This window comes from uncultured Methanobrevibacter sp., from assembly GCF_902769175.1.
In the GTDB taxonomy this organism is placed as follows: Archaea; Methanobacteriota; Methanobacteria; order Methanobacteriales; family Methanobacteriaceae; genus Methanobrevibacter.
Window position 1 is genome coordinate 1 of record NZ_CACXNW010000041.1, and the last position, 41,157, is coordinate 41,157.

Below are 41,157 nucleotides of genomic sequence, written 5' to 3' on the forward strand. Positions count from 1 at the left end.
ATCACTGACAACTTATTTGACCTTGTCAATGATACCACTGTTCCAGAATCAATCAATATTTTAGAACTTGACTCTGAAAGAGGAGTATTATCTCCTACAAGCGAAATAGCAATCAGCGACAATACCATTGCTGCTGGTGTAAATCCATTTGACTTTAAAGTAACTTCAATTGGAGATGGCGATGACATAAATGTAGGTCCTCAAAACCTCACTCCTGAAAGAAAGGCAACAGTAATTGTTTTCGAAAACATGAACACAACTGCTGTTTCCCCAGCTGACGGAGGAAAAACCGGAGAATACTTCGTATGGAGATTAACAGATGCTGACGGCAAACCATTAGCAAACACTCCTATGGAAATCGGTTTCAATGGTGTAGTCTACACCTACGAAAAAGACGGAATCATTACCGATGAGGACGGTTACGCTAAATTGCAAATCAACCTCGGATACAAAGGTGTATACACCTTCGCTATCTGTTTCTTAGGCAATGATAACTACAATGCTTCATTCGTAGTAGCAAAAATCACTGTAGACACACAAAAAGGTACCTTAACTGTTTCTAACAAATCTTACGCAGCTACCGCAAAAACAAAAACATTAACTGCAACCTTCAAAACCGCAAAAGGAAGCCCAATTGCAGACAAATGGGTCACATTCACAGTTAATGGAAAAACCTATAAGGCAAAAACCAATGCTAACGGTGTAGCAAGCGTCAACGTAAGCTTAAACAAGAAAGGAACCTATAATTTCGTTGCTAAATTCGCTGGAGACAGTACATACACTGCAATTAACAAAACAGCAAAATTAACCATAAAATAAGTGAAAATTAAAATTTGTTTGTGAAAATTATTATAAAATTTATTTTTATAATTAATTTTCATATTTTATTTTTTTTTAAAAAAAAAGTTAGAAAAATTTCAATTGATGAAAAGAAAAATAATTAAAACTTATTTTAAAATAAAAAGTTAGAAAAAATTTCAAAGGATGAAAAGAAAAATAATTAAAAATTATTTTTAATAAAAGAAAATAATTCTTAATTATTTTAATGTGAAAAAATATTTCTTCTGAAGTATTTTGAAAATATCCTAAAATATGAAATAGAAGAAAAAAAGAATGGAAAAAACTAAAAAAATGAGTTTGTAAAAAAGTTTAGGCTTAAAATTATAATATTAATTTTTACTTATAAAGAAATCTAATAAAATTAAAATAAGCCTATAAACTTTTACAGTCTCAAAAAAATAAAAAAATATATATTTTTATTAACATATTATTATATAGTAAACTATATAAAGATTATTTTATATAATATCAATCATAACTGTATTTTTATAAAAATATTAAAATCAGTTAAACTTACTGGAAAACTTTTTAAATAAAAAATGATAATTAAAGAAATATATGAAAAATCATATTTTTAAGCTAATGATTTCGGGGAGGTGAAATCAAATATGGATTTAAAGCATAAATTAGTTTTGATATCCATGATATTAATTACTATTTTATGTGTCTCTTGTGTTTCTGTTGTTTCTGCAAGCAGTTTAGGTAATGACCTTACAGACTATAGACTATCTGAACAGAATGATTTGCAAAGTTCTTTAGAGTATCTAAGAAATAACGAGGATAATCTAATTAATGAAGAAAATCCTGATTCTGCTGATTTAATAAAGAATTCAAGTGATGAATCAACTACTTTAAATGATGGAGAAGAGGAAGAGCAACCGGATACACCTGATTTAATTCATGAGGAAAGCACTGATGTAAACTATGTATACCCTAGCAATATCAAAAAATATTTCCTAAACGGCATTTTAGATCCTAAATATGAAAATAAGACATTTGTGTTTATTGGTGATTTTGAAGATTTAGGAAAATTAACCATAAATGCACCTTATGTGAATATATCTGGATTGAATGCAAATTTAAGAAATATTGTATTTGATATTCAAAAAACAAACGTATGCTTATCTAATTTAAATTTAGTGCTGGATAAGGAATTTGAAAAAAATCATGGTGCTGCGATATTTGTGGCTTCAGACAATGCAATATTAAATAACTTGACAATTAATTATACAGTTCCAGATAATGTAGAAGCTTATGGCATATTAGTTAACGAGTTCATCGACAGAGATGTGGAAAATCTAAGAATAACTAACAGCCAAATTAATTTTGAAGGACATAATGAAGATTTAGATGTGTACAATTGTGCAGTGAAACTGATTGGAGCCTATGACTCCATAATGGAAAACAACACCATTATATGTTCACTTCCTTTAAAATTAATCAACTAGGGTACAGGACCTGAAAGTTTAGATTCAGAATATGCTTTTGCTGTAGGTTTAGAATATTGTGATTCATTTGTTTTAAACAACAATACAATAATTACAGATGTGAATAAAAGACCTGCTATTCAATACACTACATTGGATTCAATTTCAGTAAGTCAATCAGAAAATGTTTTAATAAGCAACAATTCAATTTTCATGACTGATTTTGTTACTCCACAAGGTGTTGAAAACTTCCTTTATGGAATAAATGCATACAATCTAAATGATTTGCTTATTACAAACAATAGCATATCCATCATAACAACAGGTGGTAAATTAGCTTTAGGTACAGCATATCCAATACAGATTGCTGGTCCAACAAGCGGTATAAACATTACTGAAAACAATATTTCATCTGTTTCCAATGGACCAAACCTTGGAATATATTCTCAAAACTTCTTTGGGGATACTGAGTTATTCGTAAGCAATAACCTCATAAATATTACAGGATTGGCTGGACAGCATGAATGGTCTTTAGTTGCAGGTATTGAATCTCAAGATACTTACTCTGAAATCTTTAACAATACCATTGAAGTTCATAGCATTGGTGAAGTAAAAGATGGAGATAACATTTACGGTGTTAGCTATCGCCAATACACTGCAGATTCTCATACTTTCCAAATTGAAGACAACACAGTATATGGTGATACCAAAACTGCAGTTTATCTATTGGATTCTGATGATTCAAATGTTAAAAACAATACTGTAATCTCAACTCTTGATGATGCAAAAACTGGTGATGACAGTTTTAGAAAGGGAAACTATACCCACACCAACACTAATGACGAAGGCAATCGCGTTATAAGGGCAGATGATTATTATAGAAATATGAACCCTAACGTCAATGGTGATGGAGATTCTACTGATACAAACCCTCATGTCAATCCATTAATACCTCATCAAGGAGATAATGGAGACAGTGGACAAAATCCTATGGTCAATCCGGCAATTCCATGATATAACCCAACTCATGGAATTAATGATGGCGAAGGTGAAACCACCAATAACAGTGATCTCATCGATGATGGAGGATCTGATGATGGTGATGTTCAAGGAACCATCAACGATAATAGACCGTATAATGGACATACCACTACTGCAAATGATGATGGACAAAATAGAGAACATTCAAATAATAATTGCAATGATAACTTAAATAACATTACAAATACAAATGACGGAACTCTTGCTTCAAACAGCACTGATGCAAGTCCTGGACTATTTGGAACTGATCCTATAGGAAAATCTCCAGATTCCTCTTCCCAAGGAGAAGTGGAAAGTTCAGCTAAAAAAGCATTTAAACTCGATGAAGTAATGGATTTCGCTAAAGACAACACATTTGAAATGCTTTTACTTATCATTTGTGCATTAATATTATTAATTGTTGGATACAAACGTAAAAATACATTTCTTAAATAATTAGTTTCTAAAACTAATTATTTCTATTTTTTTTCTTTTTATTAAAAATTAAAAACTTTTTTTGTATAAATTACTTTTTTAAAATCTTTTTCTGAATAAAAATAATTTCTAAAACCAATCATTTAGTTAAAACAGATTGTCTCTAAAATAAAAATAAACTTCTAAAAACAATCAATTAGTTAAAACAGATTGTCTCTAAAATAAAAATAAACTTCTAAAAACAATCAATTAGTTAAAACAGATTGTCTCTAAAAAAAAAACAGCCATTATATAAAAATTATATAATAATTATATAAAAATAATTAAATATATTAAATATAAATTAAAAAATATAAATTATACTTTAATTTTTTTAAAACTAATATAATGAGGGGAAATTAACTTGAAAAAATATAAAATTTTATTGATAATTTCAATTATCACTATTTTATTATCCTTATCTGCTGTAAGTGCAGTTGATTTGAATGATGAACCAGTGAATATTGAAAATGATAATACTCATAGGATACTAAGTGAAAACAGCTTATTAAATGATGATTCAATTGATGAAAGCATTGGAGATTCCAATCTTAATTCAAATGAACTGAATGCAAACAATCTCTTAAGCAATGACAATGAAATTTATGTAGACATAAATAATGGTGACGATTCTAACGATGGAAAATCATTAGATAATCCCGTGAAATCCTTTGAAAAGGCTATGAATTTATCTGGAGACAATTATACCATTCATTTATCTGATGGAGATTATACAGGATTAGAGAATACTGGAATAAGAATAAATAAGTCATTGAATATTGTAGGAAATGAAAACACCACTTTTAATGGATTAAATGAAAATCATATTTTTATTATTGAAGATGGCTTGACAGACAGCTTTAAAAACATCAGCTTTATTAATGGATGCAAAAATCCTGCTCAAAGCGATTCAAAGAATGTTTATGGTGGAGCATTGGAAATTAAAAATTCCTATGTCAACATAGATAACTGTAAATTTGTCAATAACCTTCTAGACTTTGACAGTGAGGAAAAATACAAATATGGTGGAGCCATAAGCAATATAGGGGATTTGACAATAAGCAATTCCTATTTCTATAATAACAGCATCATCTCATATGGCAATAAGATTTCATTTGGAGGTGCAATATACAATAAGGGAAACCTTACTGTGAAAAATTCCTCATTTATTGAATCCAAAGGGGAAAAATACACTTATGGAGCATGAATATACAATGATGGAACTGCTTATATGGAAGACAGCATCATTGCAAATTCATATTCAAAAGAGGAATCAAGAGGATCTGCAATATATAATAAAGGAAATTTCACCTTAAAAGATTCAATAATTGAAAACAACACCGTTGAAAGATATAACTTCAATTACATATATGGAAACATTTTTAATTCTGGAAAATTAGTAGCTGTAGGCAACATTTTCAGAAACAACAGAGGATACTATAAGCCACCAAATACCCAATATGAAGGAAGTCCTAACATCTACAATCTTGGAGACTTGGAATTAAGCTATAATGTCTTTACTAACAATGCACCTTTCAATTTGATTTCCCCAGACTTGTACATTAGCGGAGGAAAAGACATCAATATAGACAATAACTTTTGGGATACAAACAACAATCCTTTCAAGGAAAACAAGATCAATTTAGATATGGCGAACTCCTGGATTGTATTAGATTTAAACCCAGAATACTCAAATATAGACATCAATGAAGAGTTAGAAATCATTGCATCCTTAAAATCAAGCAATGATGATGTCGTTGAATTGAATTTATTACCTGCATTAAACATTAGCTTATTTATAGACAATGAATTAGTCAGCTAAAAGGAATTCATTGATGGAATCAGCAACTTTAATCATAGCTTTAGCGAAAAAGGAAATTACAACATATCCGGAAAAGTGAATAATCTTACAAAATCCATTATAGTCGATGTAGGTAAAAAGGAATCATTTATTGATTTCAATATAAGCGAAAACATCAATTATACTGAAGATTTGGAAATTAACTTAACCGTTTTTGATGAAGATTCCAACCCATAAGCGGAAATGTTACTGTTCTATTAAATGATGATGAGCATTCAGTTAACTTAATTGACGGAAAAGGAAACCTCACCATTTCCAATTTAATACCAAATGATTACACTTTAAGATTAACTTATGAAGGAAATGAAGATTACAGCAAAGCGATTGAAGAAAAGAATTTCACAATAAGCAAAAGCACAACTAACTTATCCATTGAAATAGAAGAGATTACCGTTGGAGAAACAGGTCATGCCATAATTACAATAAGTCCAGAAGTTCTTCCAGGAGAAGTTAAGCTATACATAGATGGCGAGTATAAACAGACCCTAAACCTATATAATGAAAGCACTGACTTAAACCTTAACGGATTTGCTAGAGGAGAATATCTAATCACTGTAGAATATTTAGGATCCACCTATTATGAAGCTGCCAATGCAAGTGCAAGATTTAAAGTAAAAAGCTTAGACGGATCAATATCAGTATCCTATGATGACATAAAAATAGGAAATAACGCTACAGTGGTAATAGAATCAGATGCTGAGGATTTATACGACAATGCAATTCTTGAAATAAACGGCAAGGAATATGACATCTATATTCAAAACGGCACTGCAAACATTACACTTGTAAACCTAACAAATGGAACATATGACATTAAGGTAATGTACAAGGGAAATGAAAAATATGGTCCATCTAATGCTTCCTGTTCATTTAATGTTTCCAAATATACATCTGAACTAATTGTAGACATTATTGCAGACGAACAAAGCGGAAGTGGAGATACATTTAATGGAAATATCATTGTAAAAACCGAACCTGACAACTGTACAGGAGACATAACTCTATTTGTAAACATTAGGCAATACACATTAAGCCTTAAGAATGGAATCTGCAACTTCAGTGTAGAATTTGATAAGGGAACAAATTATATCTTTGCATTCTACGAAGGAGATTATTTCTTTGAACCAAATAGCTGGAACACAACATATGGAGCAGAAGATGAATTCTATTTAATCGGATATGATATTGCAGCTTATGAATATAATGACTTTAATTACACTGTCCTTTTAGTGGAAAAGAATGGAATGACAATGCCAAATCGGATTGTTAATGTCACTTTCAATGGAGAATATTACACCATCACAACAGATAATGAAGGAAAGGCATACTTCCCATTGAATCTGAATGTTGGTGAATATTCAATAAATGCAAGCTATAAAAACAAGACAGTAAGCAATAAAATCATTATAAAAGCGATTGAATTCAATTTGATTACATATAATATAACTTATGGAGAAAACAAATCCATTGAAGTAATATTTAGTTCAAGCAACAACATTAGTGGAAACAATAATGAAAATAATGGTGGAAATTCAACTGAAAATCTAACCATAAATGGAAAAGTCCATTTAAAAATAATCGATCTTGACAACAATATTGAAATTCTTGATGAAGAGATTTTAATTCAAGACAATAAGGCATTATATGACCTAAGCCAAATGAACGTCGGAAACTATATGGCCATCACAAAATATGTGAATGACCTATATAATTCAAGTGAAAAAAACAGCACATTCAATATTAAAAAGGCTGAAGGTAAGATAAATCTTGAATGTGAAGACATTAACTTTGGTGAAACTGCTGAAATAATAGCAAGTCTTCCAAATGCAGTTGGAAATATCCAATTCAAGATTAATGGAACAATTTATAATGTAGAGATTTCCGATTCAAGTGCCATCCTTAATTTAACAGATTTAAATCCTGGAACATACTCAGTTGAAGCAAGCTTTGATGGAGATTCCAACTATTATCCATGTGAAGCAAATGCAGGATTTTCAGTTAGAAATTCAACTACAGACTTGAATATCTACATCAACAATACAGAGTATGGAAAGGACATCACTGTCATTGCAGAACTTAATGAGGATGCTAAAGGAAAGGTTACATTTAAAATAAAGGACTTGGAACATGTCAGTGAAATAAGTGATGGAACTACAAGCTGGACATTTAACGGCATTGAAGCAGGCAGATACAATATCGAAGCAATATATTCAGGAGACAGCCAATATATTCCTAAATCCAATAATGCTTCATTTGAAATAAGCAAAGCAAATTCATCAATAATCCTATACACTGATGATGTATGCCTTTATGAAAACATTCGAATATATGCAAATCTAAGCAAAAATGCAACTGGAACTGTGACTTTCAGCATAGAAGGGTACTACTCTCCAAGAGATAAGAACATTATAAATTCTAGTGCAAACGGGTATATTTCACCTTTAGATGAAGGAACCTATACTGTTTTAGCAACTTATAATGGAGATAGAAACTATCTGCCATCAAGCACAAGCTATCTTTTAAATGTCAGCAAAATCAAATCAATCCTAACAGTTGAAATCAAGGATAGGAATGTCAATGATACAATAGTCATTAATGCCAAACTGATATCTGCAAATAATGATAAGCTAAGCGGAAATGTCATTGTAACAATTGATGGCAAATCATATACTGTTTCTGTAAGCAATGGTGCAGGATCATTAAACATAGGAAAAATGGCTGTAGGCAATTACAGCTTTACAGCTAGCTATGAAGGAAATGATAATTTCAGCAAAGCTTCAGCAAAAGGAGAATTCAAGGTTATAGACACATTATTAAATGCTAAACTTGAATACAAAGACTTTAAAGAATACTATAAAGCAGGCAAACAACTTGTAGTAAAGCTCTTAGATTCCAATAACAAGCCAATAAGCGGAGAAACAATCTACCTCTGCCTAAATAAAAAGGCATACAAAGTAACAACTGATGCAGATGGAAATGCTAAGCTAACCATTGGATTGAATCCTGGAAATTATACAATAGACATCAAGTTCAATGAGTCTAAAACATACCACGAGCTTTCAGGAAAAGTGAATGTAACTGTATTGAAAACAATACAAGCCAGTGACTTGACAAAAAAATACAATACTTCAGGCCAATATTTGGCTATGTTTTATAATCCTAATGGAAAGGCATTAGGAAATACAAAAGTCCAAATCACTATTGGAAAGAATAAATATTCCTTCACTACACTTGCAAATGGATTTTTAAGGTTAAACATTAATTTAAATCCTGGAAAATACACCATTAAAGCAACCAATCCTGCTAGTGGAGAAGTGGCACAGAATACCATATTTATATTCCAGAACCTAATGTGCAACAAGAATATAGTTAAATACTATAAGGCAAAATCTGTTTACAGGGTACGTGCATTTGGAAACAATGGAAAAGCAGTAGCTGCAGGACAAATAGTTACATTTAAGATTGGAGGCAATACCTACAAGCGTAAAACTAATAAAACTGGATATGCTTACCTTACAATCACTAATCTAAAACCAAAAACTTACACAATTAAAGCAACATACAATAAGTTTACTGTTTCAAATAAGATTACTGTTAAGCCTCTTTTAACTGCAAAGAACGTTTCATATAAAAAAGGCAAAAAGGTAAGGTTCAGTGCAAAATTAGTTAACACTAAAGGAAAAGCTATTAAATGCAAAAGAATTACTTTTAGAATTAAAAATAAAAAGTATTATGCAAAAACAAATGCCAAAGGAGTGGCAACAGTTACAATAAAAATAGCTCTAAAAGTAGGAAGCCATAAAATCCAAAGTGTTTATGGAATAAATAAGATTACAAAAACTATAACTATTAAAAGATAAGTGGATCTTCCACTTATTATTTTTCTTTTTTTTTTAAGTATTGCGTTTAATTTTCAACACAACGATTCTTTTTTTAAATTTCTGTAAATTCATTTACTATAATATTTCCACTATAAAAAAAATCTCATTATATTCTTTCACTATAATATTTCTTTTTTAAAAATTTTTAATGAATATTTTTACAATATATTTCTAATTGAAAATCTATTTATTAAAAAATTAAAAATATCTAAAATATTTTTTTAAAAATTTACTATTTTATGAAAAAGTGATGAAGTGATGTACATTAATGAAATTAAAAAAACAATATTATTGAGATGAATAGAAATAATGAATTAATAGATTAAATATTTTAATAGATGTATTGATAAACTATCATTTAATCAATCGATATTTTAATATAAATGATATCAAAAAATTTATAAAAAGTTTACCATATTTATCTAAGAAATTCTGAAAAAAAATAGAATATACCATTAAAAAAAATCACCATAAAAAATAATCAAAAAAAATTCACTTTTGAGAAATCCATAAAAAAAATAATCAAAAAAATTCACTTTTGAGAAATCCATAAAAAAATGATCAAAAATAATTTTTCATTTTTTAAAAAATCTCGGAAAAATGTAATGAAAAATATTAAAATTTTTTAGAAAAATAAAATGAAAAAAATTAAAATTTTCTAAAAAAAATTAAATGAAAATGAATGAAAAACAGATATTGTTTATATAATTTCGAACAAAAAACTTACAGTAGAAATGCACCTCTCACTAATAGAAAAAAATTTTTTGTCAAATAATAGAAAATTATTGAAAAAAAGAAAAATAAAAAACTAAATATAAATATTATAGGAATTATAAAATTATATAAGATTAGAATTTTAAATAATAAAATTTTAATAAATAAAATTCAAAATAAAGAATTTTTAAAAAATTTAAAAAAAACATCAAAATATTGATTTTTGTAGAAGAAATTTTTCCCTGTAGAAAAAAAAAAATTTACAGAACTAGTGAAAAATACTAATGTAAAATGAAAAAAAAAGTTTACAAAAATCAAAAGAAAATAGGGTGTAGATAAAATGGATGGAAAATTAGATATCGATTCCTTTGAAAAAGCAATAAATGATTTAAATAAAAATTTAAGTGATGTAGGTTTACTTTTTAGAGCCAACATGCCTTTACTCGCTACTGATGCGACACAAGAAACTAAAGAAAACTGTGTAGATAAAATGTCCGATAGAATAGCGGAATTGCTTGATTCATTTAGGGAAAGCTATAGTTACTACAATAATTTTTATGAAAAACTTAAGGAAAATGTCAAAAATGAAACTATTGAAAACCCAGAAGAATATGAGGTTTTCTTTAACCATGCAACTGAAACATTTCCAAAATATATTGATGAACTTGGACAAAGCATTGACAGCTTATGTAATATTCCTGTGAAAACCGAAAAATTCAATTCAACCATGAGAGAATTAGGTTCAATAAGTGAAAACTTCCGCTTTGACTTTAAAAGAACATTGGCAGTAGCTGATGTATATAAGATACAAAAAGAAATGAAACAAGAATAGTTGCTGAAATAATCTAAATGGTGGAAAAATGACATTTCAAATAAATGATCCTGAAGATATTGATTGGGCTTACTTTTGGACAAGGAAATTGGAAGCTAAAAAGGATAGGGCTAAAGACTGGAATAAGGCTGCACCTAACTTTGGAAAATCTGCAAAAAGAGATGATTACCACATCAAACTAATAGAAAAGATAGATGTTAGCAAAGATGACAGCCTTCTTGATTTAGGTTGTGGTGAAGGAACCATAACTATTCCCCTTGCAAAAAGGGCAAAAAATGTTACAGGAGTGGATTCATCCTATAAAATGCTTGAAATATTAAATGAAAAGGCGCAAAAGGAAAATGTTGATAATATAAAAACAATTGAAAAGGATTTAAGCCAAATTACTTTAGAGGATGTAGGCAAACATGACATTATTGTAGCTTCAAGATCATTGAATGGAGTGCTAAATATAAAGGAAACCATTGCAAATATAAATGAAATAGCCAATAAGTACGTTTACATAACCCTTTTTGGACCAAACAATTGGAAAATAGAAAGGGAATTTTATGAGTCAATCCAAAAGGATTATAATGAATTTCCATCCCATAGATATTTCTTCAATATACTTATAGATATGGGAATCCATCCAAATGTTGAAAACCTAAACATAGGCCATGAAAGAGAATACGAAAGTATAGATGAAGCTATAGAAAGCGGCAAATGGAGATTGGATTTCTTGAATGACGATGAAAAGAAATCATTATATAAGTATTTAGAGGATATTCTTGAAGAAAATGAAAATGGAAAGCTTTCCAATCCTAATGATAAAGCTGACTGGGTTTTATACTGGTGGAAGAAATGAAAACAGAAGATAAAATAGACCTATTAGAGCTTGATTGGGAATACATTTGGCAAAAATCAATTAAAAAGGGATTGAAAAAAGAAAAGAACTGGGATAAAATAGCTAAAGACTATGGAAAATGGCTTGAAAATGATGATTATCCAGAAGTTCTTTTAGAAGAGATGAGAATAACTAAAGATGATACTGTCTTGGATTTAGGGTGTGGAGAAGGTACAATCACCCGAAAAATAGCTAAAAGAGCAAAATCCGTCACTGGAATTGATAAATCTGAATTAATGATAGAAGAGCTAAATAAAAAGGCCAATGAAGAAAATATAAGCAATATTAAAACCATTCAAAAGGATATTAAAGACTTAAGCTATGAGGATATTGGAAATTATGACATTGTACTTGCCTCCAGATGCTTAAATGGAATATACAATATAAAAGAAACTGTTTTGACACTTAATGAAATAGCTAAGAAATATGTTTACATAACTGTTTTTGGATCATCAAGCCATGAATATAAAAAGGAAAAAGAAAAAATTGCAGGAAAACCATTTAAAGCAGGACCTGATTATAGTGTACTCTTCCTTCTTTTGAAAAGCATTGGAATTGAAGCAAATGTCCTTCAATTGGAATGTAAAAATCTAAAGGAATACCATGACTTTGATGAAGCAATCCAAAGGTCAATGTGGAAACTTGGAGAGCTTGAAGAAGAAGATAGGATTAGATTGGAAAATTATTTTAAAGAACTGTTTGTTAAAAACGAAAGAGGCAACTGGATCAATCCTAAAGATAAAACAGATTTAGTATTAATCTGGTGGAAAAAAGAGGAATAGCTAAAAAAAACTGTTTTTTATGTAGAGTGAAATAAAAAAAGTAAATAAAAAAAGTCTACATTCATATAGAGTAATAAAAAAAGTAAATAAAAAAAGTCTACATTCATATAGAGTAAATAAAAAAAATTAAAAAAAAAAACTATTTTTAATAATTAAAAAATAAGAAAAAAGGAATTAATGATACTCTTCATCATGGAAGAAATCAAATACCTTTTCCATCTCTGCAGGAATGTCAATTCCCTGTGGACATTGTATATTGCACTCACCACAGAAAGTACAGCTATCTGAACGTTCATCCTTATTTACTAACCAGAAATAAGGAGCTGCAGTTTTATCAATATAATCCAAGCTTTTAGCAATGTTGTACTGCTTAAAGCAATGAGGAATATCCACTCTATTATGACAAGGCATACAATATCTGCAGCCAGTACAAGGAATTTCCTCCCTTGATTTATAAACTTGAGTAACATCCTTTAGGATTTGCCTATCATGTTCGCTCATGGAATCTACATCACAGTTTTCTGCAATGGCAATATTTTGCTTTACCTGATCCATATTGCTCATACCACTGAATACAGAAGTTACAAGAGGCTTATCCCACAAATATTCAAATGCCCATTCAACAGGAGTTCTTTTCTTATCAGCAGTATCCCAAAGAGCTTGAACTTCATCAGGAATGTTGTTAATCAGACTTCCACCTCTGAGAGGTTCCATAATGACATTTCCAAGACCTGCCATTCCGACAAACTCTAAACCTCCAAGACCGCTTTTATAATCCTCATCAAGATAGTTCACTTGAGTTAAGATTACATCCCACTTATCATAGGAATCCATAATTGTAAAGAATACATCCAAATCATCGTGGAAAGAGAAACCTACATACTTAGCTCTTCCATCCTCAAGAATGCTGTCTAAGAATTCTAAAACATCCATGCCATATAATTTATTCCAGAAGTCTATCTTTAAGGAATGCAACATGTAAATGTCAATATAATCAGTTTGCAACCTTTCCAATTGCAAATCAAGGAACTTATCCATATCTTCCCTTTTATTTACGAGCCATCCAGGCCATTTGGTTTGTATGACAACATCATCACGAATGCCTCTATCCGCAAGATATTTGCCTAAAAACGGTTCAGCATTACCTCCCAAGTTTCTGTTTTTACTATGGAATGAATAAGCAGTATCAAAATAATTTACTCCATGCTTAATTGAATAATCAAACATTTTAGCAGCTTCAACCTCATCAATATCGTAGAAATGTTCCTTATGAGGTAAACGCATACATCCAAAACCTAAATTAGATACTTCCAAATCTGTTTTACCTAATTTTCTATAAAACATTGTGTCACCTAAAAATCACTTTAATTATATCATATTATGTTTATTGAAATATATAAAAATAGCTAAAGTTCTTTTAGAAAAGAATAAACAATTAATAAATTAAAAGAAAATAAACTAAAATTAAAAAAATAATGCTAAAAATTATTAAAAAGAGTAAAAAATTAAGAATAAAACTAAAAAACAAATAAAAAAAAGGGTAATTTGTTAAAAAGAAGATTAAACATCCTCATGATTAAAGAATAAATATAGATTGGAATCAACTTTTCTTAATCTATCTTTAGATTCAACCAATAAGTCAACTCTTTCTTCATCACTAAATATTTTCCATCATAGATTAATGGAATATCTGCTAAATCTCCTAAAAAAAGGATTTTAACTTGGTCTTTACTTAAAATGGATGAAAATCTTATTAGCTTATTAAAATGCTGTGATTCAAATTCCAAATCCTTTGAATCTAAAATTTCCTGAAATTTAATCATTTCTTCATTATAAATTGGAACTAATTTAACTGCAACATTATAATGCCACTCTTGATCCCAAGGATGCAATTCCTTTAGCTTTTCAATTAGGAAAATAGTGGAATCCTCTAAATTTTCTCCAAAATCATTAAAATCCATTTTATCCCTAAATTATCCAATAGACATGATAATAATTATTATTAATAGAATCAAGATCACTCCACAGCATAGAGAACCTAATCCTCCCCCATTGTTATTATTTGTATAGGTAGGGCTGGAATTAGTTGTGCTTGAAGAAGAAGAGCTTCCTCCTCTTAAGCTGTTTCCTAAATTAGGAGCTATTAGTCTTGCGCCGCAATTACCACAGTATATTGCAACGTCTCTATTTTCATGACCACAATTTGAACATATCTTTGACATTTACCCCCTTTTAAACCTAAAACAATTTAAATGAAAAAATTGAAAATGCTTGACTTAAGCATTTTCAGTCATTATTGGAACTACCTGTTTCTTACGGGAAACAACACCTTCCAATAATACGGTATTGTCTTCTAATTTAACGCCATAAGCCTTTTCTACAAGTGCAGCATCTTTACCAAGAGCAATGACTTGAGAATTGCTGTTTACAATGTCAGTAATTAAAAGCATGAATAAATCCAACTCTTCATCTTCAATGATTTTTTCCATTCCAGATTCCAAATCATCTTTCATTTTCATCACTTCAGAGATATCTGCAGTGTTTACTTGATTTACAATGGATTTTACATCTTTAAAGTCAATTTGTTTAGCATCTAAGCTTAATATTTCAGGAATGGTGAAGCTGGATAAGTCAGTACCTGCCTTTAACATCTCTAAACCATAGCTTTCATAATCAATTTCAGCAAGCTCAGCAAGTTCTTCAACAGCTTTCTTATCATCTTCAGTGGTTGTTGGAGATTTTAAAAGTAAAGTATCTGATATGATTGCAGATAACATTAATGAAGCAATGGATTTATCTGGAGTAAAACCATTTTCCTTATATAACTTTAACAATACAGTTTCAGTACATCCAACAGGTTCAGTTCTGACAAATAAAGGATATGAAGTTTCAAAAGCTATCTTATGATGATCAACAACTTTTAAAATTGTTGCATTTTCTATATTGTCTGCAGATTCGCTTGGACTGTTGTGGTCTACAAGAATTACTTCTGCATCATCTTCTACTTTTTCAATTAATTCTGGAGCTTCAATATCAAAATGATTTAAGACAAACTCTGTTTCTTTGTTGAGAGCTCCTAATCTACATGCAACTACATCATTACCTAATTTGGTTTCTAAATCAGCCATTACAAGACTTGAAGTTATTGAGTCAGTATCCGGACTTTTATGACCAAAAATATAAACTTTACTCATTTTTTCACCTAATAAATTGATAAATAAATAATATTAAAAAAAGATTGAATTATATTTTAGTTTAGAAACTTAGATTATAAAAATCTAAGCATCTAAACTTGAATTAATAACTATACCAAAAAAGAAAACTAGAAACTAATGTAAAGGGGGTGATATGTTAAAAGAATATTCTAAAAGTATAGTTAAAAATTCTATGATTATATATATAGAATCAAGACATATAAATACTTTGCTATCATTAACAAGCAATGATAAAAATTAAAATTTTTTTATAACCATTGAAAAAGAAATAAAATAAATTTTAAGTACTTTGAAATAGCATAAACTAAAAAAATAGAATATTTATTACTCAACAATTGAAATAATAATTAACAATGAATAAAATGCAAAATAAAGTCTTAAAAATAGATTTAAGAATATTTAAAAATTTTATAATAAAACAATGTTATAAAAATAAACTGTTTAATGAAAATCTGTAAATCATTATTAAACTGTTTAAATGAATTTTAAAAACAATAAGAGAATGAACAAATAATTAAAATCAGGACTAGAAATAAATTTTTAAAAAAAATAAGCAAAAAAACAAAGAATTAAAATCAAGAAATATAATCCAAATATTTGAAAATATCCAGAAAATATATCTTTGATTTAAAATTCGAAGTTTTAAGTATTTTCCTATAAAGAACATCTTAACTTCCAATGAAATGATCATCATTAGATGAATGCTTTTCACCAAAAGCCAATGTTCCTTGATAATAATATGAATATATTAATATAAACAACTAATCCGAGAGCATTTGAAAAGAAATAATTTAGAAAAAAATAAAAAAAATGAAAATGCCCATAAACAAGGAATGGGAAAAACTTCTAATTCTACAAAAAAGGAATAACCCATACAAAGATGGGCAAAACTTCTAATTCTACAAATAAAAAAAAAAAAAAAAAAAAAAAAAAAAAAAAAAAAAAAAAAACATACAAAGATGGGCAAAAATTCTAATTCTACAACTAAGATCTTGATTCTTTAACTTATAACATAAGTATTGCAATACAATCAATCAAACTACATTTAAATCTTCCTTATCCTTTGATTCAAAATGCCAGAGGAGTAAGAACAATATAATTAAATTTAATATCGCTTGCAAGACTTCATTAAATGCAATAGCAATTATTATGGAGAAACCAAAAAGGAAGGTAAGGCCTTATTGATAGAATCATATATACTTCAAGAGCCATTTTTAAAAGTGTTAGTACAAGGGAATAATAACTTTTACCAAATCCATCCAACATTTTAGAGGATATGATAGATATAGGAATACTTAAAAGTATGAATACTCCAAGACAGTAATGACAAAAACTGAAGGTTCCATATCCAGAATGCTGAAAGCATTATAGATAAAATCCCTCATATAAATAAAGATGATTGAAATTACAATTGAGGTTAAAAGTGATATCTTAAGCACATATTTATACATCTGCTTTAACTTTCCAACTTCCTTCGCACCGAACAAGTGACCTGTAACACTCATTAACCCTCTACCGTATCCTTTTACTGGAGCTATAAGCAAATCTTTTATTTTAATTGATGTTGCATAAAGGACGATACCCTTTGTACCTAACTCCTCAATCAATATTCCATTTAGGAACACTGCGTAAAGACACCATAATGCATTGTCAAAGAAATTAGGAATAGCGACTTTTAAGATTTCATAATATATTTTAGGACTGTTTTTAAAATATTTTAAGCTTAATGGAACCTTAGTCCTTTGGGAATAGTACCAATAAAACGTTACTATGACAGATATTAAGGTAGCGAGAATGGTAGCAACTGCTGCACCGAAAACACCCATGCCAAATGTAAAAATGAAAATAGGATCCAAAACTAAATTTAGGATATTTGCTCCAATCATTACAAATTTAGGTGTTTTTGAGTCCCCTTCCGCTTGTAGTGTCTCAGCAAAATAATTCTCTAATAACAACACGACAGAACAGGCCAATAAGGGCATAATATATAAAACTACCAAATCTAAGGATTCCCTTATTTTCATCAAAACGAAAATTTCATTTAAAAAGAATATGCTTATCAAACATATAACCCATATAATGCCGATAACAACTAATCCATGTATTATTGAGTTGTATGAACCTTCATAATCACCAAACCCAATAAACCGGGACATTATAGAATTAGTTCCCTGACCTATAGAATCCCAAATGAACAAATCAAGACAAATAAGGGAGCAGTTACACTTACAGCATAAAATCCTTGAGCAGATAGCTTTGAAACCCAAAACATATCAACTAAACCGTAAAGTGCATCAAAAATCATAAAACCTAAAATTGGAATTGTCAATTTCCAAAAGGATTTTTTAGGAGAGCTAACTAAATCAATTTTATCATACATAGACTTAATTATATATAGATATTTTATAAATAACTTTTGTTAAATTTTTGATAATATTCAATGTTTTGCTTTTTTTATCAAAATTACTGTAATATATTCAAAAATTAATTATTTTAGTTTGAATGTTTTGATTGGATTTCTTGAAAAAAAGATAAAAGATTAAAGAAATTAAAAAAGGATATTCAAACATGTCTAATAGCTTAAAGAAACCAAAAAAAACTATTCAAACAAATTATCTTCAATATCCAATTCCCTGCAAACTTTTTTAATTTCTGAAGTAACTTCCTTAATTTCCTCTATTTTTGATTGATGCTCTTTTATTAATTCATCAGCATTTATTTTTTTAGGTTCAGGATAAGTGTCTACATAACGAGGAATGTTTAAATTAAAATCATTCTTTTCAATATCCTCAATACTTGCCCTATAGGAATAAATTTCATCCTTTTCAGCTGTAAGGGAATGCTTATCCACTTCCACCCTATTTTTGTAAATATCAACTATTATATCAATATCCTCTTCCCTGAAATTGTTGATTAGCTTAAAATAATTGAATTTGCGGGAAGCATCAATGAATAAAACATCATCATATATCCTATTTTTCTTAAATATCATTAGACAGGTAGGAATATTGGTACTATAAAACATGTTTGCTGGAAGGCCAATGACAGCATCCAAATAATTGTTTTTGATGATTTGCTTCCTAATAGCTCCTTCAGCAGCAGATCTGAATAAAACACCATGAGGAACAACAACAATCATGATTCCATCATCATCCAAATGATATAGCATATGCTGAATGAAAGCGTAATCCGCTTTTGTGCGAGGAGCAATCATTTTATAATCCATAAATCTTACATCATCAAGATATGCCTTATCATCAGTCCATTTGGAATTGAATGGGATTTCACTTACAACTGCATCAAATGTGTAATTCAAGTGTTGAGGCTGTTCCAAAGTATCTCCCTGCTTAATGTCAAAATCATTATAATGAATGTTGTGGAGAATCATATTTTCCCTTGCAATATTATAGAATGATGCATTAATCTCTTGACCACAAATGAAATTGCAGGTTAACTCTTTGTAAACTTCTATAAGCAATGAAGCGGAACCACAACAAGGATCATAAACAGAAAATATATGATCTTTTTGAGAAGCTATCAACCTTGCAATTAATCTTGAAACATCCTTAGGAGTATAATAATCAAGAGAATTAGATGAATTCAGTGAAAATTCGCTTAATAAATATTCAAATCCATTTCCAATAATATCATCAATGTACTCTTCATAATCTGGGTCTTCATCCTCAAAATCATTTCCATAATCATCATAAAAATCTCTATCAATATCAGCATCAACCTTAGGTTCAATAATTAAGCTCTTTTCAAACATTAAGGCGTCTGCTTCAACACTTAAGCTCTTTTTAGCCCTTAAGTATTCTGCTTCAATACTATTGAGCTCTCTTAATTGATTAAACTCAGCATCCATATTACTCTTTCTGAAATGGTGAGGAGGCAAATTAGACTTGTTGGCTAAACGAGACCTTTTTAAATCATAGCTATGATGAGGAGTTTTAGCATATTTGCTGTTTTCAATAGCAGACCGATGAAGAAGAGTATTATTCAGATTAGGCTTGCTTAAATCAAAATGAACTGAAGAAAGAGCATCCAATATATTAAAAACAACTCTATTCTTATCCTCTAAGGTTTTTCCTAATTGAGATGCATTCAAGTCCACTCCTTCAAATAAATTTAAGAAATCCTCTTCACTAGCCCTTCCACGAGAGGACTCACTGATTTCATTGAAGGCCTTTTCCAATTCCTCAATAATGATATTTCCATAATTTTTAGAAGAGACAACATTTCTAAATAAAAGGTCTGGCTTTAAAAAGTATCCTAAATCCCTTATTGAATTTTCCATTAAGTTATTTTTATAAATATCCTCATTATAGGCATCTTCAAAATCAATATAATCCCATTTTATTTTTTTATTAACGTATGCCTCTACTTTTTCAGACAAATACTTGTAAGAGATAAAACCTAAAAAATACTTTTGAAATTCGTCATCAGTTAAAAAACCGATTTTCTTTTCCCTCTTTAAATCCTCATAAATAGACCATAATTGGCGCCCTAAAAAATTTGCCATATCATAACCCCAATAATTTTATAAAAATAATATAATTAAGTCAGTTCGTCTAATAGATTTTTCATAATCATCTTTTCATTCTGTCTTTCTATATCCACTAATTCCAAGTTTAAATTAATGCGCTTATCCATTAAATTAAATAATTTGCCATATTTCCTTTGAGTTTCATAATCAGGAACAGGCAATCTGATTTCCTTTAGGTGAGTGGTTTTTAAAATCTTTAATGTGGTTCCTTCCTGAATCTTATGCAATTCCTTTGGGAAAATATCACTTTTTAAAAGATGGAATATGAAATCAACATCAAATCCTTCCTTGACTCTTACAACTGCATAATACATTGGAATGAGTATTTCCTCTACTTCAAGCTTGCTGACAGTAGATCCTGCAAGCAAAATAACAATATCATTTTTTCTAGAGTAGAATTTAGGATTTATATCATCAGAAACATTTACCTTATCCGTATCAATTTTAGAACTGTCTTCATATATCTTTTTAAGCATTACCTTTTCTTCCAAATGTCCTTTTTGATAACGTTTAACTCTGATTCCAGTAAAGATTTCTGCAATGTCGCCAAACTTATATTCTTTTATCATATACTCACCGCAATATTAAAAATTAAAAATCAATGATTAATTTCCTTCTAAAATATATTTTGTAATTACTTGTTCTTAAACTTAAGGGCATAATTTATAAAAATTTTAAAAAAATAGGATAAAAACAGCAGGATCATTTAAACAATGAAAATGAAAAAGAAGAATTAGAGATGAAAAAGAAAAGATAATCCCCTTGAATATCTTTTCATACATAGAATAAGAATCACCCCCAGTTCTTATCCCATAAGAATAAAGGAATACAACTCACCCCCAAATCATATCCCTATGACAATAAACCATGATTAAAGAATAAGAATCACCCCCAGTTCTTATCCTAAATGAATAAAGGAATACAACTCACCCCCAAATCATATTCCCATGACAATGAATCAATATATTTAGATTAAGAATAAGAATCACCCCAATTCTTATTCAAACCCTAAAATATAATCACCCCATATTACATGGCTTGCTAATTTACTTTTTGGATTTTTTTACTTGCAAACAAATTAATAGATAATAATCACCAGATCTTGAATCACCATAATCATTTTTCAAATTCAATCTTTTTTATAAATTCATCGAGATTAGAATTAAGTTTTCAAATTCAATCTTTTTTTATAAATTCATCGAGATTAGAATTAATGATGAAACTTATTTTAATCAATCATTAAGGATCGGTGCTTTGTCAGAATTTGAGATGGTAGAAACAAAACAACGAACGAAGTGCTAAATGAATACAGGAGTTGAAACAATGAAATAATCAAACAGGGAGGCTAACATTACACCAATCCCATTAATGAAAACCCTTTTCAAGTTCCAATTAATGTTTTTTAATGATTGAAAAAAATAAGCTTTTCAAATTAACTAAGTTTTTTTTCTAATCACAATTAGTAATATGAACTAAGTTATATATAAAGTTTTCGTTCTAAAACTTAATGACACTTGACTTAAATTATATGACAATATTAAAATAAAAAGGAAAAAATAGAAAAAGATGGCAAAAAATCATTGCAAATCAGATAAGAAAACAGTGAAAATAGTAAAAAAAAAGATTAGAATAAAAATTAAAGAAATAATAAAAAAATAAAAGATTTTAATTAATTTTAATTAAAATCTTGATTATAAGCATCTGTATCTTCCACACCGTTTGTATAATGCTTATTGTTTTTAGTGTCAATAGCTTCATTAGGCCCATTCATACGATCAATATGGTGAAGATCATTTGCATCATCGTACTCCCTAATGTAGTCATTGTCCTGACCAGACCAGTAATATCCATCAGGGACAGTTGCTGATGATGAATTTGACTGAGTTCCATTTGAATTTGGATTGAACATAGCTCCACTATTAGAGCCTGTGCTGTCAATACCAGTATTGTTTGCATCTGCAGCAGTTACATTCTCTCCTTGATAGGTTTCAGTGCTGTTAGCATCTTCATTAAAGTATTGATATCTTGCAGAAGAAATCATATGCTCCAATATTTCAGGATCCTTACAAATTATCAAAATATTGTCGTGTGTGACATAGTTACCAATGAAAGCCATATATGTGCCATTTTCTTCATTATGCCAAACGGTTTCATTTCCAATTGTTTCCTGAACTGAATGTGCCATAAATTCATTGCGTATATATTCCAATTCAACTGCAGCAACCTGATTGCCTTGTTCACTATTGAAAAACATCAAAGTCAAATCATGTTTGGTATCATTTATAACATGAATTCCCCCATTGATAGTGGTATTGCTGACTTGATCACTTACAGGCATTTCAATGCTGGATGTGCTTGAAAGTTCAACCCTGCTGTAATGAACAGTTTCATCAAAGTTTAATAAAAAGAAGGAACAGGACAAAACAACGACAATAACTAAAGCAACAAGTAATAAACGCCTTAAATCCACTTAAAACATCTCCATAAAAATTATATGAAAAGTTAAATCCTTTTATATATTTATTAATTTAAATGAAATTATTTATAAACTTAACTTAAAAAAAAATGCAAAAAAGTTAGAAAATAGATAAAAATTGATGAAAAATAATGAAAATAATGAAAATACGAAAATCGATGCAAATAAGAAAATAAAAATAATAAAAAAATTAAGAAAAATAAAAAAAATCAATGCAAAACAATAAAATAAAAATAATAAAAAAACTAAGAAAAATAAAAAAAATCAATGCAAAACAATAAAATAAAAATAATAAAAAAACTAAGAAAAATAAAAAAATCAATACAAATAAGAAAATAAAAATAATAAAAAAATTAAGAAAAATAAAAAAATAGAAAAAAGAATTAGAAAATTCTAAGAATTTAAGATGAACGAGCAATTACGAAATCTGCTAAAGCGATAAGCATTTGTTTAGCTTCAGAGTCAGGTAATATTTCGAGTACTTTCTTAGCTCCATCAACGTTTTCTAATGCGAGATTGTGAGCATATTCAATGGAACCATATTTATTGAATAAATCAATTGCTTCCTGTACATTCTCTTGTGAAGAATTCTCTTCTTTTAAGATTTCAAGTAATCTTTCGTGATCTTCACCTTCAGATTCAGCTAATGCCTTTACAACCATAAGAGTCATTTTGCCTTTAGCGATGTCACTTCCAACAGGTTTTCCTAAATCCTTTTCATCACTGATTACATCTAAGTAGTCATCTTGGATTTGGAAAGCAGTACCAATCATTCTACCATATTCATATAATGCATTAACGGTTTCATCATCGGCTCCACCCATAATAGCTCCTGCTTTAGTGGCAGCTGCAATCAATGCACCTGTTTTCTTGAAAATCATTTCAGAGTATTCATCTTCCTTAACATCAAAGTTTCCTTCAAAGCTCATGTCAGAAGCTTGACCTTCACAGATTTTTACACAAGCATCTGCAACAACAGCCAATGCATTTGCAACATGTTCATGGTTTGCATTTTCCTCTTTGGAATCAATGCCCATTTCAAATGCTTTTGAGAATAAGGTGTCTCCAGCTAAAATAGCTAAAGGTTCATCCCATACCTTATGTACGGAAGGCATTCCCCTTCTCATGTCGTCATCATCCATGATGTCATCATGGATAAGTGAAAATGTATGAATAAGCTCTAAGGCAGCAGCAGTTTTTAAGGCATCTTCCTTATTTCCTCCAACTGCTTCTGCAGAAATTAAAGTAAGAGCTGGCCTAAGCATTTTTCCACCAGCTTTAGTTAAGTAAAGACAAGCATCCTGCAAATCCTGTGGTTCAATTACTCCGAGATTTTCTTCAATGGTTTTTACAACATCTATTGAATATTGTTTTAAGACATCAGTAACGTCAGACATTTTTTTTCTCCCTCTTAAAATAACAATAAATTAAGAATAAAGTTAATAAATTAAATTGAATTTATTTTCAGTATAATATTTATTTAAACTTTATTAAATAGTTATTTAATTATTATTTAAATTTTATTAATTTTTTTAAAGAAATTCATTTATTATAAAGTCAAACAGTTGAATGGGTTAATTAAAAAGTTTTAAACTCAAGTTAATAATTAAACAAAGATTTTATTTAACACAAATAACCTAGTGAAAATATTTTAATCAAACTTTTTCTAAAAGTTTGATCTTTAATAAAACCCTTATTTTATCAAGACCAAGTGAAAATATTTTGATCAAACTTTTCTAAAAGTTTGAATTAATGGCCATTAAACACTTGAGCTTGAGCATTCCTTAAAATATGGATATTGTTTCCAATTCTGTATCCTTCCTCTTCTGCAAGCTCCCCATAAGCTACCAACATGTTCAATTCACCGTGAGCAGGTATGATATGCTTAGGACAGAGCATTCTTAGGAAATCCCTATGGTCTTCACGACCTGCGTGTCCTGAAACGTGAGCATTTGCATAGATTCTTGCACCATTTGATTTTAATTTAGACTCAAGAATGTGTCTGTTTGCAGCATTGGTTGGATTTGGAATGATAGGTGCTGAAAATATAACATTATCTCCTCTTTTAACATTGAATGGAGTTCTTCCACTTGCTATTCTTGGAAGCAATGCATCAGGTTCACCTTGGTGTCCTGTAGTGACCAATAAATACTTGTCCCTATCATCTTCAGCTTTCATAAGAGCCTTGTTTACTGCCTTTGGAGATCCATAAACATATGCGTTCTTAGGCAATTTCAATATTCCCAAGTTTTGAGCGATTCCACAGAACCTTTCCATAGAACGTCCAAGCAATAATATTTCCCTATCGCTGCCCTTTGCAATATCTGCAATGGTTTGAATCCTTTCAATGTGAGATGAGAAAGTGGTGACAATCATACCTTCCTTAGCTTTTAAAGGCTCTCTCATCAAGTCTTCCAATACAATTCTTGCAACCTTTTCAGAATATGTTCTGGTTTCAGTGTAGTTAATTGCATTTGTAGTTTCTACAATGAGGGCCAAAACTCCTTTTCTTCCTAATTCCCTAAGCCTATTGTAATCAGGTGGTGGGGATACCTTTTGGTGATTGTCAAACTTAAAGTCCAATGCATATACGATAATTCCTTCATTGGTGTGCAATACAGGGAATACAGCTTGAGGAATACTGTGAGTGGACTGAACAAATTCCAAGGTAACGTCCTTAGACAATTTAATCTTGCTTCCAGGATTAAGAGGTCTGATTGGATTGTTTACCTTAAATTTACGTTCTCCTTTAATTTGCTTTTCAATCAATGCAGTAGTATATGGAGTTCCGATGATTGGAGCGTCATATCTGTGAGCCAATTTGGCAACTGCACCTATGTGGTCCAAGTGACCGTGTGAAAATACAATTCCCTTTACCTCTCCGTCTACATCCTTCATTATGGTATCATCAGGAATAATTCCCCTTTCAATTAAATCTAAACTATGCATTCTGTCTATATCTGTATCCTCGTGGATACTAATCCTATCTAAGTGAATACCCATATCAAATATGACAACATATTCTCCTACCTTAACTGCAGTCATATTCTTTCCTACTTCTTCATATCCACCTATTGCAATAACTTCTACAGTCATTTATATCCTCCTTTTTGTTATTTTCCGTAAATTAATAAGTGTGAATTTTTATTATTAAAAAATAATCATAATCTATTCTAAAATATAAAAAATAAGAGTTAAGCCCTTAAATTAAAATCAGCTTCTAAATTAAAACATAAGAGTTAGACCCCTAAATTAAAATATAAGAAATAGCTCCTAAATTAAAACATAAGAGTTAGACCCCTAAATTAAAATATAAGAAATAGCTTCTAAATTAAAACATAAGAGTTAGACCCCTAAATTAAAATATAAGAATTAGTTTCTTAAATTAAAAAATAGAACTTATCTTCTAGCATAAGCTTTTGTATCAAAGCCTCTTGCTTCAAGCCAATCCTTAGTTTCTCCTTTGATTACGAGGCTTGAGCTTTTTAACTCTTCAATATTGGAAGCTCCAACTAAAAACATTGCTATTCTTAATGATTCATTAAATCTTTCCACCATTTCAGCTAATGCATTTTGTCCTTCATAAGCTCCCTTTAATGCTGGCAATGCCATACCTACAGCATCTGCACCAAGGGCAATAGCTTTTGCAGCATCAAGCCCTGAACGAATGCCTCCAGAAGATATCACTGGAAGATCAACTGAATTAACCACTTCTGCAGTGCTTACTGCAGTTGGGATTCCCCAATCCCAGAACAGTTCTCCCATATATCTATCATCTGCACGGTAAGTTTCAACAGCTGCCCAGCTGGTTCCTCCAGCTCCTTCAATATCAATGAAACTGACACCTGCCTTTTCAAGAGTTTTTGCATCTTCTGCAGAAATCCCTGTACCTGTTTCCTTTGCCATAACAGGAACCTTAACGCTTTTGCAAATTTCTGCTATTGAATCTATATATCCTCTTGCATCAACATCTCCTTCAGGCTGAATAGCTTCCTGTAAAGGATTTAAATGAATTGCTAAAATATCACTGTCTAATATTTCAACAGCTTTTTCTGCTAAATCAGATTGAGGTGCTCCAATATTACCTAAAACAAGTGCAGATGGAGCATATTCCCTTACAACATCATAAGTGTCTCTTAATTCTGGATTGACAATAGCGGCTCTTTGACTACCTAAACCTAAACCAATTTGTTTATCTTCTGCAATTGTAGCCAATTCCATATTGATTTCCTTTGCAGCAGGATGTCCTCCGGTAATAGCTGTAATGAATAAGGGAGATTCTAATTTCTTGCCAAAAACCTCTGTTGAAATATCAATTTCTTCCTTATGAACTTCAGGCAATGCTCTATGAATCAATTCTATATCTTCAAAGCCTGTAGTTTTATCCTTGTAATTGACATCATAATTTTTGCAAATTAATAAATGTTCTAATTTTCTATCTGAAATCATTTTTTCACGTTTATAATTATAATAAGCATAATAAGATAAAATTAATATGAAAAAATATTCAATCATCCGAACCTAAAAAAAGATAAAAAAATTCTAAGGCATACACTATTCAAAACTTTCAAAATAGTCTAAAAAACGGTTTAAAGATAGTAAATCTTTATAAATATATCTGATATGCCATCAATGCATAATTTATGAAATATTATATTATCAATAATTCTTAAATAGAATTTTAAAAGAAAAATCAATTTAACAATCCCTTTTTTAAAGTTAAATCAATTATATCTTACGTGTTTAATTAGGTCCCGAATGAATTTAAAAATATTAAAAGCATCACATTAATAATAAAATATTAATTTTAAATTTTTAAATTCAAAATATATGGAAAATGCCATATATTTCAACTATTTATATTTTTAAATTTCATTATATTTAAATATTGGGTAAAAATAGAGTTATTTTAAGAAAAACATTAATAGAGAAATGAAATATTAAAGATAAAAAATAGGAAAATAAAAATGAAAAATGGAATATCATTTCCTATGGATTTTTTCAAAAATTAAGAAAAATAATTAATTATTTTCTGCAGATCTTAGTTCCATTTACTTTTTTGCCTTGTAAAGCCTTTGCTATTACTCCTTCTTCATTTGCATTGATTATCTCAGATGCAATGCCATAATCAGCTAAATCCAATAGCTCTTTTACCTTACCTACCATTCCACCAGTTACATCAACATTGGTAGTGGATTCCAAAAACTTAATGTCTTCAATGGAGTTTACCTCATCAATGTGAACTGCATCATCATGTGTCTTAGGGTTTTTGGTATAAACTCCAGCAACATCCGTTCCAAGAACTATCCTATCTGACTTTAGGAATTTGGCAATGTATTGAAGGACTTGATCTCCAGAGATAACAGCTATCTTAACTTCATCATCTATTACAACATCTCCAAATAAAACAGGTATAAATCCCTCTCTAATGTATGTTTTCAATAGATTCAAGTCAAAATCATAGATTCTCTTATTGTGAGAGGTTATGAATGATGATGGAGGAATTGCAATACATGGTATTCCATGCTCAATCAAAGATTGGCATATGATTGAATTAAGCTTCTTAACCTCATTCTGAACTTCAGCAAATCCTATTCTCTTTTCAAGATAATCCTTCATTTCAAATGGCTCTCCAATCTGATACTTCTTAGCTGGAGGATGTCCAAATGAACCGGCTCCATGAACAATGATAAGGCCATCTATCAAATCATTGCTGATTTCCTCAGCGTATAATGATTGTCTAATCTCTTCAGCAATTCTATTTAAATTGTCATAATCCACTTTAGGCTCTGCTGAATCCTTTTCAGTTAATATGCTTCCACCAATTTTTAAAATAATCATAAAATCACACTATAAATAAGAACAGTAAATAAATAAATATAAAAAATTGAAATAATAAATTTGATTAAAAAATCTTAAGGCAAAGGAGGAGCTCTTCTATTTACTAAAACTCCATCTTGAGAGAATTTGATTTTAATTGTCCTATCCTCTACATCAATTGCATCTGCAACCTCATCAACATTGTCTTCTCTGCATAATGAGATTATGCTTCCACCGCCACCTGATCCAGTGATTTTAGAAGCAAGTGCTCCATTGTCACGAGCAGTGTAAATCATTCTAGACAATTCAAAGGTATTTACACCTAAAGAGTCAAGCAAACCTTGATTCAAATTCATCAATTCAGCCATTCTGTCAACATCATTCTTTATGATTGCAACTCTTGCCTCATTTGCAATCTTTCCCATTGTAGAAATGATTGGATCCACTAATTCAGGATAATTCTCCTTTAATGTCTTTACATTCTTAACCATTTTTGCAGTGTTTCCATACTTATTTGTAAAGCCTACAACAAATGGAGCATCTAAAGCCTTTTCAAAGCGAACAATCTTTTTTTCACGGGATAAGTAAATCAATCCACCGTATGTGCTTATTAAAGTGTCTAAAGGACTTGCTATTCCTTGAACATCTTCCTCTACACCATGGGCTTCATGTGCAAGGGTTTCCTTATTGAATTCCACTCCATGGAAATGATGCAATGCAGCAATTGTTGCTACTGTTACAGCAGCTGAAGAACCTAAACCAGAGCCAATAGGCAAATTAAGTGAAAGATCCATATCTATAGGACTGTGGTCATGGAATTTGCCCATAGCATTGAGTATATAACGGATAATTCCTGGCTTGCCTCTTATCAATGTATAAGTTCCTCTGCGAGTATCCATCCTAACCTCAAAACCTAAATCATTAGACTTTAATGTGGAGTACTTATTTTCAGACTTGCGCAGACTTACAACTGCCCTTTTATTAACTGCCCCTGCAATTGCCGGCTCATCATAAACTACAGAATGCTCACCGAAAAGGATTGTTTTTCCTGGTGCAGAAGCTACTGATATATGTCTCATCTAATAATTCTCCCTATTTTTTTTAATTAATCCAATGATTGGTTTTAAAATACTAATTTTTGTTTTTACATACTAAAATTATCGATTTATAAGTACTAATTTTTGTTTAACGTACTAAAATTATTGGTTTATAAGTACTAATTTATGGTTTTAAAATGCTAAATTTAGTTTTAACATTTTATAAAACTTTCTAAAAAATTATAATATATTTATAGATTTATATTAAATAGTATAAAAACTATGCGATGAAATGGAAAAAATATAAAGGAAAAATGAGGATAAATGTAAAAAATATGGAAAAATTGGGAAAAAAGGAAAGGAAAAGAATGTTTATTATAAAAGCCATAGTATGAATATGGAAAAGATAAAAGAAAAGGAATGTTACACCTGCAAATATTTGGAATTTGATTTGGATTTATGCACCCAATTCTTTTGCAGATACCATGAAAAGCTAATTAAACAGGATGACAGCTGTGAAAATTGGGCAAAAAATCCTCAACAAAATTAAAAGAATAAAATAAAATTATAAAAAAAATAGAAAATAAAAAAATAGTAAAAAAGTGGACTGACCGGGATTTGAACCCGGGGCCTCCGCCATGCCAAGGCGACGATCTACCATCTGAGCTACCAGCCCAAAAAAAATTTAAACCAAATGATATAATAATATTTGACTTTTATTATAAATAAATTTTTACATTGATGTGAAACCATAAATCATCCAATAGAATATATGAAAATAATAAATTAATAAAAATCATTAATTTGTAAAATAAGAATATTAAATTAAAATAATAAAAATCATTAATTTGTAAAATAAGAATATTAAATTAAATAAATAAAAATCATTAATTTGTAAAATAAGAATATTAAATTAAAATAATAAAATCATAACGTTAAAAAATAAAAAAAATAAAAAAGAGTTGATTTGATTAAACTCCTTTTTAAATTATTTTAAAGGTTTTGGCTTTTGCATATTAAAATGCTTTGCTTCTTTAACTTCAAAGTTGGTTGATTTGGTACTTGCCTTAAAGAATTCTGTTTGCTGGAGTGTTGCCTTAGCAGTGTATTTTCCAACCTTAAGACCTAAAACATTCAAGGTTCCCTTACCGTTAGTTACCTTCACAACATAGTTTTTATTGGCAAGATTTACAATGACCTTGCCGGTAAATGATGCATTTGTAGTCACTGTAATGATTTCCTCTTGACCCGGATAAATGTTTTTAGATGAAATCTTCAAATTAGGGTCAATCAAATCCTTAGGATACACTTAAAAAGCAACAGATTCGGTACTTGCCTTAAATTTATCGTCACCTGCAAAGCTGACAGTAGCAAGATACTCACCATGAGCTAAATCCCTATCAATCATAATCCTACCCTTACCTGCAAGCACAATTACATTGTAAACAGTACGGGAATCATTTAATTTGACTTGAACTTTACCAGTGAAAGTCCTATTAGCACTGATATCAACAATTGCTTTATCTCCTTCAGTGATATTCTTCACCTTAATGCTCAAGTTAGGATCAACTAAATTCGGTTCCTTCTTATTCACTTTGAAAGTAGTGGAATTATTAGCCTCTTTAAAGGTATCATCACCAGCAAAGTTAACAGTGACAAGATACTCGCCAACAGCCAAATCCTCATCAATGGTAACGCTACCAGAACCATCAACAATGCTTACAGGATAAACAGCATTGGAGTTGTTTAAGTAAACTTTAGCCTCACCATTTAAAGTATTGTTAGTGCTGATAACAGCAACAGCCTTCTCATCTTCATAAATATCATTAACTTTAATGCTTAAGTTAGGATCAGCTTGAACTTTTTTATTGACCTTAAAGGTGGTGGAATTTTCAGCCTGTTTAAAAGTGTCATCACCTGCATAGCTTACTGTTGCACGGTAATCACCAGGAGCCAAATCTTCATCAATGGTAAAAGTAGCTGAACCAGAGAAAACATGTACAGGATAAACAGCATCAAAACCATTCAACTTAAGTTCAACTTTACCATTCAAGCTATTGTTAGCGCTGATAACAGCAACCGCTTTCTCACCTTTAGTGATATCATTCACCTTAACCCTTAAATTAGGATCAACTGGAGCTTTTTGATTAACATTAAAACTTGTAGTAGCTTCAGCAGAATGATGTGTTTTGTTTCCTTCAAATACAACCTTAACATCATAAGTACCGGCATCCATTTTTTCATGCATTTGAATGGTTTGTGTATTAGTCACTTGAACTTCGTTGATTGTGATAATCTCATTATCCTTTGATAATTGGACCTTAACCTTGGCTGGTTCTTTAAAGGATGTCTGGAGGTTAATGATTGGGCTTTCACCGGTTCCAATGTCCTTCGCATACGCGTACATTGTTGGAGTGAATTTTTTCACTTCAAATGTTGTGGAATTTTCATCTGCATTGAATCTATCGTCACCATCATAGCGAACAGAAGCGGTATAATTCCCTTCTTCCAAAGTATCACTAAATGAGAATTGGGCATGACCATCCTTCATCATGACAGGATACTCAGAGGTGTAACCATCTAACTTAACATAAACAGTGCCATTTAGTTTTTTATGTGCAGTGATAGAAGCAGTTACCTGTTCCCCTACATTGATGTCATCAACATTTATCTCTAAATTAGGATCATTTTCCATTACATTTACTTCAAATGTTGTAGAAACTTTCTGTGGATAATAAAGATTGGTTCCAGGATAATCAATTGTCACAGTATAATTGCCAGGTTCCAAAAATTTTTCCTGATTGAGATAACACTCCCCATAACCTTGATGAATGTCAAATTCATAATATTTAAAAATACTAGAAAAATCAGGACAATATGCTGGAAGGTCAAAACAATTTAATTTTTCATCAACAAATACCTCAAGAACAGGAACTTCGCCTTCTTCAATATCTTCAATATGCATTCTTATATTAGGTTGTTTTCTTCCTTCAGAGAGGTTTTCTGTGCTGTTTTTAATTTATATTTTACTCTTATTGAGATTTAGAACTTCATCATTTCCTGCACTATTGCTCTCATCATCCATAACTCTTTTGCTTTCATCATTTCCTATTGCTTCGCTTTCATCATCACTTATACTGATATTGGCATCTTCAACTGCCATATCCCTTTCATTATCATTTTGATTGATATATTTATTATTGTTATCATCTTGGTTTAAATCAATAGCGCTTAAAGGAGCCAAACAAAACATAACAATAATAAATATACAAGCAAACTTTAACCTTGAAATTTTCATGATTACACCTTTGATGTATATAATTGATTGCTTGGGAATCTTGATTAAATTAACAGCCTTTAAATCTAAGCAGAATTTGCTAACACCACATTTTAAAAAAGCATTAGAAAATACTAGAAAGAAGATTAATTAATGCTTAGAAATATGAGTGTGATAAATTCTAATTGTTATCTTATTATTGTCATCCTCTTGGTTTAAATCAACAGTAATTAAAGGAACTAAATAAAACATAACAATAATAAATATACAAGCAATTAAGAAAATAACATTAAAACATCCCCATAAATTTGACATCAATATTCTTAAATTATTAATTGGGAATATAAATGATTTTCCGCAAGCAAGCACTTGCTTGCATTTTAAATAAAAAAATAGTATTAAGGTTTTTAAAGAAAATAAATAATGATAAAATTATTAAAAAAAAGAAGAAAATGCAAAAAAGATAATTTTTTCTAAAAAACAATTATAAAGTAAGAAATTGTTCAAAAAAGATTATTTTTTCTAAAAAACAATTATAAAGTTATGAATTGTTCAAAAAAGATTATTTTTTCTAAAAAACAATTATAAAGTTATGGATTATTCAAAAAAGTAATAAATAAAGATTAAAAATAAAATAAATTCACAAAATAAAAAAAAAAAAAAAAAAAAAAACAAAAACAATTAAAAATTGCTTTTTTAATTCCTTTCCATAACTTCTATTTTATATCCATCCGGATCAGTTAGGAAATAGTATTTTTCACTTCCATCTTCATATAAGCTTTTTAAAGGACATACTTCGTATCCTGCATTGATATGCTCTTCTCTAACTGCTTCAATATCTGCTACAAGAACAGCAAGATGTCCGTATCCTGTACCTATTTCATAAGGGACTTCAGGGTCATAATTATAAGTAAGCTCCAATTCAAAAGGGGATTGGCCATCAGTCAAATAGACCAATGTGAATTTGCCTTCAGGCTTATCCACTCTCCTATTCTCTTTCATCCCCAATGCTTCATCATAAAACTTCAATGAACGTTCAAGGTCAAAGACTCTAATCATTTCATGTATCATCATACAATTTACCATGATATCACATTATTATAATTTAATTTACGCACATAATAATTTTTCCATATTTTTTTATATTGTACAATATTATTTGATAAAATTGGATTTAAATTAAAAATATTAAAATTCATTAATAGTTTGTTTAAGATATTTGTCTTTTTAGAATTGATAAAAAATAAGGTTTTCTAAACTGCAATTGACAAAAACAGGGAAAAATAGAAAATTAATAACTCAATCGACAAAAATAATAAAAAATTAGAAAATTAGTGACTCAATCGACAAAAATAATAAAAAATTAAGAATTATAACAGATAAAAAAAAAAAAAAAAGTTAAAAATCTAAAACTTTAATCTTTATTAAAAATTACAGATCTTGCCTTACTTGGAAACTCTTTAGGATTTATGCCTGCAGTTCTCCAAACAAAGAACTCCATAATCAAAAATGTTACGAATAGCCAAATAAATCCGAAAATCCAGTCCATAAGAACAGTTATTCCAGATTCAATAAGAAAAATAATGCATAAAATAGAAAATACAGCAAAAAATTCCCCTGTAATCATTCCAGGAGTGTAAGGCTTTTCCAGTTTTGCAAGTTTAATTCCCATTATATGTATAAAACCTTCAAATACTCCAAGAAGCAATACTGCACAGGATAAAAATAGAGCATTTGGAAAAATTAATGCTAAAAAAGTTATTGCAAAAATGAAAATATCCGGTTTAGCATACATGTCATGAAGGTCTATATTTGAAAGGTCTATTTGCCATATCCCAAACATCACGTCAAAAAATCCTCCCGGAAAACGCTGTTCTTCCCATTCATGCAATGTTACGATACATGTTGCAATTATGATTATTTTTTGAATTACAGCAAGGCTATTCCACATTATCACTCCAATGACTAATAACAAGATAGAATATGCTGTTAGGCAATGCAAACTGTATTTATTGAAATTTTTCATATTTAATCGCCAGATACCACAAACTTTTTTTTAGAAATTGATTTTTTTCATTAACTCATCTTTTATGAAAAAACAATTGAAAAAATCTAATACCATACACCAGAACCATATCCTACAACAGATGCATAATCCAAAGTTATGTCACCACTTGTTGAATGCTGCAAAAGCTCAAAGTTTTTCTGACCTAATTTTTTAGAAAATTCCATACTTGCCATAGTTGGACCATATCCATAGTGATTTGTTCTTTTTTGACAACTTGATAAACACCTTCAGTATTTACATTGAAGACTTCATTAAACACAAGGTTGTCATGTTCAATGGTCTTTTCTTGAGACTTAAAATGAGATAAATCAGTACTATCAATCAAAGTGATTTTTCTTCCTATATTTTGGCTAGCTTCATAGATGGAATTTGCCAAATCAACTGATGCTTCAACAGACTGGCCCATCATGCAAATCGGAACTATATTGAAGTTGCTGTCAAAGTATTTTAAAAATGGAAGCTGAACTTCACAGCTATGTTCCTTTAAGTGTGCATTAAAATCAGCTTTAGCAAAATTAGAGTTTTTTATTATTTCATTTGCAAGTTCATTGTCCACTTCACAAACACCATTAGGAACTACCCAAGATCCTTCATTGTATACTGAAACATCTGCTCCATATCCTGTATGGTTAGGGCAAAGAATTACAAAGGTTTCTGGAAATCCGTCTTGAACCAGCTTTGAGTAGGCATGAGCTGCAGTTGGGCCAGAATAGACATAACCTGCGTGTGGGACCATAATTGCATTTACCTTCTTTTCCTTATTGATTCTAGAGAGTTTAGGCACTTCTCCAGGACCTAATCTATGTTTAAAACAATCCTCAATTGATTCTCTTAAGTATTTAACATTACTTTCATAAAATGCTCCGGCAACTGCAGGTTCTCTAATCATATTTTCACCCATTTTTAATTTTTCATAATAATTAATCTTTAATTAAATATAGATTTAATTCATTTAATATAAAAATTTATTTTAAAAAAGTGAAAACAGAAAATAATTTGAAAAATCGATAAGAATAGATAAAATAGATAAAAATTGAAAAATAGATAAAAATAGAACTTAAAAAGTTTAAAAAAAAAAGTAAAATAATTTTGAAAAATCGATAAGAATAGATAAAATAGATAAAAATAGAACTTAAAAAGTTTAAAAAAAGTAAAATAATTAAAGAAAATTCCTTCCAACTAGTGGAAAGAATTTTAATCCAGGTTTTGCACTCGAAAGAGCGGAAAACTGGCCTTAGAATTTTAATTCAAAGTCAGAAGATTCTAAGTCTAAATCTTCGTCTTCGCCAAGAATGCCTCTTTCTCTTAAGATTTGTCTTGCAAGTAACCAGTAGATTAAAGCAATAGCTTTTCTACCTTTGTTGTTAGATGGAACACAAATATCTACGTTAGCAAGTAAGTTTTCAGAATCGCATAAACCTACTACAGGAATACCGTTTTGTTTGGATTCTAAAATTGCTTGAGAGTCGGATCTTGGGTCAGTTACAACAATAACTTTAGGTTCAATGAATTTAGCGTATTGTGGGTTGGTTAATGTACCTGGGATGAATCTACCAGGAATGGTTTTACAGCCAGTTACTTCACCGAATTTTTTAACAGGAGCTTGACCGTATTGACGGGTAGCTACTACTAAAATGTCATCTGGGTCGTATTTTGCTAAGAATTTAGCAACAGCTCTGATTCTTTCATCAGTTTTACGAACCGAAAAATGTATTTTTCCATGTCACTAGTTTTTTGTTGGGTACCAATGTGTAAACCAGCAGCTAAATACTTTTCTAAAGGGATTAATAAATCTGACACTTTATCACCATATAATATAAAATTTTTAGTTTATTTAAATCAATATAATTTTAACAATTCTTAGTAATTTATAATTTTTAGTAATTTCTAAAAACCATTTTATTCTTAATTAAATTATTAAAAAATAAGATAAGAATTCAAATAAAATCCTATTGGAGATTATTTGAAATTCTTGTCTCGAAATCAACAAATTTATTCATCTTTGATTGTAATGCAGTCGTTAGGACACATGTCGACACATACTTCACATAAAGTACATTCGTCTTCATGATCAGTTACGATTTTGTCTCCGTCTAAGGAAAAGATTTTTCACATTTGCTTGCATCAATAATAACAGTTGACATTTTTACACCATTTTCTTCTAAAATTTTTTTATTAATTAATAATTTAATTAATAAACTTGATAAATAAAAAGTCCTATTTAATTAAAGTTTATTAACAAATTACCTATTTAATTAATCTTAAATTTTTAGCACTATTAAAAAGATTTAGTTTAATAGTTTATAAATTTAACTACTTATTAAAGTAAACTCGCTCAAATTTACTTTTAATAATGATTTATTGGAACTTAAATTGAAAAACAATCCAAATAGAACAAATCAACTATTTTAATAGGGATTTGTTCAACTAGAATAGATTTGCCATTCTAGGATTGGACATTTCCTCTTCAATCCTAATGAGTTCATTTAGCTTAGCTATTCTTTCTCCACCTATTGCACCGGTTTTTATCATAGGAGCACCAAATGCAATTGCCAAATGAGCAATTGTATCATCACAGGTTTCTCCAGACCTATGAGAAACAATAGGCATTATATTATTTTCCTTAGCTAATCTAACAGTCGCATAAGTGTCTGTTAAAGTACCTATTTGGTTAGGCTTGATGATGATTGCATTTGCAGCTTGCTTTTCGATTCCATTAGCCAATAGCTCGCTATTGGTAACAAATAAGTCATCACCGCAGATGCGGCATTTATTGCCTACCTTTGCAGTCAAATCTGCAAATCCATCAAAGTCCCTTTCATCAAATGGGTCCTCAACATAAAACATATGATAAGTATCAATCAAGTCCTTTACATAATCAACTTGGTCTCCAGTATCTCTTTTAAGACCATCTTGACCATAGACATACTTTTCTTCTTCCTCGTTCCAGAATTCAGATGATGCCATATCCAAACCAGGCTTGATTATAAAGCCAAGCTCATCACCAACTTCCTCACAAGCTTGAGCCTGAATCTCTAAAGCTTGATCGTTTGAAATGTTTGGAATCCATCCGCCTTCATCTCCTTTTCCACCGGTAAAATTAGGGTCTTTTTTAGATATGAGTTCCCTTAATCTCTTATGAACTTCAACATTAGCAAAAACCGCTTCTGTTATATCATTTGCTCCAACAGGAACAACTAAAAACTCCTGAATATCTGGTGCATTGGAACCTGCATGTGCACCTCCATTCATCATATTACCTAAAGGATAAGGTATTTCCTTAACGAAATTACCTCCTAAGAAATTATAGAGAGGTAAACTATAACTCATTGCTGCTGCTTTTGCTGCAGCCATAGAAACAGCTACAGTGGTATTTCCTCCAATTGCAGATAAATTATCGGTTCCATCAATTTTCCTTAAGAATTTCATCAATATCTTCAATGTCCTCAGCAGCCATACCAATAAGTTCAGAGGAAATCAAATCCTCAACTTCAGAAATCACTTGACTAATTCCTCCATCAGGTAAAGAAACCACTTCTCTGGAACCTGTGCTTGCACCGCTAGGAGCTACAGCTCTTCCAAATCCGTTCCAAGTAATTATATCTACTTCAACAGTAGGATTTCCTCTGCTGTCTAAAATTTTTCTAACACGAACATCTTCGATTACGCTATCCAAAATAACACCTCAAAGCTTTAAGAACAATTCAAACCAAAATTAAATTTCAATCCCAATTATTCTAGTTTATGCAGATATTATTAAGATATGCAATAGCTAGTTTTCCTATAAATAAGACTTATGAATTGCACAATATATAATTTAGACTAATCTTAACCAATATCATCAACATTAGAAATATCGACCATTAGACTACTGACTTTCCAGACAATTAGACTAATTCAGACCTAATATCGACTAATCAATTAATTAATCAATAATTAACATTTGCCAATGAGATTCAAGGAATCCTTCAATTCGTCTTACCATAAAATCTATAATGGATTATATTTAATCATAAAAAAACTAGAAGGTTGATTTATAGATTGCATATGATATTCTTAATTTAAAGAAATAAATAAATTCAAATAAATTATATGATTTAAAATCTAAATAAAATACTTTTAATAATTTATTTATAATAATATTAAGTTTTTTATTATTTAAATACTTAATTATCAAGAATATTTAATAAAATATCTTAATAAGATTTTGCTATTTTAAGTTTAGCCAACTTATTCTTTTTTTAAAAAAGAATAGAGAAAAGAATAAAAAATTTATTCTTTGTGTCTAACGTTTAAAGGTAAAATACCTAATTCAAGTTCTTTTGTAGCTATATCAATAGGATCAAGAGACTTTGAGCTTTTAATGAATTTTTCAACTTCCTTATGGTCCATTGGTTTAGCACCCATTGAAAGCTGAATAGCTCTTGCACCTAAAACTCTAGCTTTTTCGAATCTTGTTAATTTTTTTGTATTGTTTTTATTTGCAGCCATTATTTAACTCCTAATTATTAAAAAATAATCAATAGTATAAACTATTAATAGCTAATGAATCCTCATGTCTTTGAAAATAACCACTTTCAATCAAATCGTGTTTAATCATAATCCCAAAAATAAAAAAATATAAAATGAAAAAGGATAAGATTATTCCCAAGTTTCAACATGAGAAATTAACATTCTTCTACAACAATATCTTGTAATACCCATATCATCCAAAATATCTTTTGACTCTTCACCATAGAAACGGGTTTTCCACAACTTATACATCGTATAGGTATCATATAATCATCATTTCCTTTTTATATAAACAATATTTCATAATGATCTTTTCATAATCAGTTATAATTACAGATTATGAAAATCAAATCATGAAATGAATTAATTAAATTTTACAACTTTCTCCAATCTTAAATTAAAAAAAATAAAGATAGGAAAATACTTACAGAGAATTTGATAAATTTTACATAATCCAATGATTCCCAACCAATATCAAAACCAATCAATGGATTTCCAGTACTAATCAAGCAAAATCAACCAAGAAGTTTCCAGTACTAATCAACCAAAAACCATAAGAGATCCTATGTTAACTAATACCAAAACCAACCGATAGATTTCAATACTAATCAACCAAAAACCATAAGAGATTCAATGCCATCAAGTACCAAAACCAATAAGAGATTCTATGCCAATCAAGTACCAAAACTTATGAGAGATCCAATACCAATCATGAATCCATTGGAAATGTAAAACTTTGAATATAAATGAAATTACCTGTAACTTTTTTGTTTACGAGCTCTAGCTCCAGGACCACCGTATTTTTTAGGTTCGGAACGTCTTGGGTCTCCTACTAACATGGTTCTGTCGTATTGAGTGTAAATCTCTTTTAAGTCCATGTCTTGAGTCCATTGAACTAAACCTTTTGCAATTACCATACGTGCAGCTTCAGCTTGGCCCATAACTCCTCCACCATTAACATTGATAGAGATGTCTACATTGTTTACAACGTCTCCAGCTAATTCTAATGGTTCGGTTAATTTTAAACGTGCAAGCTCTGGAGAATAAAGTTCTAAAGGAACTTTATTAATTCTTACTTTACCGGTACCTTCTCTTACAGTACCTCTTGCAATAGCTGTTTTACGCTTACCGCTAGTATGAACAACTTTCATAACAATTACTCCCTTATTTAATATAATTCGTATAATAATCCTTAATTAGAATATTTCTAAAGATTAAAAGCAAATCGAATGATATCTATTCGAATTTAGCTCCTAAAAGTTTAGAGATTTCTCCTAATTCCATTCCTTTTTTAATGTCGTTATATTCAGCTTCAGGCATGGTTATGAGTTCAGCATCTGCATACTCTTCAGGTACACCTACAAATGCTTTGAATCCTTTAAAAGCAGTTTTTCCTTTTGCTTTTTTCATAGGTAACATACCTCTTACGGTTCTTCTGAATATATCTTCTGGTCTTCTTGGGTATTTAGGACCTAAGTCACGAGGGTTAGAG

The 41,157-nt window shown here is 29.8% G+C and carries 34 protein-coding genes, 1 tRNA gene and 5 pseudogenes; 11 read left to right on the forward strand and 29 right to left on the reverse strand.

Features of this window, described 5'->3' with window-relative positions; genetic code table 11:
* The 3 genes from QZV12_RS12265 to QZV12_RS12275 all read left to right on the forward strand — a co-directional run.
* Positions 1-819, forward strand: an 819-nt coding sequence (locus tag QZV12_RS12265) for an Ig-like domain-containing protein (protein ID WP_295622311.1), incomplete at its 5' end; no start/stop codon positions are given.
* A 629-nt stretch (positions 820-1,448) separates the two neighbouring features.
* On the forward strand, positions 1,449-2,288 hold the full coding sequence (locus QZV12_RS12270; RefSeq protein WP_295622312.1) for a hypothetical protein: 840 nt from the start codon (positions 1,449-1,451) through the stop codon (positions 2,286-2,288).
* Between the two features lie 99 nt (positions 2,289-2,387).
* Positions 2,388-3,281 (forward strand): hypothetical protein, encoded by an 894-nt coding sequence (locus tag QZV12_RS12275; RefSeq protein WP_295622313.1) that lies wholly within the window; start codon positions 2,388-2,390, stop codon positions 3,279-3,281.
* 92 nt (positions 3,282-3,373) lie between these two features.
* On the opposite strand, the gene QZV12_RS12280 is transcribed toward QZV12_RS12275, so the two are convergent.
* A complete protein-coding gene (locus tag QZV12_RS12280; protein ID WP_295622314.1) occupies positions 3,374-3,718 on the reverse strand; it encodes a hypothetical protein in 345 nt (114 codons plus the stop codon).
* A gap of 407 nt (positions 3,719-4,125) precedes the next feature.
* Here QZV12_RS12280 and QZV12_RS12285 point away from each other — a divergent pair, with 407 nt between their 5' ends.
* The 7 genes from QZV12_RS12285 (at position 4,126) to QZV12_RS12315 (ending at position 12,714) form a co-directional block, all read left to right on the forward strand.
* Complete coding sequence (locus QZV12_RS12285) at positions 4,126-4,968, forward strand: hypothetical protein (protein WP_295622315.1); 843 nt, start codon at positions 4,126-4,128, stop codon at positions 4,966-4,968.
* Between the two features lie 24 nt (positions 4,969-4,992).
* Positions 4,993-5,583 (forward strand): hypothetical protein, encoded by a 591-nt coding sequence (locus QZV12_RS12290; protein WP_295622316.1) that lies wholly within the window; start codon positions 4,993-4,995, stop codon positions 5,581-5,583.
* Positions 5,584-5,658: 75 nt separating this feature from the next.
* Positions 5,659-5,799 (forward strand): hypothetical protein, encoded by a 141-nt coding sequence (locus QZV12_RS12295; protein ID WP_295622317.1) that lies wholly within the window; start codon positions 5,659-5,661, stop codon positions 5,797-5,799.
* Between the two features lie 500 nt (positions 5,800-6,299).
* A complete protein-coding gene (locus tag QZV12_RS12300; protein WP_295622318.1) occupies positions 6,300-9,482 on the forward strand; it encodes an Ig-like domain-containing protein in 3,183 nt (1,060 codons plus the stop codon).
* Between the two features lie 1,075 nt (positions 9,483-10,557).
* Positions 10,558-11,049: a hypothetical protein gene (locus tag QZV12_RS12305; protein ID WP_295622319.1), complete on the forward strand. Its 492-nt coding sequence runs from the start codon at positions 10,558-10,560 to the stop codon at positions 11,047-11,049.
* Positions 11,050-11,077: 28 nt separating this feature from the next.
* Positions 11,078-11,893, forward strand: coding sequence for a class I SAM-dependent methyltransferase (locus QZV12_RS12310; protein WP_295622320.1), 816 nt, complete (start codon positions 11,078-11,080; stop codon positions 11,891-11,893).
* Positions 11,890-12,714, forward strand: a complete 825-nt coding sequence (locus tag QZV12_RS12315; protein ID WP_295622321.1) for a class I SAM-dependent methyltransferase — start codon at positions 11,890-11,892, stop codon at positions 12,712-12,714. The genes QZV12_RS12310 and QZV12_RS12315 overlap by 4 nt, the downstream gene beginning before the upstream one ends.
* Positions 12,715-12,888: 174 nt before the next feature.
* Here QZV12_RS12315 and QZV12_RS12320 read toward each other — a convergent pair whose 3' ends face one another.
* The 14 genes from QZV12_RS12320 to mvk all read right to left on the reverse strand — a co-directional run bounded on the left by QZV12_RS12320 (position 12,889) and on the right by mvk (position 29,850).
* Positions 12,889-14,058, reverse strand: coding sequence for an aldo/keto reductase (locus tag QZV12_RS12320; RefSeq protein ID WP_295622322.1), 1,170 nt, complete (start codon positions 14,056-14,058; stop codon positions 12,889-12,891).
* A gap of 266 nt (positions 14,059-14,324) precedes the next feature.
* Complete coding sequence (locus tag QZV12_RS12325; protein WP_295622323.1) at positions 14,325-14,675, reverse strand: hypothetical protein; 351 nt, start codon at positions 14,673-14,675, stop codon at positions 14,325-14,327.
* 12 nt (positions 14,676-14,687) lie between these two features.
* Positions 14,688-14,936 (reverse strand): zinc ribbon domain-containing protein, encoded by a 249-nt coding sequence (locus QZV12_RS12330; protein WP_295622324.1) that lies wholly within the window; start codon positions 14,934-14,936, stop codon positions 14,688-14,690.
* Between the two features lie 54 nt (positions 14,937-14,990).
* Positions 14,991-15,908 (reverse strand): manganese-dependent inorganic pyrophosphatase, encoded by a 918-nt coding sequence (locus tag QZV12_RS12335; RefSeq protein ID WP_295622325.1) that lies wholly within the window; start codon positions 15,906-15,908, stop codon positions 14,991-14,993.
* A 1,316-nt stretch (positions 15,909-17,224) separates the two neighbouring features.
* The gene (locus QZV12_RS12340; RefSeq protein WP_295622326.1) at positions 17,225-18,085 is read right to left on the reverse strand and encodes an MATE family efflux transporter; all 861 of its coding nucleotides are present in this window, start codon (positions 18,083-18,085) and stop codon (positions 17,225-17,227) included.
* Between the two features lie 20 nt (positions 18,086-18,105).
* Complete coding sequence (locus QZV12_RS12345; RefSeq protein WP_295622327.1) at positions 18,106-18,309, reverse strand: hypothetical protein; 204 nt, start codon at positions 18,307-18,309, stop codon at positions 18,106-18,108.
* Between the two features lie 219 nt (positions 18,310-18,528).
* Positions 18,529-20,451 carry a type I restriction-modification system subunit M gene (locus QZV12_RS12350; protein WP_295622328.1) on the reverse strand — a complete coding sequence of 641 codons (1,923 nt, stop codon included), beginning with the start codon at positions 20,449-20,451 and terminating at the stop codon, positions 18,529-18,531.
* Positions 20,452-20,486: 35 nt separating this feature from the next.
* Entirely contained in the window at positions 20,487-21,044 is a 558-nt protein-coding gene (locus QZV12_RS12355) for a restriction endonuclease subunit S (RefSeq protein ID WP_295622329.1), read from the reverse strand.
* A 1,106-nt stretch (positions 21,045-22,150) separates the two neighbouring features.
* Positions 22,151-22,945 (reverse strand): hypothetical protein, encoded by a 795-nt coding sequence (locus tag QZV12_RS12360; RefSeq protein WP_295622330.1) that lies wholly within the window; start codon positions 22,943-22,945, stop codon positions 22,151-22,153.
* Between the two features lie 407 nt (positions 22,946-23,352).
* On the reverse strand, positions 23,353-24,348 hold the full coding sequence (gene idsA, locus QZV12_RS12365; RefSeq protein ID WP_295622331.1) for a short chain isoprenyl diphosphate synthase IdsA: 996 nt from the start codon (positions 24,346-24,348) through the stop codon (positions 23,353-23,355).
* Between the two features lie 352 nt (positions 24,349-24,700).
* Entirely contained in the window at positions 24,701-26,047 is a 1,347-nt protein-coding gene (locus tag QZV12_RS12370; RefSeq protein ID WP_295622332.1) for an RNase J family beta-CASP ribonuclease, read from the reverse strand.
* A gap of 303 nt (positions 26,048-26,350) precedes the next feature.
* Positions 26,351-27,400, reverse strand: a complete 1,050-nt coding sequence (fni, locus tag QZV12_RS12375) for a type 2 isopentenyl-diphosphate Delta-isomerase (protein WP_295622333.1) — start codon at positions 27,398-27,400, stop codon at positions 26,351-26,353.
* 576 nt (positions 27,401-27,976) lie between these two features.
* A complete protein-coding gene (locus QZV12_RS12380; RefSeq protein WP_295622334.1) occupies positions 27,977-28,792 on the reverse strand; it encodes an isopentenyl phosphate kinase in 816 nt (271 codons plus the stop codon).
* Positions 28,793-28,866: 74 nt separating this feature from the next.
* A complete protein-coding gene (gene mvk / locus QZV12_RS12385; protein ID WP_295622335.1) occupies positions 28,867-29,850 on the reverse strand; it encodes a mevalonate kinase in 984 nt (327 codons plus the stop codon).
* A 355-nt stretch (positions 29,851-30,205) separates the two neighbouring features.
* Between mvk and QZV12_RS12390 the strand changes: the two genes are divergently transcribed.
* A complete protein-coding gene (locus QZV12_RS12390; RefSeq protein ID WP_295622336.1) occupies positions 30,206-30,358 on the forward strand; it encodes a hypothetical protein in 153 nt (50 codons plus the stop codon).
* 53 nt (positions 30,359-30,411) lie between these two features.
* On the opposite strand, the gene QZV12_RS12395 is transcribed toward QZV12_RS12390, so the two are convergent.
* The 14 genes and pseudogenes from QZV12_RS12395 to QZV12_RS12460 all read right to left on the reverse strand — a co-directional run.
* Positions 30,412-30,484, reverse strand: a tRNA-Ala gene (locus QZV12_RS12395).
* Between the two features lie 312 nt (positions 30,485-30,796).
* Complete coding sequence (locus QZV12_RS12400) at positions 30,797-31,117, reverse strand: hypothetical protein (protein ID WP_295622337.1); 321 nt, start codon at positions 31,115-31,117, stop codon at positions 30,797-30,799.
* Positions 31,118-32,773, reverse strand: a complete 1,656-nt coding sequence (locus tag QZV12_RS12405) for an Ig-like domain-containing protein (protein ID WP_295622338.1) — start codon at positions 32,771-32,773, stop codon at positions 31,118-31,120. It abuts the gene before it with no gap.
* A gap of 54 nt (positions 32,774-32,827) precedes the next feature.
* Positions 32,828-33,106, reverse strand: coding sequence for a hypothetical protein (locus QZV12_RS12410; protein WP_295622339.1), 279 nt, complete (start codon positions 33,104-33,106; stop codon positions 32,828-32,830).
* Positions 33,107-33,781: 675 nt separating this feature from the next.
* Positions 33,782-34,171, reverse strand: a complete 390-nt coding sequence (locus QZV12_RS12415; protein WP_295622340.1) for a VOC family protein — start codon at positions 34,169-34,171, stop codon at positions 33,782-33,784.
* Positions 34,172-34,499: 328 nt separating this feature from the next.
* A complete protein-coding gene (locus QZV12_RS12420) occupies positions 34,500-35,036 on the reverse strand; it encodes an HXXEE domain-containing protein (RefSeq protein ID WP_295622341.1) in 537 nt (178 codons plus the stop codon).
* A gap of 161 nt (positions 35,037-35,197) precedes the next feature.
* Positions 35,198-36,054: pseudogene (gene amrB, locus QZV12_RS12430) on the reverse strand (AmmeMemoRadiSam system protein B).
* Positions 36,055-36,387: 333 nt separating this feature from the next.
* Positions 36,388-36,953 (reverse strand): annotated as a pseudogene (gene rpsB, locus QZV12_RS12435) (30S ribosomal protein S2).
* 192 nt (positions 36,954-37,145) lie between these two features.
* Positions 37,146-37,259 carry a 4Fe-4S binding protein gene (locus QZV12_RS13765; protein ID WP_366925566.1) on the reverse strand — a complete coding sequence of 38 codons (114 nt, stop codon included), beginning with the start codon at positions 37,257-37,259 and terminating at the stop codon, positions 37,146-37,148.
* Positions 37,260-37,580: 321 nt separating this feature from the next.
* Positions 37,581-38,829: pseudogene (gene eno / locus QZV12_RS12440) on the reverse strand (phosphopyruvate hydratase).
* A 596-nt stretch (positions 38,830-39,425) separates the two neighbouring features.
* Positions 39,426-39,644, reverse strand: coding sequence for a DNA-directed RNA polymerase subunit K (locus QZV12_RS12445; RefSeq protein WP_295622344.1), 219 nt, complete (start codon positions 39,642-39,644; stop codon positions 39,426-39,428).
* A gap of 150 nt (positions 39,645-39,794) precedes the next feature.
* Positions 39,795-39,931, reverse strand: a pseudogene (locus QZV12_RS12450) (DNA-directed RNA polymerase subunit N).
* Positions 39,932-40,417: 486 nt separating this feature from the next.
* A complete protein-coding gene (locus QZV12_RS12455) occupies positions 40,418-40,816 on the reverse strand; it encodes a 30S ribosomal protein S9 (protein ID WP_295622345.1) in 399 nt (132 codons plus the stop codon).
* A gap of 85 nt (positions 40,817-40,901) precedes the next feature.
* Positions 40,902-41,157 (reverse strand): annotated as a pseudogene (locus QZV12_RS12460) (uL13 family ribosomal protein); the annotation flags it as partial.

Excerpts from the sequence above, each read along its gene's own strand:
- QZV12_RS12270 (WP_295622312.1), top strand. The coding sequence starts at position 1,449 with ATGGATTTAAAGCATAAATTAGTTTTGATATCCATGATATTAATTACT.
- QZV12_RS12290 (WP_295622316.1), top strand. The coding sequence starts at position 4,993 with ATGGAAGACAGCATCATTGCAAATTCATATTCAAAAGAGGAATCAAGA.
- QZV12_RS12305 (WP_295622319.1), top strand. The coding sequence starts at position 10,558 with ATGGATGGAAAATTAGATATCGATTCCTTTGAAAAAGCAATAAATGAT.
- QZV12_RS12310 (WP_295622320.1), top strand. The coding sequence starts at position 11,078 with ATGACATTTCAAATAAATGATCCTGAAGATATTGATTGGGCTTACTTT.
- QZV12_RS12315 (WP_295622321.1), top strand. The coding sequence starts at position 11,890 with ATGAAAACAGAAGATAAAATAGACCTATTAGAGCTTGATTGGGAATAC.
- QZV12_RS12320 (WP_295622322.1), bottom strand. The coding sequence starts at position 14,058 with ATGTTTTATAGAAAATTAGGTAAAACAGATTTGGAAGTATCTAATTTA.
- QZV12_RS12325 (WP_295622323.1), bottom strand. The coding sequence starts at position 14,675 with ATGGATTTTAATGATTTTGGAGAAAATTTAGAGGATTCCACTATTTTC.
- QZV12_RS12330 (WP_295622324.1), bottom strand. The coding sequence starts at position 14,936 with ATGTCAAAGATATGTTCAAATTGTGGTCATGAAAATAGAGACGTTGCA.
- QZV12_RS12335 (WP_295622325.1), bottom strand. The coding sequence starts at position 15,908 with ATGAGTAAAGTTTATATTTTTGGTCATAAAAGTCCGGATACTGACTCA.
- QZV12_RS12340 (WP_295622326.1), bottom strand. The coding sequence starts at position 18,085 with ATGTCCCGGTTTATTGGGTTTGGTGATTATGAAGGTTCATACAACTCA.
- QZV12_RS12345 (WP_295622327.1), bottom strand. The coding sequence starts at position 18,309 with ATGTATGATAAAATTGATTTAGTTAGCTCTCCTAAAAAATCCTTTTGG.
- QZV12_RS12350 (WP_295622328.1), bottom strand. The coding sequence starts at position 20,451 with ATGGCAAATTTTTTAGGGCGCCAATTATGGTCTATTTATGAGGATTTA.
- QZV12_RS12355 (WP_295622329.1), bottom strand. The coding sequence starts at position 21,044 with ATGATAAAAGAATATAAGTTTGGCGACATTGCAGAAATCTTTACTGGA.
- idsA (WP_295622331.1), bottom strand. The coding sequence starts at position 24,348 with ATGTCTGACGTTACTGATGTCTTAAAACAATATTCAATAGATGTTGTA.
- QZV12_RS12370 (WP_295622332.1), bottom strand. The coding sequence starts at position 26,047 with ATGACTGTAGAAGTTATTGCAATAGGTGGATATGAAGAAGTAGGAAAG.
- fni (WP_295622333.1), bottom strand. The coding sequence starts at position 27,400 with ATGATTTCAGATAGAAAATTAGAACATTTATTAATTTGCAAAAATTAT.
- QZV12_RS12380 (WP_295622334.1), bottom strand. The coding sequence starts at position 28,792 with ATGATTATTTTAAAAATTGGTGGAAGCATATTAACTGAAAAGGATTCA.
- mvk (WP_295622335.1), bottom strand. The coding sequence starts at position 29,850 with ATGAGACATATATCAGTAGCTTCTGCACCAGGAAAAACAATCCTTTTC.
- QZV12_RS12390 (WP_295622336.1), top strand. The coding sequence starts at position 30,206 with ATGGAAAAGATAAAAGAAAAGGAATGTTACACCTGCAAATATTTGGAA.
- QZV12_RS12405 (WP_295622338.1), bottom strand. The coding sequence starts at position 32,773 with ATGCATATTGAAGATATTGAAGAAGGCGAAGTTCCTGTTCTTGAGGTA.
- QZV12_RS12410 (WP_295622339.1), bottom strand. The coding sequence starts at position 33,106 with ATGAAAATTTCAAGGTTAAAGTTTGCTTGTATATTTATTATTGTTATG.
- QZV12_RS12415 (WP_295622340.1), bottom strand. The coding sequence starts at position 34,171 with ATGGTAAATTGTATGATGATACATGAAATGATTAGAGTCTTTGACCTT.
- QZV12_RS12420 (WP_295622341.1), bottom strand. The coding sequence starts at position 35,036 with ATGTGGAATAGCCTTGCTGTAATTCAAAAAATAATCATAATTGCAACA.
- QZV12_RS12445 (WP_295622344.1), bottom strand. The coding sequence starts at position 39,644 with ATGGCTGCAAATAAAAACAATACAAAAAAATTAACAAGATTCGAAAAA.
- QZV12_RS12455 (WP_295622345.1), bottom strand. The coding sequence starts at position 40,816 with ATGAAAGTTGTTCATACTAGCGGTAAGCGTAAAACAGCTATTGCAAGA.